This is a genomic window from Limnobacter sp. SAORIC-690, assembly GCF_002954425.1.
In the GTDB taxonomy this organism is placed as follows: domain Bacteria; phylum Pseudomonadota; class Gammaproteobacteria; order Burkholderiales; family Burkholderiaceae_B; genus Limnobacter; species Limnobacter profundi.
The window spans coordinates 2,181,832-2,239,502 of the sequence record NZ_MQVZ01000001.1; the positions used below are offsets into that span (position 1 = coordinate 2,181,832).

A 57,671-nucleotide genomic window follows, 5' to 3' on the forward strand; every position below is an offset into this window, starting at 1 on the left:
TTCATCGCGCACATCGGTTGCTATCGGCAGGGCTTTGCCACCGGCTTCAATCACTTCCTGCGCCACGGAATGAATGGTACCAGGCAGTTTCGGGTTGGGTTGGTCTGACTTTGCGGCAATAGTAATGTTGGCGCCTTCGCGAGCCAGCCGCAGAATGATTTCCCGGCCAATGCCACGGCTGCCGCCGGTGATGAACACAGTTTTATTCGTCCAGCTTCCCATATTGCCCCGCAAGGTTTAATTCAAACGAGCGTTCAGTTTAATACGACTTATTGTTCGTATTCAATTCGCGTTGACAGAAACTGGGGTGTTGGGCTGATCGGCTTGCCGCTGTTGAAGTTCTGCAACGGCAATTTCTTGCGCTTTTCGGCCATGCCTTATTAACCGTGCCCATTGCCCGGGAATGGTTCGCCCCAGTGCATGATGCGCAACACGGGCAGGCACAGCCAGCAGCGCAATGAAGGGACCGAAAGGCGCGCGTAGCCCCAGTTTGTGAAACATGCGTGGCCCCAGCAAATACCAGGATGAACTCAAATGCTTTTGATGTGCATAGTGTTTGCGAAGTGTTTGAAGGCTTGCGTAGTTGCGGCTTAAAGGCTCACCAGCCAAAGCACTGGCCAAACGGTGCGTGGATTCATCAGGTGGTGAATGGGTGAATAGAAACTGGCGAAGTTTCACCAGTGCCTGCTGTTCTGTGTCCACGAGCCATTCTTCCCTCACACCCATTTGCCAGCCGATCAGTTTCCACAGTTGCATCACTGCTCTTGAATTGTGCGGTGTAACCACAATGCCCATTTTACGAAGGCCCAGCAGCATGACTGCACTAAAGCCCAGATAGGTGGCTGCCATGTCCACCTGATTGATGGGCAGGCCCCATTGCCTGGAATCCCACTGGGGGCTGTTTCTTAACTGGTGGCGAACCAAGGCATGCATCCAACGCACCCGCAATGTGGCCAAGGCGCCAGGCCCGCCCGCGCAGTTGGCGTTTGGATTGACCACCTTTAGCCACCACTGAGCGGTGCTCGCCAGCCTGGGGGCCGCACCTTTTTCAAGTTCGCCCGTGAGAATTAGGGTTTTGTTGAAGGCCACCATCAGGTAGCCGCCCATCAGCGCCATGTCGCGCAACACATCGGTGGCAGCCCGCCCAGTGCTATGAATGAATTGCACGCCATCTTCGATCAAATTCCTATCTACCCAAGTTGGGTTTGTGCAGGTCGATTTCAATAGGGTTTGCAGCGCGTCGCTGCCTTGAAATTCAGATGGCTTGGGCGAATGTAGAGCTTGGTGAAATTCTCGCCAATCTGGTTTTTCGGAAGATTGTTCAATGCGAGATTCAATGTAACGATCCATGACTGGGTCGCCGTCAAAAAGGCCGTGGTGCAGTTTTGCGTATTCTTCGGGAGTGGGAGCAAATGGCCTGCCCAGCAGTTGGCGAATGGGCCATGGCGTCTTGATCTGCGTGAGCTGGAATGGTCGAAGCCTTGTGGGGGCAGGATAATCAATCGTCTTCATGGAGCAAAAACACGCAGTGTGAATACCCCAGACTAATGCGAATTTTTAATCGCATTCAAGTCGCATTTTGAAACCAGTGCCTGTCCATGGCGATCATGTCGAATTCGTAGCGATAAAACACGTAGTCCTGTGCAAACAAGTCTCGCTCCAGTGACTGTAGTTCGTCTGCATTCAGGTTCACGATTTCAAGGTTGATGATGGTGGGTCTGAATTTCGAGAAATCGAGTTGTTTGAATACGGTGTAGTCGTAGCCTTCGGTATCGATCTGAAAAACATCAACACTGGGCAGGGCATTGCGCTCAATCAAGGCCATTAAGGGCATGCACTGCACCTCTTCCACAGTGACATATTGTTGATAGTCCTTCAGCTTGGTGTCACTGAAGGTGGACATGCCCTTGAGCCAGTCTGGCAGCTTGTGCTTCACTATCACTTCGGGTGCAATTCGATGCAGACTTTTGGTTTCCACTTGTTCTGTAATTGCAACGTTTTCAAACACGAGGCCGGTACAGCCTTGGTAATTGTTGCGTGTGCGCTCCAGCATGTCGGGCAGGGGTTCAACCAACACGCCGTGCCAGCCGAAATTACGAATGAACGGGTGAATGGGGTCGTAGCTGACGCCGTCCATGGCCCCAACTTGCAAAAACTGCACTGGTTTTTTTGTTGGCTAATTGTCAGGAATGCATCGTTGGGGTTGGAGTAGGGTAGTTGTTCGTGTCTCTGTTGAAGTTCACGTTTGTAATCCGCATACGCACCCGCTGCATGTTTTTGGTTGGTGACTACCCAGGTCAATGCGTGCTCGCCGTGATTCACATCCATTAACTGATCGGGTGCTGTGCTTGCAAAGCGGATGCCCCATTGGTGTTTGTGCGCTTCGTGGTGGCATGCTGACAGGGCAATTTGATCGAGAAACCAAAGTGATTTTCCCTTTCGCAAATTGTCTTCGATGAATGCCACCACCTGGGCGATGTAACGCTTCGCGGCCGGTGTGTTGTTCAAGTACATCATGCCAGCGGCCACATGCTCCCAGAACGGTGCAGCTTTGGGCTGGCAAACAATCACATCGCTGTTGCTGGCCAATTCACACATGGTCTCATTCCAGGGTTTGCGCCACAGGGCATCGGCATCCAGCAAAATGACTGGCGCGTTGAAGTGCGAAAGCAAAGCCTTGCTGGCTGCAAATCGCCGGGTTGCAAATTCAACCACCTTGGTCGGTGATTTCAAATCGATTGCTTCCTGCGCTGCAGTGATTTCAAGTTGCGGATATTTCGCAGCCAGATCGCGTACGTATTTAACAACACTGGCATTGGGGGTGTACAGGTGAAAGTGAACCAGCACATTGGCCTGGTTGTGTTCAAGCACCGAGTACACCAAAGCCAGGGCGTGTTCATAAAAATATTTGTCGTCACAGGCGATCAGCAGCGTGGGTTTGTTGCGGTGGTCACTGCCGGGTGCAATCAGCCATTGGTAAGGAAATTCGGCATTCTCACCGGGGTGATTATTCACAAGGCTTGCGAAGTCCACCGGTTCATCAGGCAGCGCGCCCAGCCTGTACATGCAGGCCATACTCATCAGCTTGATCAGTGAATTGCTTTGATGGGCACCGGAATCGACCAGCTTCAGCAGGTAGGGCAATGCCTCTTCATAGCGTTCCTCCATGGTGTACACCATGGCCACAATTTGTTGAAGGTGCGGTGAAGTGTCGACTACTTTTTCATTTTTACGAACCAAGGCCATGGCTTCATCAATTTCACCAATGCGGTACAAAATTTGAATGGCGTTGATCAGGTATTTCACATTGGGCACTTTTTGCAGTACGCGCATGAGCCCGTCTCGGATTCCTTTTTTGTAGGCTGCGGGCATCGGGGTTTGAATGCCGTTGCGGTGTTTGTCCATGGACAAATGCGACTGCGCAATCAGCATGATGATTTGCCGCAGTGCCTGGTCCTTGACCGCAGGCAGACCTGATTGCACGCCCTGCAGCACCTCAGCGCAATAGACCGGATCGCAGGAGTTGGTATCGATCAACGAGATCAATGTGTCTTTGGGAATTTTCCCGAATTCATCGAAAAAGTAGGTTTTCACCAGACTGTCGCGGTAGTACTGGTGCATGTCCTGGGTGCGTTTGAATTCGGTCACGTGCTGGGCTCCTGGCCTGTAACTTGAGTTTTGTTAACCGCAAGAATAAGCCGAGCTTAGCGCCAGTGAAAACCGGAGGAAAGGGGGAATGCTGCTTCAGTGCATTAGTTCAGAAGTTGGGTCGTGATACGCCGCGCGATGGGGGCAAGCAAATAAATGGCGGGCACCGCAGCGAGGTAACCAATCAGGTATGTTTTTCCCCAAGTGGCCAGAAAGTTACCGCCGAAGCCGAAATTGCTGGCGGTGGTGACGAAAGTAACGATACCCACCATGAGAAAACCCATGATGAGTGCAAAGACTAGTTGGAACAATTTTCCGGGTTGGGCTTGGGGTAAGGCGTTCATGTTGTATTGTGGTGGTGCTCGAATTTGGGCATTTTAGCGACAATTGCTGGTAGTAACCCTCAGGGTAAACACTCTCACTTTTGTTGTCAGATTGGTCTTTTTGAGAAAGGGTGGTCTTCATGGTATTTCGGGTGGCCCCGGAAAATCGAACTGCGGCGGTGTTTAACGTCGGGCGGCATGTGTTGGTGGATGCCTCAGGTGCGGGGCAGGGGCGCTATTGCATGGCAGCTGTGTGCATGGAGAATGGCGAGGTAGTGGATTTATACAGTGCGCCCTGTCAGGCATTCAGTTCGGTGCTGGCTGAGCTGGAGGCCATTGAATGGGCCGCTATGCTTTGGCCCAATGCCATGGTGTGGAACGATTGCATACCCGCGATTGAAGCAATTTTAAGTCAACAACCTGCGTTGGCGGGGCAATTGTATTGGCCCACACCCCGCATGCGAAAGCCCTTTCACGACATGGTGCATAGCCTGTCGGTCAGGGCTCGGAGTGTGGCGATTCCAGTCCAATGGAACTATGCTTTAACAACGCCTGGGTCGGCTCGCTCAATGATCGATTTCACATTCACGCCTTTGGGCAAAGCGCCATAGTTGTGGTGGCCTTGGGCCGCTAGGCGACTTGCGCAAAATGCTTCGCTCACAGCGGTGGGTGCATGGCGCACCAACAGCGATGCTTCAAAGGCCAAAGCCATTTGGTCCACCATGGTTCGGGCGCTGTATTGAAGGCCATGCATATCGGTCGGGTTTAACTGCATAAATTGTTGGTTCAATCCATCCAGGTATTGGTCAAGAATAGAATTGCCTCCCCGTGCTTTGTTCAATTCTGCATTGAAGGCCATGAGCACCGCCGGGGTTTTGCCAATGGCGCGAAGTACATCCAGGCATTGCACGTTGCCGCTGCCTTCCCAGATCGGGTTGATTACACTTTCGCGGAACAGGCGCGGGTAAATCGAATTCTCCATTACGCCACTGCCACCGATGCATTCCATGATTTCATAGCTGTGTTGTGGGGCGCGTTTACAAATCCAGTATTTGCCCACAGCGGTGGCCAGGCGGGCCAGGTGTGCTTCATGCTCGTCGCTGTCTTTTTTGTCCAGTGCTCGGGCCATGCGCATGGAAAAAGCCATGGCACCTTCGTATTCCAGTTGCAAATCGGCCAGTACGTTTTGCATCAACGGTTGATCAATCAGCTTGGCGCCAAACGCCGCGCGTTGTTTGCAATGGTGAATGGCATTGGCCAGGCCCGCACGCATGAGGCCCGCCGATGCACCCATGCAATCAAAACGGGTCAGGCTGACCATCTCGATAATGGTGGGTACACCACGGCCTTCATCACCAATTAGCCAACCTTGGGCACCGCGAAATTCCACTTCGCTGGAGGCATTGGACTTGTTGCCCATTTTGTCTTTCAAGCGAATGACGTTCAAAGCGTTTTTCGTGCCATCAGGTAACCAGCGCGGCACTGCGAAGCAAGAGACACCGGCAGCGGTTTGCGCAAGAATCAAAAACACATCGCACATGGGGGCAGACAAAAACCATTTGTGCCCCACCAGTGAATACATTTGCCCGGCACCTGGCTGGTTCACAGGAGTGGCCATTGTACTGTTGGCCCGCACATCCGAGCCGCCTTGTTTTTCGGTCATGCCCATGCCCACAGTAATGGACTGTTTTTCATCGATGGGCACATTGCGGGGGTCATAGCCGCGATTCAATATTTTCGATTCGAAAATGGCAGCCACTTCAGGCTGTAAGCGAAAGCTTGGGATGGAGGCAAAAGTCATCGTGACGGGGCAACCGTGCCCGGCCTCCACCTGGCTTTGCATGAATGCCTTGGCACCGCGCACCACATGTGCGCCCTCGCGTGGGTGGGTCCATGGCTGGCTGTGCAGTCCTTCTTCAAGGGCTGATTTCATGAGCTCATGGTAGGCACCGTGGTAGCGCACGGAATCGACCCGATTGCCAAAGCGGTCGTGGGTGTCTAGCTCAGGGGTGTATTTGTTGGCCAGGAAACCCAGCTCCAGGTATTCCGGTTTGCCACACTTTTCGCCAAAAGCAGCAATTTCAGACACGCCCCAGGCGCCACCCTCGCGCTTCACACCTTCGAGCAAAGCAGCATCAGTGGTAAACAGGTTGTAGCTGTGCAATTCGTTGGCAACATTCTGTACCTGGTGGGTCTCGCCCACGATTGGGCTGGCTTGCAATTCTTTGGCGGTTTTCATGGCATTTATCCCTGTCGTTTTTGATGTATTTCTCAATAATTACTTAATTTAATCGGAAATGCAAATACTTGTAATTAATGAAATGGGATTACACCCATTCAGTGCTGGTTTTTTGTACAGCGCTATGGTAGAACGAAGGTGTGCTCACCACGGAGAAACACCATGGCAACAACGCATCAAGTTGAAATTGATCTGAACACCCTTGTGATGCTGGTCAATGAAGTTGCCAAGGAGGACCCGCTTGATTATGGGGACCTGGCTGTGGATGAAATGGCGCTGCGACATTCTTGCTGCTTGGGGGCTTTGAACATTCTTCAAAATGCAGCCATGTTTAAGGCTGAAGACCTGATCTATGTGCTGCTCAGCTCCATGGCGAAACTCATTGAGGAAAACGTGTTGTTGCATGCGCAGAACGTAGAGCGTGGCGAGCAAATTCGAAGTGAACTGGTGGTTCAAATACTGGACCGTGCCAAAAAAGGGCACTAAAACCCCAGCCTGATAAAGCACTCAAGTTTCAGCCCAGGCTGCCGTTATCGAAATGACAGATACGGAGAAAAACAATGGATGTGTCCCCCGCCGCCGTGGTGAATGCCACGGTTCAGATGCAGCAAGCGCAATCAATTCAACAGGGCCAAATTGCAGTGTTCAAGAAAACCATGGACATTGCTGAGTCGTCTGTGGCGCAACTGATCCAGTCGATTCCCCAGCCACCCGCACTGGCCACCAGTGGTAATTTGGGTACGAAATTGAACGTGTACGCCTGAACATCAGGCGATACGTGGCTTTGGTCAGGCTTTGGTGGCCAGCATCAAGAAGCTTTGTTTTGCCGCTTGCTCAAGTTGCCTGCGGCTAAGGCTCGGGTCGTTGTCCTGGGCCAATTGTGAAACCAGCCCATGTATTTGAACAACGATCATTGCGGCCCTCAACTTGTATTCTGCCTTGCTGATTTTTGGCTCCAGGCCATAAATTAGTTTGAAAATCTCTTTTCTCTCCCTGGCGTACACGGCCTCGACCAAACGTGCTGCAAAAGGCAAGCGGTTCGACAAGGCGTAGATTTCTGCCAGCACACCAAAGGTTTCAGGCCGGCGAATTTCAATCAGAATCAAATCAATGATTGTTTTAAATCGCTCAAGCTGGCTTTTATCGCTCATCGCATTCATCACTTGCGCAACCGCGGCCTGATAGTTGTCCATCACATAGATCAGCAAGGCCTCAACCAGCGCTTCCTTGTTGGTGTAGTAGTGCTGAACGGTGCTTAGCGAAATGCCCAGCTGGGTAGCTACGCCTCGCATACTTAAGCCCGCATAGCCCTCGCTGGCCAGTATGGTCTGTGCGGTGCGCAAAATCTCTTGCGAGCGAATGTGACCTTTGTCGGTGGTGGCGTGTGTATTCATGTGCGTACTTTAACTCAAAAATTGCCCCCAATATTGACCTGATTGTTGACAAACAGGTCACGTGACCTATAATCACTTTACGATATTCGGTCATGTGACCTATAACTTTGAGAGTGTGAAGAGACAAATGAGATACCCCAAGCCCAGCTGGATGAATTCCGACCTCGAACTTTATCGTTCCAACATCCGCCGTTTCGTTGAAACCGAGATCAAGCCCAATCAGCACAAATGGGCCAAACAACAGCATGTGGATCGCGAACTGTGGTTAAAAGCTGGTGAGATGGGTTTGTTGTCCGCAGATATTCCTGAAGAATACGGTGGTGCTGGTGGTGATTTCACGCACATGGCCGTGTTGTTTGAAGAATTGGCCTACAGCGGCGACCGTTCATTCGGTGTGCATGTGCATGCAATTGCAGCCCAGTACATTTTGAATCATGGCACTGAGGAACAGAAACAATACTTCCTGCCCAAGATGGCAAGCGGCGAAATGATTGGCGCGATTGCGATGAGCGAACCAGGTGCCGGTTCAGATTTGCAGGGCATTCGCACTAGCGCGGTGAAAGAGGGCAATCACTATGTAGTGAATGGTTCCAAAATTTTCATTTCCAATGGTTATCTGGCCGACGTGATTATTCTGGTTACCAAAACTGACCCAAGCGCAGGCGCCAAAGGCACCACGTTGATGTTGCTAGAGACCAAGAAAGCTGAAGGTTTCAAAGTAGGTCGAATTCTTGAAAAACTCGGCCAGAAAGGGCAAGACACCTGCGAATTGTTTTTTGACAATGTACGCATTCCAACCCAAAACGTATTGGGCGCTGAGGGAATGGGATTCATGCAGTTGATGGTTGAGTTGCCCTACGAGCGCTTGATGCTGGGTGTGGGTGCCATGGCTGCGATTGAAATGGCCATTGAAATTACCCTGGAATACACGAAAGAACGTAAAGCTTTTGGCAAATCCATTTTCGAGTTCCAGAATACCCGTTTCAAAATGGCTGAACTGAAATCTCAAGCTGTCGTGGCTCGGGCCTTTATTGACAACTCCATTGAAAAGTTGGTGGCGGGTAAGCTGGACGCGGCAACTGCATCGATTGCCAAATTGCATTTGAGTGAGCTTGAATGCAAGGTGATCGATGAATGCCTTCAGTTCTTCGGTGGCTACGGTTACATGATGGAGTACCCGATTGCGCAGATGTACGCGGATGCCCGTGTTCAGCGCATCTATGGCGGTTCCAGCGAAATCATGAAAGAAATCATCGCGCGTTCGCTGTAAGCTGTTTTGACTTAAAAAAGCCCGTCGATTGACGGGCTTTTTTATTGACGTGATGTTGATCAATACTTGAATGATTATTGTGTTAAACATAATTAACAAAGTTTAGTAACAATCTTCGAATCTGAATATCCCGTTTCTGTGTATGACTTGCATCCGAAAACTTACAGGTATACACACCATGATCGATCAAGTTCCAGTTGCGAAAATTCAAACCCCGAATGCGACCCCAACCATTACCCGCAATGGCCAGGTTGTGGCTGATGCGGAGTTGTTTCAGTGGGGCGATGAAATTTCAAACACTTCGGCCACTCCCATGGAAATCCGCATTCCTGCGCGTGGACCTGGACAAGGCGATACTTTACTGGTGCTGCAGCCTGGCGCGGCAGCGCGTCTGGAGGAGATTGGCTCAGACGTAGCAGGCGCGGCTTCGCGTACCAAAGTGGTGGCGCTGACTGAGGGTGTTGAACTTTACGACATTGATGACGATGTCTCATCTGCCATTCTCGAACAGGGCACAGGCGAGATGTCAGGCCTGGTTGGTGCTGGTTTGTTGGCTGGTGGTTTGGGCGGAGGCGCAGCCGCTGGCCTGGGCGCAGTGGCTGCAGGTGCATTTTTGCTGGGCAACGACGATGACAATGGTGGCGCTGGCCAAAGTGGCAGCGGTGCTGGTGGTTTGGCCGGTGGTGTCGAATCAATAGGTGATGGCCTTGAGGAAACGCCCTTGGCACCTGTGGCGGGGGCCACAGATGCAGTCTCGGACGGCTTGGTATGGTTGGCGGTGCAATTGGTGGAGTTTCGGATCAAGATCCAACCGGTTTGACTGATGTGCTTGCAGGCGTTGTAGGCGACCCCAGCAGTGGCGATGGTTCCGATGCTGGTGGGTTGGTTGGTGCTGTGAATTCAATTTCGACTGGGCTGGACAGTGGCACTGAAAACACGCCCTTGGCACCATTGGTTGATCCCCTGACAGAAACCTTGGGTTCGGACTCTGGCGCTGTGGATGGCGTTGCGCAAGGTTTGGCCGATGTGGGTAACACCCTGGCTGGCGATGACAGCCCATTGGCGCCGGTCACATCAGAAATCCTTGCCCCGATCGTGGGCACGAGCGACGACACAAGTGACACCAATGGTATTCCCGGTACCCTGAATGAAGTAAGCGAAGGGCTGACCGACCTGACTGCTGAAGACGCCGCGCTTGCCCCTCTGGATCCGGTCACGAGTGCCGTGGGAGACGGAGTCAATACCTTGGCCGATGGCGTTGAAACACTGGGTGGCGCTGTGACCGATGCCTCCGCCCAAGACCCCACTGGCTTGATTGGCACGGTGGGAGAGGTATTGGGTGGCGATAGCGCCAGTTCTGGCGATTCGGGCGCAGGTACGGCACTGCCCACAGATGCATTGCCACTGGATATGCTGACCGGTGCCCTGCCAATTTCAACTGACGGCGGAGGACTGGGGCCGCTGGATTCATTAACTGGTGCCTTGCCTGTTTAAGCTTTACCTCGAGGTCCGACTTCAAATCCCCCGACCAAAACAGTTGGGGGAGAGTTTAAGAAAATAGACCATCCCGTAAACAATAGTCACGTTGGTTACGCGTCATTGTTAAACCCCCATTATTTCCGTTCAGAATACTGTGAGTAATTTGTCAGCAAACGGAGTGTTTGGTGAAGGTCATACTTTTTTATGGCAGCGACTACGGCACTTTCCAGGGTGCAAGGGCATTTACCGTGGTTTTTGGGATCACGCCCGGTTTCTGACAGATTCAGGTGTTTTTGATCACCATCAAAATTGCGACCACAACACACATCGCACCGAATGCCTTTTTCAACTGGGCACTTGGCATCTTGTTTGAAATCAACCGGCCACCCAACATGCCACTGAGCGCGGCAGCAGCAAAAGTAATGCCCACTTCATAGTTGAATGCACCGGCGTTTGCGCTGTTCAGCACTCCGAATGTCGACACAATTGCGATCACTGCCAAGGAGGTCACGGTGACTGACTGTACGCTCAGGTTGGTAAAACGCTGCAGGGCAGGCACCAACACAAAGCCGCCACCCACGCCCAGTAGGCCTGACAAAAAGCCGGCCACTGCGCCCGAGAAAACCAGTGCGCGAGCGCATGGCCATGTCCAGATAAACCGCCCGGTCTCCGGGCTGCGGATACAGGGGCATTTGCTTTTTTCGGAATCAGGCGGCGCATCTATCACATTCATTTCAGAATTGGCAGCACCACGAAACGCATTGAATGCAACCCAAAGCAACACTATCGCGAAGGCCAGCCCCAATGCCTGTGTGTCGACTTGTTGGGCCACCCAAAAACCCACAGGCGAGAGAAGCAAGCCCACAAAACCCATCAGGGCCGCTGCTTTGTAGCGAACCTCACCCGCACGTAAACCCAGCGCTGCACCCAGCGTGGCGGCAAGGCCCACGGCTAGCAGGCCAATTGGTGATACTTCTTGCACAGGCAGGCCCGTGGTAAAAACCAGCAAAGGCACAGCCAGCACGCCTCCGCCAGCACCGGTCAGCGCCATAACCAATCCCACCAACAGCCCCAAGGCCAGGGTGCCAATCATAGAAATGCCTTTTTCAAGAATTTTCCCGAATAGTTCCGAAAGTTAATCATTTTGCCTTGTTGGTCTTATTCGCCGCATCGCAGGCGACAAAAACAGATGATGTGTTTATTATATGTGTTATTGCGCATATATAAATTATTGGGGTTGAAAGATGATTTTCAAGCAGCTTTTCGAGCCTGTTTCCAGCACTTACACTTACCTTGTAGGGTGTGAGCAAACCGGGCAGGCCATATTAATTGACCCAGTAGTTTCTGTGATGGACCGAGACCTTGCCATCTTGAATGAGCTCGGTTTAAAACTGGCCTATACCTTGGATACCCACATTCATGCAGATCACATCACCGCTGCGCTCGAATTGAAACGAAAGGTAGGTAGCAAAATTGCAGCGCCTGCCTTTGATCGGCTGCCATGCACTGACCACGCGATAGAGGAGGGGAAACCATTTGTTGTGGGCACTGTGCGAATTGATCCCCTGCATACACCTGGTCATACGGATGGTCACTTTTCCTATCACCTTGGGGAACGGGTATTTACTGGTGATGCTTTGCTGATTGATGGTTGCGGCAGAACTGATTTTCAGAACGGGGACGCCCCCACATTGTACAAAAGTGTCAAAGAGAAACTGTTTCGCTTGCCTGAAGATACTTTGGTGTATCCCGGCCACGATTATCAAAATCGACGTGTTTCTTCGATAGGGCAAGAGAAAAACCGAAATCCTCGCCTGAGTGAGCAAAAAACTCTTCAGGAGTTTATCGAGATCATGCGTAATCTGAATTTGCCTTATCCCAAATTTATTGATTATGCGGTGCCAGGCAATCGTCTATGTGGGGTTTGTCCAAGCCATTTGCCTGAAGAGCTTGAAAAATATTGTCAACAGATTACAGAAAGTAAACAGGGTTGATTCAATGATTGAGTTGTTCCGTGCCTGGTGTTTTTGATGTGAATTACCTTGTATGCTCTTGCTTTGCACTTTTGCTTTTCACATCGAATGTTATTGAACCACGAATCCAGTCAACTTGTTCTAATCGATTATCAAGAAAAACTGATGCCGGCCATTCACCAGGCCGATGAAGTTTATAAAAATGCCCTGATATTGGCTACCTTGGCCAAAAAGCTGCGTGTACCCGTGTTTGGTACCGAGCACATGCCCGACAAAATTGGCCCTTTTGTGCCTGCCCTTGGAACATTGTGCAAAGCCACCATGCGTAAAACCCACTTCAGCGCTTGCCCGGAAGGTTTGCTTGATTTGTTAACCAGCAAGGCGCCCGCGGGCAATGCGCGCAGCTTGCCCAAGCATTTGCAAAAGAATAATCAGGAATCAGAGCGACCCAGTATTGTGATTGCGGGGGTCGAGGCACATGTGTGTTTGCTTCAAACCGCGCTCGACTTATTGAACGAAGAAATGGAAGTGTGGGTAGTCACAGATGCTTGTGGCTCGAGAACCGATCGAAATCGTGATGCAGCCTTTGATCGTTTGGCTGGTAATGGTGCCGAATTGGTGACCACCGAAATGGTGGTATTTGAATGGTTGGAAAGTGCAGAAAACGAGCACTTTAAGTTTGCACTTGACCTTATTAAGTAATCAATTTAATTTCGCATTTGTGATTAATAATAATCTTAATTACAATTGGGCTTGTTAATAATTTTTTTTAAAAAGTAAAAATGAAAAAACTAAACTTATCTGCTTTAAGTGCTTCTGAACTTCAGCAATTGAAATCAGACATTGAAAAAGAATTGAATGACCGCAGTTCAAAATTGCAAGCCATTGAAGAAGTCAAGAAGCTGGCTGCTTCAAAAGGTTTGAAACTTGAGGAGTTGTTTGCCGAACTGGGTGGATCCAAACCCAAAGGCAAGCGTGAATTGGGCCCAGCGCCTGTGCGCTTCCGTCACCCCCAAGATTCTTCACTCACCTGGTCTGGTCGCGGCAAGCGCCCGAACTGGATGAAGGAAGCCATGGCTAAAGGCATGTCCGAAGACCAAATGCGTGTCTAACATTGTTTTTGAGAATATGAAAAAAGCCGCTGGTGGTCACCGGCGGCTTTTTTATTGAGTGCTGCTTGGCTTAATTGATTACTTCCCCAACCCGCGTGCCAAGTCTTTCTTCAAGTCGGCAACATCTTCCAGCCCAATCGCCAAACGAATAAGGCCTTGCTTGATGCCCGCGGCTTCGCGTGCTTCCGCGCTCAGGCGTCCGTGGGTCGTGGTACCGGGGTGCGTAATGGTGGTTCGCGTATCACCCAGGTTCGCAGTAATTGACATCAGCTGGCTGCTGTCAATTACATGCCAAGCCTTGGCGCGTGCTTCGTCTTCGTTCGCTGCTTTCACTTCAAACGACACAATGGCACCGCCAGTTTTCTGCTGCTTCATGGCCAGTGCATGTTGCGGGTGGCTTTCCAGACCGGGGTAGTAAACCTTGCTCACCGCAGGGTGTGCCTCAAGCCAGCTTGCAATATCAAGTGCCGCAGCAGACTGTGCCAGCATGCGAATGTTCAGCGTTTCAAGACCTTTGAACAGCACCCAGGCATTGAATGCAGACAGCGTAGGGCCCGCTGTGCGCAGCACGGGAAGAATTTTGTCTTTCAGCAAGTCTTTTGGTCCGCAAATGGCGCCGCCTAGCACTCGGCCTTGGCCATCCAGGTACTTCGTGGCGGAGTGAATGATGATTTCCGTGCCAAAATCGACCGGCTTTTGCAAAGCGGGTGTGCAAAAGCAATTGTCCACCACGTTGTAAATGCCGTGTTTTTTGGCCAGATCGCTCAGCGCGCGCATGTCCAGGATTTCGGTCAGCGGGTTGGATGGCGTTTCGCTGTAAAACAGCTTGGTGTTGGGCTTGATCGCCTTTTCCCAGGCTTCCATGCTGGTACCGTCTACGAATGTGGTTTCAATCCCGAAACGGGAAAGGATGTTCACAAACAACTGCACGGTTGCGCCAAACAAAGCCTTGGAAGCAACAATATGGTCGCCCGCATTCAACAAGCCCATGCAGGCTGTAGTAATGGCGGCCATGCCGCTAGACGTGGCCAGGCAATACTCGGTGTCTTCCAGCACAGCCAGGCGTTGCTCAAACATTTGCACACTGGGGTTGGTAAAGCGCGCGTACACATTGCCTTCTTCGGTGCCAGCAAAGCGGGCTGCGGCTTGCGCTGCATTGTCGAACACAAAGCTGGAGGTTAAAAACATCGCCTCGGAATGTTCGCCAAACTCAGTGCGGTGGCTGCCTGCTCGAATGGCCTGCGTGGCGGTGGCCCAGTCGGCCGGGTTTGCCTTGGGTTTGTTGTTGCTCATGATTGCAGTCCTTGCGCAATTCGAGTTTGTACAGTGTGCTTGCCCAATAAATTCATGACTTTGTCAATTGAAGGCGTTTGCGTAATGCCAGTCAACATCAAGCGCAGCGGCATTGCAAGCTTCGGCATTTTCAGGCCATGGTTTTTAATCGTGGCTTTCACCAAACCATTCAGTGCTTCCACATTCCATTCCACGGTGTTCAAGCCTTCGTTGAAGTCGGCCAGTGCTGCGCGCACGCCTGCTTCTTCCAGCATGGGTTTCAATTCCTCGATATTTACACTGGGCACCTTGTAGAACAGTGCTGCTTCGTCGCGCAATTGCACCAAGGTGGAAGCGCGCTCCAGCACCACATCCAGCACATCGACCAGTTTGGGGCCTTCAGCTGTATTCACACTGTCTTTCTCAAGGCGGGTTTGCAAATCAGAAAGCAACATCGCCTTGGGGGCTTGCTTCATGTAATGGGCATTCACCCATTTCAGTTTTTCTGGGTCAAATTGGGCGGCCGATTTGGACAGGTTGGTCGAGTCGAACCACTCCACCAATTGTTCACGGCTGAACAGTTCATCATCGCCGTGGCTCCAGCCCAAGCGAGCCAGGTAATTGATCATGGCATCGGGCAAAAATCCTTCCTCGTGATACTGCACCACACTCACCGCACCGTGGCGCTTGGAAAGCTTTTCGCCATCTGGTCCCAGAATCATGGGGATATGGCCATACACAGGTTGCTCACCACCCAGCGCCTTCAAAATATTGATTTGGCGCGGGGTGTTGTTGATGTGATCGTCGCCGCGAATCACATGGGTAATTTTCATTTCCCAGTCGTCGACCACCACGCAGAAGTTGTACGTGGGCGTACCATCCTGACGGGCGATAATCAGGTCGTCCATTTCTTCGTTGTTGATTGAAATGGGGCCTTTCACCAAGTCGTCCCAGCTTACCGCGCCGGTCAAGGGGTTCTTGAAACGCACAACCGGTTTCACATCGGCAGGCGGGGCAGGCAACTCCTTGCCTGCTTCTGGGCGCCATGTACCGTCATAACGAATGCGTTGGCCATTTTCCCGTTGCTTTTCACGCATTTGATTCAATTCTTCTTGCGTACAGTAGCAAAGGTAGGCATCGCCTTTTTCAAGCAGTTTGTCGATCATGGCACGGTAGCGGTCCATGCGCTGCATTTGAAAAAACGGGCCTTCGTCGTAATCCAGATTCAGCCAGGCCATGCCATCCATGATGGCCTGAACGGCTTCGGGAGTAGATCGCTCAACATCGGTGTCTTCCACACGAAGAATGAACTGCCCCTTGTGATGGCGGGCAAAAGCCCAACTGTACAAGGCGGTTCTGGCGCCACCCAAATGCAAATAACCTGTTGGGCTAGGGGCAAAACGGGTGCGAACTGTTTGATTTTGGCGATCTGTTGACATGGATTAGTGACTTTTTTTCAAAGAACTCATATTATAAGTTCAAGTAAATTCTTAGGTTGCGGCAATAGGTTATGGCAATGCACAATTTCGACCGGCGTTCATTCATCAAAGCAGTAAGTACTTTGGCTGTTATTGGCTCGGTAGAACCCTTTTTGAACCGTGGCGTATTGGCCGCTGGTTCGGATCTGGTGCCGCCGCCCGATTTGTTCGATCCGGGACTGGTTGACCTGACCTTTTGGTTGCAACCGCGCACCCTTGAAATGGTACGCCCACAATCGGGCGAGCGCTTGAACATTACCTACTGGAAAGACGGACATCTTAACCCAATCGCCTATGAACAGATTTGTGGATTGCTTCGAGACGTGCAGGCAAATCAGATTTTCCGCATGGACACTCAAATTATCGACACGCTGTGGGCCGCGCAGGCTTTTGTGCGTCGCTACGGCTTTGTGGCGCCAGTTGAAATTACCTCCGGTTATCGCAGCCCCAAAACAAATGCCCGTCTAATCGAGAAAGGTCTGCCTGCAGCCCGCAATTCCCTGCATTTGAAAGGTCAGGCCGTAGATTTTCGACTGCCCGGCTTGCACCCCAAGGTGTTGGGTGAACTGGTTGAGGGATTCCGTGCTGGTGGCGTCGGCTTCTATTTCCGAGTTGGTGCAAAAGGTGGCTGGATTCACGCTGACACTGGTCCGGAGCGTGTTTGGCGTGGTTAAATAAAGCCATCTAAAAACAACAGTGCGAGGGTGGTTTTTTGGTAGTTTTCGGTCGCATTACAGGCAGTTTCGCAGTGGCGGTGGCTTTGTCCCTCTCGCTTAATGCATGTGGCAAGGCGCCCAACAATCCGTATGTTGAAACCTCGCAAGACAAAAAGCTAAACACCCTTTACACCGCCTTCACGGCTCGCCCCAAGCATCTGGACCCCGCGCAGTCTTATACATCGGATGAAGCGGAATTCACTTACCAAATTTACGAACCACTGTTTCAGTACCACTACTTGAAACGGCCGTATCAGCTTGAGCCATTGGCTGCAGTCGAAATGCCCATGCCGGTGTATCTGGACGAGACAGGCAATGTTTTGCCTGACGATGCACCGCTGAATGCAGTTAAAACCAGTGTGTACACGATTAAGTTAAAACCTGGCATTCAATATCAACCGCATCCCGCCTTTGCGAAAGATGCCCAGGGCAATCTTCTGTATCACCGGTTGGGCGATGAAGCCCGCAAGTACAGCAGCCCCTTGCAGTTTGAGCAGCAGGGCACGCGCGAGTTAACTGCGCACGATTATGTGTACGAAATCAAGCGCCTTGCCAGTTCCCGAATCGTGTCTCCAATTCTGGGGCACATGGGCGATTACGTGGTTGGCCTGGGCGAATTGTCGAAAACCTTGCAAGAACACGACAAAGCGCTGAAAGAGAAAATCCAGAAAGAAACCGGCAGTGCCTTTCCACCCGCCACCGCTGATCTGCCCTGGCTTGATTTGCGCCAATTCGATTTGCCCGGTGCCAAGCGCTGGATGACCACACGCTCGAAATTCGGGTGAACGGCAAATACCCCCAGTTTATTTACTGGCTGGCCATGCCGTTTTTTGCACCCATCCCTTGGGAAGCAGATGCTTTTTACAGTCAAAAAGGATTCATAGAAAACAACCTGGTACTGGATTGGTGGCCCGTGGGCACTGGCGCGTACATGCTGACCGAAAACGACCCGAATTCCCGAATGGTGTTGTCGCGCAATCCGAATCACCGTGGTGAGCCGTATCCAAGCGAGGGCGAGCCGGGTGACGAGGCCAAAGGTCTGCTGGCCGATGCCGGCAAGACCATGCCTTTTATTGATCGTGTGGTGTTCACGCGCGAGAAAGAGGGCATACCATATTGGAACAAGTTTTTGCAAGGCTACTACGACACCTCGGGTGTCAGTGCCGATACATTCGATCAGGCAATTCGCGCCAGTGCCGACGGCGATGCCGCCTTGACGCCGGAAATGGCCGAGAAAGGCATTCGGCTGGAAACTTCATTGGCCACCAGCATGTTCTATTTGGGTTTCAATTGGCTAGACCCGGTGGTGGGGCCAGGCAATTCTGCCGAAGAAGCGCGCCGTGCCAAGTTGCTGCGCCAAGCCATTGCAATTGCAATGGACTGGGAGGAATTCTCGCAAATTTTTACCAATGGTCGAGCAGTGCCAGCCCACGGCCCGGTGCCGCCTGGCTTGTTTGGCTACGAGGAGGGTGAGGCTGGCTACAACACGCAGGTGTACAACTTGGTGGATGGCAAGCCGGTACGCAAGCCAGTTGAAGACGCCTTGGCCTTGTTGAAACAAGCAGGTTATGACAATGGAATTGATCCAAAAACAGGGCAACCCTTAACCTTGGCGCTCGATACAACTGGTGGGGGTCCAGGCGACAAAGCCCGCTTCGATTGGTACCGCAAGCAGTTCTCCAAGCTGAATATTCAATTGGATATTCGCGCCACCGACTGGAACCGTTTTCAGGAAAAAATCCGCAAGGGCAATGCTCAAATTTTCTTCCTGGGGTGGAATGCCGATTACCCCGATCCCGAAAACTTTTTGTTCCTGCTCTACGGCCCCAACAGCCGCGCCAAAACTGCAGGGGAGAATGCCTCGAACTATTCCAACGCGCAATATGACGCCATGTTCGAGCGCATGAAAACCATGCCCAACAATGAAGAGCGTGCCGCGATTATTTCGCAGATGACCGACCTGGTTCAAGACGATGTGCCCTGGTTGTTTGCATTCGTGCCGCAACAGTTTGGATTGATTCACGAATGGTACGGCAACGTGAAACCCAATGATCTGGCCCGCAACAACATCAAATACAAAACCATCGATACCGCCAAACGCGATGCGGCCCGAAAGGAATGGAACCAGCCTGAATGGTGGCCTATTCCAGTGTTGTTGCTTGCACTGGTCCTGTTCATTTGGCCCGCCTGGGCCGCCTGGAAGCGCCGTGAACAAGCCATGGGTATTCGCGAAGACTTGGCTGCGACTGTGCAAAACCTCACGGGGGGCAAGCGCTGATGGGTAACTATTTGCTGCGCCGTGTGCTGTATGGCCTGCTGGTATTGTTGGGCGTGAACCTGATCACCTTTGTGCTGTTTTTTCAAGTGAACAGCCCCGATGACATGGCCCGTTTGGCTTTGGGTGGCAAGCGGGTTGCGCAAGAATCGGTTGATCAATGGAAGCGTGAAAAAGGGTACGACTTGCCTTTGCTGATCAACAGCGAAGCGCAAGGCACAGACACACTGACCGAGACCATTTTCTTCCAGAAGTCGGTGCCCATGTTTGTGGGCGAATTTGGCAGTTCCGACGATGGCCGTAATATTGCCAATGAAATTGTGAAACGTGCGGGGCCCAGTCTCGCCCTGGCCGTGCCCGTGTTTGTGCTGGGTCTCTTTCTGAATATTGTGCTGTCGCTGTTGCTGACCTTTTTCCGTGGTACTTACCTTGATTTAACCGGTGTAGTGCTGTGCGTGTTGGCCATGTCGATTTCTGGTTTGTTTTACATTATTGGCGGGCAGTACCTGTTTTCTAAAACATTGGCGCTGGTTCCAATCTCAGGCTACGACTCGGGCGCGGATGCTTGGCGCTTTTTGATTCTGCCGGTCATTATTGGCGTGGTCAGTGGTTTGGGTGGCGGTACTCGCTGGTACCGCACCATTTTCCTTGAAGAAATCAACAAAGACTATGTTCGCACAGCGCGTGCCAAGGGTTTGTCTGAAGTACAGGTGCTCGGCCGCCATGTGTTGCGCAATGGTCTTATTCCAATTCTGACAGGTTCAGTCACAGTCATTCCCCTGTTGTTCATGGGCTCGCTGATTTCTGAATCCTTCTTTGGTATCCCAGGCTTGGGCAGCTACACCATCGAGGCCATTCAGTCGCAAGATTTTGCAATTGTGCGCGCCATGGTATTCATTGGTTCGGTGCTTTATTTGGTGGGTTTGATTTTGACTGACATTGCTTACACCATCGCGGACCCTCGGGTTCGATTGGCATAAGGGGAGCAGGTCGATGATGCCCACTCTACTACTCACTGATGCGCTCATCTGGCTGCTGGTATTTGGCGTGCTTGCGTATGCCCGCAGCGTTGTTAAAAATCCGCTTTCACGTGCCTCGTGGGGCTTGGTGTTCCAATCGAAAATTGCCAGTGCCAGTTTGGTGGTTCTGTTGTTGGCGGTGCTCATCACCCTGCTTGACAGTGTTCATCTGCGCTTGAATGCGGAACAGCAAAGCCGTTACGCCAGCCCCATTATTTCTGTGCTCGATGTGGCCTTGGGCCCCTTGGCCTACCAGCGCGAGAAATCGTATTCAGCACCACTGGCCACTCGTTCCTTGAGCAAGGAAACCATGGAGGTAGACGGCAAACCCGTGCGTGATTACGCCCGTTTGCAGTTTGGCGGTGCGCATTTAATTGATGAAAGCATGAAGGAGCAAGACCTGCTCAAGCGTGCTTATCAAGGCGCCTTGGGTGGTGCGGTTCTTTGGGCATTTTTCCTGGCAGCCTTGTGGATCATTCGCAGGGCCATCGCGCAGGGTGCGCAGCAAAACAGCATTACCGTATTCACTGGCAGTGGTGCTTATCAAGCCGTGGTGTGGACCTTGTTTGTACTCTGTATTGCGGGTGGCGTGGTGTGGAAGTGGGCCGAGGCTTACCATGTGCTGGGTACCGACAAAGTGGGCGTGGATGTGTTTTACATCGCGTTGAAAGGCCTGCGTACTGCCATGCTGATTGGTTTGCTGACCACCTTGCTGACCCTGCCTGTGGGCATTGCCTTGGGCTTGGCTGCGGGTTATTTCCGTGGTTGGGTCGATGATGTCATTCAGTACATCTACACCACACTGAATTCAATTCCCTCGGTGTTGTTGATTGCTGCCACAGTGCTGATGTTGCAAGTGGCACTGGATGCCAACCCGGATGCCTTCGCGTCGTCGATTGAGAAAGCCGACCTGCGCCTGTTTTTCCTGTGTGCCATTTTGGGTTTGACCAGCTGGACCGGCCTTGCCAGATTGATTCGCGGCGAAGTGTTGAAAATGCGCGAGCAAGATTACATTCTGGCTGCGCGCGCCAGTGGCGTTTCCAGCGCAAAAATTCTGTTCTCGCATTTGCTGCCCAATTTGATGCACCTTATTTTGATTGCCATGGTGATGGATTTTTCAGGTCTGGTGTTGGCCGAGGCAGTGCTCAGTTATGTCGGCGTGGGTGTAGACCCCAGCACATTCAGTTACGGCACCATGATTAATGCAGCACGACTTGAGCTAAGCCGGGAACCGATTGTGTGGTGGAGCCTGGTGGCTGCATTTGTATTCATGTTGCTGCTGGTGCTATCAGCCAACCTGTTTGCCGACGCCGTGCGCGATGCGTTTGATCCGCGCGCGCGCCAGTTAAAACAATCTTTGGTAAGGGTGTAAGCGTATGAGTTTGCTCAACATCCACGGACTTACCACCCGCTTGGCCAGTGAGGCTGGTTGGGTGCATGCGCTCGACGATATTTCACTGGCCATTGAAAAGGGCCAAACTTTTGCCTTGGTGGGTGAATCGGGTTGTGGCAAGTCAATGACCGCGCTCAGCATTGCCCGCCTGCTGCCAGACAGTGGCGCAATTGTTGCCGGGCAAGTGAGGTTAAACGAGAGTAGTGCAGATGCAAATTCAAACAGCACCGATGTGTTGCGTATCAGCGAAACTGCTATGCGTACCTTGCGTGGCAAACGAATTGCCATGATTTTTCAGGAACCGGGCACAAGCTTGAACCCAGTGATGACGGTGGGCGACCAGTTGACCGAAATTATTTGTTTGCACACTGGGGCCAACAAGGCACAGGCATTGAAAGAGGCCCAAGAGTGGCTGGGCCGGGTGGGTATTCCCGAGCCCAAAAAGCGTTTGCAGCAGTACCCATTCGAAATGTCGGGTGGGCAGAAACAGCGAGTCATGATTGCCATGGCCCTGAGTGTAAAGCCTGACTTGCTGATTGCGGACGAACCCACCACTGCACTGGATGTGTCCATTCAGGCGCAAGTACTTGATTTATTGAAAACCCTGCAGCGCGAGCAGGGCATGGCCATGCTGCTGATTACGCATGACCTGGCGATTGTGAAGCAAATGGCAGACACGGTGGGGCTAATGTATGCTGGCCAACTGGTTGAGAAAGCCAGCACCGAAGAGTTTTTTGCTGCACCACGCCACCCTTATGCGCATGCACTGGTGAAGTCCTTGCCCAGTCAGGCCCAGCGCGGCAAGGCTTTGTATGCGCTTGAAGGGCGTGTTCCATCGCTGGTGAATCCCAAACCTGGTTGCCGGTTTGCGGCCCGTTGCCTGCACGCGCAAGAAAATTGCAGCCAAAGCACACCACAATTGCTTGCGGCCACACAAACCCATACCGTGCGTTGTTTTTACCATGCCGATTTGTCGTTCATAAAGCCTGGCGCAGGTGGTGTGAACTCGGTGGGCGGCAGTTTTTCAGGCGCAACTTCAAAGGTGGTGTTGCAAACGGTGTCTTTGTCGGTGGCTTATCCCGAAAAAGGTGGTTTGCTGCGTAAGCATTTCAAGCCAGTGCTGAACAAGCTCGACATCACTTTGTTGCAAGGCCGCACTGTGGCTTTGGTGGGCGAATCGGGTTCAGGTAAAACCACGGCAGCCCGCGCCCTGCTGGGACTGTTGGGCAGCAATGCGAAAGTAGACGGCGATGTGCTGATGGATAGCAGACCGCTTCGCCAATGGGCAGAGCGTGGGCCGAACGGCTGGCGTTCAAAAATTCAATTTGTATTCCAGGATCCCTTCGCTTCGCTCAATCCACGCCATCGAATTGCTGAAATTCTAGAAGAGCCATTGCTGAGTTTGCGCCCCGATCTGGATGCGACTGCCCGCAAGGCTCGTGTGCTGAAAGTGATTGACCAAGTCAGCATGCCCGAAGAAGCCCTTGCTCGTTTTCCGCATGAATTTTCGGGTGGTCAGCGCCAGCGTATTGCGATTGCCCGTGCATTGGTTTCAGAGCCCAAAATATTGATTTGCGATGAACCCACTTCAGCGCTGGACGTGTCGGTCCAGGCTCAAATCTTGAACTTGCTGAAACGCCTGCAAACAGAAACCGGCGTGGCCATGTTGTTCATTACTCATAACCTGGCCGTCGTGCAGTATCTGGCCGATGAGGTGGTCGTATTAAGGCATGGGGATGTAGTCGAGCGTGGTTCGGCCGAGCAGTTATTTGCCAACCCCCAACATGCGTACACCCGTCAATTGATTGATGCGGCCCCGGTGTTGTAACTCGTCAGGATTCCCAGTTGCCGGGCTTTGGGGCGTGTGGAATGTTCAACTTCATGCCAGGTTTGATGAGTTTTTTCTTGCTCAGGCCGTTGAGTCTTTGTAAGGATTTCACACTCACATCAAAGCGTTGGGCTATTTCTCCCAAGGTATCCCCTTTTTGTACCGTGTAACTGCGTTGGGGGTTTGAAGGTTTGTACTGTTTCAGGCTGGCCTGAATTTTTGCACTGTATTCAACTGGCACCAGCAGGGTATTGCTGTGGGCAGCATACAAAACTGGTTGATTCAAACCAGGATTCAGTTTACGAATCAGTTCCAGTTCAACGCCCGCCAGGCGGGCAATCTCCCGAAGGTCAACATCGGCGCTGCGTTTGATTTCAGCAAAGTAAGGTTTGTTTGGAAACTTGGGTAAAGTCAGGCCAAAACGTTCCGGGCTTTGAATCAGGTTCTTCAAAGCTTGTAGTTTTGGTATGTAATGTTTCGTTTCAAGGGGCAACTCAAGGTTGTCCAGTGTGGGTTCAAGCCCTGCTTCCTGTGCTTTTTTAACGGCCCTGAGTACCGAACCTTCGCCCCAGTTGTAAGAAAGCAAAGCCAGGTGCCAATCGCCATGCATGTCGTAAAGATAGGTCAGGTAGTCCAGTGCAGCGCGGGTGGAGGCGACCAGGTCCCGTCGTTCATCAACCCATTTGTTTTGTTTCAGGTCAAATTGACGTCCCGTGCTGGGAATAAACTGCCACAAACCCTCAGCGGCTGAAGGTGAGCGTGCATGCGGGTTGAACTGGCTTTCGATAAATGGCAGCAAGGCCAGCTCAGACGGCATGCCACGTTTTGCACATTCCTGTGCGATGAAGTAAATGTAGGGTTCGGAACGCTGCAACATGTTGTTCACCATGCGCTTGTTTTTCAGCAAGGCGCGTTCGCGAACTTGCACTGCCTGCGTTTCCAGGTCAGGCACCGAAAAGCCCTTTCGTATATCAGCCCACACATCACCAGCTTCTTCGGCAAAGTCCAGCGTAATCAGGTCGTAGGGCCCGGACATTTTTAGCTCGAGGCCCGGGTTGGGTGCCACCAGGCCGAACAGCTGTACTTCTTCGTTTTCCGCGTTTAGTGCAATGTCGGCCTGTTGCGCATTGGCCCAGGTGGGGCCGGGTCCAATGGCGATGCCCGCCAAAATGGCCACTTTGGCAAATTGCTTGATTCCATTTTTAAATGAATCGAATTTCAAAGGGCAGGTGTGCCGGGCAGGGCAAAGAGCGAAACGAAAATGCATCCTATGTTGAACTTTTGTGTAGGTCAATCGAGAGTTGACCCATGCCCCAGCCCGAGTGATACCTCTTGAATTATTTCAAATGAGAGTTTTTGTAAAAAACTGTTAACTGGTTATCGCAATCAGAAATTGTCTTTTGCTGTGCGTATTTGTTTGAATTCAATGGGATTTGTAGCATTGATGAACAAATTGCTGAGCCGCTCAACACCCAGCGTTGTCGGAATAGTGCTTAAGCCTTGCTCCCGAATTCTTCGGACTTCAATTTCTCGTGCTTCAATATTTTTGGAGTCGGGTGAATAGGCCCTGGCGAATCGCAGATTCGATTCGGTGTACTCGTGCGCGCAGAATACACGGGTGTTTGCCGGGAATTGATTGAGTTTTTGAAGGGATTCAAACATTTGTTCAGCGCTGCCTTCAAACAGACGCCCACAACCGCCCGAGAACAAGGTGTCACCTGGAAACATCCACACCTCTTCACTGTTCATGGTGTCTTTCAACTCAATCACATACGCCAGGTGGTCTACCGTGTGGCCCGGAACTTCAAATACCCGAGCGATCAGGCAATGCACATCCACCGTGTCACCTTCGCGTACGGGGCGGTTGATCTGTGCAATCCGTCCACTGGCCGGGCCGTACACGGGCAAGTCTTTTGCGGCTTTGCTCAGGAGCGCATCAATTCCCCCTATGTGGTCCATGTGGTGATGGGTGACCAAAATACCGCTAAGATGGTAACCACGAGAATCCAGAAAATCTTGAACTGACTTGCTGCAACCCGGGTCTACCACCATGCAAGCCTTGCTGGGTTCATGAACAATCGCCCACAGGTAGTTGTCCTGAAAGGCCGGGATGCCATAGACCGACCAATTCGACACTTGAGAAGACTTGAATGATTCCATCTGAACCCCTGAACGACTTGAGTACACAACAAGCACAAATGTTAGCACTCGATGCCTGGTTGAACACGCCAGCGGGCCGGTACTTCACAAGTCGTGAACAGGCGTGGATTGATTCTGTGGTGCCCGACCTGTTTGGTTTCCGGGCCGTGCAATTGGGTACTCGGCTAGTGGATGGTCTGAAAGAAAGCCGTATTCCCCACAAGGCCTACGTGCAGCAGGGCTTGGTGGCCAGCAAACCCGATGGGGTGGAAATGATCACGCCCGATTGCTTTGCCGAGTTTGAAGAGTTGCCTTTCGAGAGCCAGTCGCTGGACATGATTGTGTTGCCCCATGTGCTTGAATTCTCTGCGGATCCGCACCAGCTGTTGCGGGAGGTTGAGCGCGTGTTGATGCCCGAGGGCAGGGTAGTCATCACCGGTTTCAACCCGATGTCGCTGTGGGGCCTTCGCCATGCGGCCTTGAAACGCTGGGCACCGGTTTGGCCCGATGGGTGCGAGCCGATTCATTTAAGCCGCCTGAAGGACTGGTTGAAACTGTTGTCCTGTGAACCCGAGTTTGGCCGTTTTGGTTGCTACCGTTTTCCGTCGTTTACTGACAAGGGTTTGAGCCGAATGGGTTTCATGGAACATGCAGGTGACCGCTGGTGGCCGGTGTGTGGCGCTGTCTATTTTGTATGTGCAGTCAAAAGGGTGCGTGGCATGCGTTTGATTGGCCCGGCTTTTAAAGACAAAAAAGTATCAGCACGCCAACTAAAACCTGTTGCCAATAAGGCGCTGAATAAAACACCTACAATAGGCGACCGTGGATAAGGCCAACAGGATTGAATTGTGACTGAACAAAGAATTGCCAGCGTCGTGATGTATGCCGACGGGGCTTGCAAGGGCAACCCGGGGCCAGGCGGGTGGGGTGTGTATTTGCAATCGGGTGAGCATGCCAAAGAATTGTGTGGTGGGGAATTGAACACCACCAACAACCGCATGGAATTGACTGCTGTTATTGAAGGATTGAATGCTTTAAAGAAGCGTTGCAGTATCGACGTGTACACCGATTCGCAGTATGTGCGTAAAGGTGTACTGGAGTGGATGCCAAAGTGGAAGATGAACGGGTGGAAAACCTCGGACAAAAAGCCGGTGAAAAACGCCGACTTGTGGCAAATACTCGATGAGGCCAGTGTTCGTCATTTGGTACGCTGGCACTGGGTGAAGGGCCATTCTGGCAACCCCGGCAACGAGAAGGCTGATGCCTTGGCAAACCTTGGCGTAGAAAAGGCGATGAAACAATGAGATATGTAGTACTGGATACAGAAACAACCGGCCTGGAAGTTAGACAGGGCCACCGCATCATCGAAATTGGGTGTATTGAAGTGAATGGTCGGCAGGTGACTGACCACCATTTTCACCAATACATCAACCCCGAGCGTGAGGTTGATGAGGGTGCATTCCAGGTGCACGGTATTTCTGATGAAATGCTGGCCGACAAGCCGAAATTCAAGCAAATCGCCAAAGATTTTCTTGATTTTGTGCAGGGCAGTACCCTGATCATTCACAACGCATCATTCGACATCGGTTTTCTGGATGGTGAGCTTGAACGCCTGGGCTTGGGCAAGATGGCCGACTATGTGGACGGCGTAATCGATTCACTGGGGATGGCGCGTGAAATGTTTCCGGGCAAACGCAACAACCTGGATGCGTTGTGTGACCGCCTTGGGGTGAATAACGCACACCGCCAGTTGCACGGGGCGTTGCTGGACTCGCAAATTCTGGCTGAAGTCTATTTGGCGATGACCCGTGGACAAGACAGCCTGGTGATTGATCTGAATGCGCATCATGAGGATGATGGTGTTGAACGCATCAAACTGGGCGCCTTGGATCTGCCAGAACCTGAGCCCAGTGAGGAAGAGTTGGCCTTGCATGAGGCTTATCTGGCAGATATCGAGAAAGCGGCGAAAGCCCCTAGCGTATGGAGCAAAATCAGCCAGCCAGCTGACCAACAAGCAGTTTAAGGAGGTTTGCCATGAAAAAGGCAATTGCATGGGGTGTGGGCATTTTGGTGGGCGTGCCAGTGGTATTGGCGGCTACCGCAGCAATCTTGGTGAACACAATTGACCAGCAGGCCTTGCTGAACAAAGCCAGTGCGGTTGTTAAAGAAAAGCAGCAACGCGATTTGGCGTTCACCGGTCCCGTGCAGCTCAAGTGGTTCCCTTCCATTGGCGCCGATTTGAACGGCGTCACTCTTTCTGAATTCCAAAGCAATGATCAATTCTTGAAGGCTGACAAGGTCAGTATTTCACTGGCTTTATTGCCGCTGTTAAGTTCAGAGGTGGTAGTAGACGCGGTACAAGCAAGCGGTGTCACTGTGAATGTCGTTAAAAATGCCGATGGCAAGTTCAACTTCGATGATTTGAGCAATCCTGAAACAAGCGATCAGCTTGAGCAAGAAATGGAAGATGCCCCAGCAGAGGGTGGACAGGCCGTGAATTTTTCAGTGGACTCGATTGCGCTTGAAAATCTGAATGTGACATATGCTGACAAGCAGACCGGGTTAGAGGCCTCGCTGAACAACTTCGCCCTGCAAAGCGGTCGCATTGAGCAGGGGGTGCCCACAGACCTTGCATTGAAGGGCAATGTGAAGGCCAACAAGCCACAGGCGGATTTGAACATCGACCTGAACACCCGTCTTGAGTTTGGTTTGGGTGAAAATCTGTATGCGAATTTTGAAAACCTGAAGTTTGCCGTGTTGGGCCAACTGGATCAGCAGCAAGCCGATGTGAATGTGCAGGCCAGTACCCTGAATGTGAACCCGAATACCTTGGAGGTTAAAGCGCAGTCGCTGGATGCCAAGGCCAAAGGCCAACTTCCCAACGTGGGGGCATTCGACGTTAGCCTAAGCTCGCCTTCACTGGAACTCAGTGACACTGTGGCGCGTGGTGAGGCATTTAACTTCAAGGCTGACCTGAAGCAGCCCACGCGCAGTATCAATGCCACTCTCGATTTAACCGGTTTGCAGGGCAACTTGAAGCAGGCGGTGTCTGCAGCCTTGAACACCACCGTGAACATGGTGGAAGGCGAACGCACTGTGAATTTGAAGCTAGCCAGCCCCATGAGCCTGAACATGAAAAGCCAGTTGATTGAGTTGGCAGCCTTGACGGGTCAACTGGATGTGAAAGACCCGGCATTACCAAAAAAACAGGCCAGCATGCCTTTGGCAGGCCGTTTGGCGGTGAACAACACAGAAAAAACTGCCGAGCTGGATTTGAACTCGAAGTTTGAGGCCACCAGTTTTGATTTGAAAGCAGCCGTGAAGAATTTCGCCAAACCGGCGATTACAGCTGTATTAAATGCGGACAAGCTGGACATTGATGCGTTGTTGCCACCCAAGAAAAACGCCAATACCGAGACCGCAGCAAGCTCGGGTGAAAAATCCAAAGACACACCTGTTGATTTGAGCCCGCTGCGCAATCTGAATCTGGACATCACCGCCAACATAGGTGAATTGAAAGTGTCGAATATTCAGGCCCAGCAATTGAAAACAAAGGCTGTGGCGCGAGGGGGCAAACTGACCATTTCGCCGCTGGATGCAAAGCTTTACGGTGGTTCAACCACGGGTGTAATTACCGCGGATGCGAATACTCAAACGGTGACCGTGAACCAGAACATGACTGGTGTTCAAGTTCAACCTGTAATCAAGGCGCTGCTTGACAAAGACATGGTCGAGGGCAAGGGCAATGTGGGCATCAACATTCGCACCACGGGCAACACGGTAAACCAGATGAAAGCTGCCCTGGATGGAAAGGTTTCGGTGAGTCTTCAGGATGGCGCGATCAAAGGCATTAATCTGGCCGAGAAATTCAGAAATGCAAAATCCTTGCTGACGACTGGCAGCAACGCCACCCAAAAAACCGACACCACTCAGAAAACAGATTTCAGTTCATTGGCCGTCAGTTTTGACATTGCCAATGGGGTGGCTACCTCGAATGACTTGAATGTGATGGCCCCCTTGTTTCGAATTGGTGGCGCAGGGCAGGTGAATTTGATCAGCAATTCCCTTGACTACCTGGCCAAGGCCTCGGTGGTGGCCACAAGCACAGGGCAGGGCGGTAAAACGCTTGATTCTGGTTTGAACGGGGTAACGGTGCCCGTTCGCCTGTATGGCCCATTCACTGGCGTTCAGTGGGAACTTCAGTTCAAAGAACTGGCCAAAGAAGCGGCCAAAGCCAAATTGCAGCCAAAAATTGATGAGAAAAAAGAAGAGTTGAAAGGCAAGGCCGAGGAAAAGGTGAGGGACGCCCTGAAAGGTTTCCTGAATCGCTGAGTTTCAACAAGTGGCAACAATCTCAGGGGCCCCATGGGGGTAGGTGCTTTGTGAGGCAATAGTTTGCTACCATCAAGGCAAATTATTCTTACAACGGTGTCCCTGTGTCCGAACCCGCTGGCTTGCCGGTTATTGAGCTGAGTTATGCCATTGAGCTTTTGTCCAAAAAGCTCGAAATTCAGTCCACTGAAGCTGAGCAGTTAATTCGACTTGCAAAACTGGTTCGTTTACCCCGTGGCGACACTTTGTTTGAGCAAGGTCAGCCCAGTCATCATTTTTATCTCTTGTTGCAAGGTCAGTTGAAAGGGCAGCGTTTTCGCCCAGACGGCTTTCAAGACCTGGCCCTTTCTTTTTTCCCCGGCGAAATGATAGGCGAGCTTGGTTTTTTCGACCAAGCGCCACGTACAGTCAGCATTTCTGCCCGCCGAGACAGTGTTCTGCTTGAAATTGATCAAACCGCCCTGGAGCAGTTTGGTGAGTTCAGTCGCTCGGTGTATCACCACCTGATCCGAATGCTTGTTTCCCGTTTCAAGCGTGAACTTGGCTACAGCGGCCCCTTGAAGCAACACCAGTTCATTTTGTTTCAGTCTTTTGTACGCCCCGAGGGTTTTGGCATGCAGGCCGTTGAAGGATTTCAGTCTGCCATGGCACGGCATTGTGAGTTGCGACGCTGGAAACAGCTTGGTGACGTAAGCCCGCCGAGTTCTGTCAGTGCCAAAGACTGGGTGGTTGAAATGATTGAGACACAACCCCTGGAGGTTTTGGACGATCGCCTGATTGAAGAGCTTGATTGCATGGTGGTGATGCTGTGTGCAAGCACCTTGAATGATTCGCGCAGTTGCGACTTGTTGAAAGGCCAGTTGAAAAGCGCCGACGACGACTTGCCGGTGTGGTTTGTACTGGTGCACGAAGCGGCCTGGGTTGAGCAGTCGGTTGTACAGCGCATACGCGCCAATTTTGGCAGCGGGTTCAAGCTGTTGCATGTTCGGCGTGGCCACCATTCCGACAACGCACGCGCTGCGCGGCACATTCTGGGGCTCACCTTGGGCCTGGTGCTGGGCGGTGGCGGTGCCCGCGGATTCGCCCATGCCGGTTTCTTTCAGGCACTTGAGGAGGCTGGCGTGGTCGTGGACTCGGTTGGGGGAACCTCAATGGGCGCGTTGGTGGGTGCGCTTATTTCCTCGGGGCGCTCGGCCGCCGATGTGAACAAGGCCCTTGCCATCAGTTTCAAGAAAGGTTTGCCATTCAAACTGACCGACTACTGGATACCCAAACATGGCTTTGTGAAAAGCAAGGCAGTTGACGAGGTGTATCAAAAAGCATTTGGTGATTCGTTAATTGAAGACCAGCCGATTCCGTTTTTCGCCATCAGTTGCAATTTGACCACGGGCAACCAGTTCTTGTTTGAACAAGGCCCGTTGTGGAAGGCGGTGCGCGCCAGTACTTCCATCCCGGTATTTTTTGAGCCATTCATGGCGGGCAGGCACGTGATGGTGGATGGCGCACTGGTCAACAATGTGCCTGTCGATTGCATGCGCACTCGCGGCGCACGAAAAATTCTCACCGTGGACGTGGGCCTTGAGGAAGACATCACCGCGCACATGGTAGACGACAGCAGTGTGCAAATGCCCACCATGATGAAGTCGCTGATGCGTGTCATTGAATTGGGCGGTATTGAGAAATCACGACAGGCCAAAGTCATCAGTGACCTGTATGTTCAGCCTTCCATTGAAAAAATCGGATTGATGGAGTTTGAGCGCAGAGAAGAGATCGTTGCCTTGGGTTACGAGGCTGGGCGTAAAGCAATTCCGGATATACTGGCTTTGCTTCACAAAACTACATAACAACGCAGTCGTCATTCTTACGAGGCTTTGATGCAAAAACACTCTACGGTAGAGGTGTTGGGTTGCAGCGGCAGTATCGGTATTCCCGGACAAGGAACAACAAGCTTCCTGATCGACAGTGATATTTTGATCGATGCGGGCACAGGCCTGTGCGAGCTCGATTTTGCCCGTCTCGAGCAAATTGAGCATGTATTCATTACCCATTCCCACCTGGACCACATTTGTGGTTTGCCTTTTTTAATCGACACGGTGGGCGTGGGCCGCAAAAGTCCCTTGCGTGTGTATGCCACCCTCCCCACAATCAGGGCCTTGCAGCAACATATTTTCAATGAGGAAATATGGCCTGATTTCTCGAAAATTCCCACAGCAGAGAACCCGGTTCTGGAGTATGTTGAGATACAGCCTGAAGAAGAACTGGTGTTTGGTGAGCGCAGAATTTCCACCGTAGAGGTGGATCATACGGTCCCGGCCGTGGGTGTTTTTTTGATTACGCCCACCGGGGGGTGGTGCTTCTCCGGAGATACGCACCAAACAGACCGGTTATTCACCCTTATCAACTACGCAAAAAAGGTAGATTATTTCTTTATTGAGGCTGCTTTTCCTGACAAGGAGAAATGGCTTGCAGATTTGGCCAAGCATTTGTGCCCGAGTTTGTTGTTTGGTGAGCTTCAAAAATTAAACGCAGCATGTGAAATCTGGATTAGCCATCTGAAACCCAGAGAGCACGACGAGATTCAAAAAGAGTTACAGCAGTATCCGGGAAGCCAGCCGCTGCGCATTCTATCGGCCGGAATGATTTTTAACATTTAACGGTTACACCACAATTCTATGAAATTCAAACTTTCCGCAGTCGCCTGTGCAGTGGTGCTGTTGGTTAATTCGCATTTGCAGTTTGCACATGCGCAAACCCCGCCTGAGAGCACACCGGGTTCCCAGTCCAGCAACGACGAATACCAGGAGCCCAGTTTCACAGTGTCGGGTTTTGAGGTGTTGGGCCCCGAACTGGTGCCTCGTGATCAGGTTATGGCTGTGCTTGGTGGCTTTTCAGGCCGTGAAATCACCTTTTCCGACTTGCGAACGGCCACAGCCGCTGTTGAGCAATTGCACGCCGAGGCGGGTTATGAAGTGGTTCGCGTGCTGATTCCTGAACAGGAAATCAAGCCTGGCGAACGGCTTAAGTTACAAATTGTTGATGCGCGGCTGGATGTGATTACTGTGGCGGGTAACGACTATTTCACCGCGGAGTCGATTCAGGAAAGCCTTGTGGTATTGCAACCCGGTGCCTTGATCAACACCGTTGACATGGACAAAAACCTGCGCCTGATTAATGACAACCCAGCGAAAATTGTACGCGTACGCCTGGAGCCCAGCGACAAGCCGGGTTTGGTGGACGCGAAAGTGCAAGTGTCCGATCAAAAGCCCTTGGCTGCATATTTGACGCTAGACAACTCGGGTACCAATGCCACGGGTGACTTCCGCATGGGTCTTGCCCTGCAACACAACAATGCTTTTAACAGAGGCCACATGGCCTCGTTTCAATACGTGACCTCGCCGGGGAGGTGGTCGGATGTTGAAGTATTCGGCCTGAACTACAAAGTGCCGTTTTACAGCCTCAGTTCCATGCTTGAACTGGCTTACAGCGATTCGAATGTGAATGCAGGCAACTTGAGCGTGGGGGCCAGTTCTGTATCGGTGGCTGGTGCCGGTACCACTGCCGCAATTCGTTGGGTGAAGTTGCTGGACCGCTTGGCCGGGTTCGACGCACGGCTTACCTTTTCTCACGAAATCAAGGAATTTGTGAGTCAGGTTCAACTGAACGGTTTTGGTCCCAGCCTGGTGCCAGAACTGGAAAGCAGGCCGGTGGGGGTGTCTTATTCACTCTCCGAGGCACTTGATTCGCGGCAGCGTACTTTTCAAATTGGGTACTTCAAAAATTACGTCACGGGTGGCAACAATTCGACCGCCCAGTACCGCATGACAAACCCGGCCGCCGAGGCCAATTTCGATGTGATTCGAGCCAATGCCAGTTGGTCCGAACAAGTGATGCCCGGCTGGCGCCTGACTGCACAGCTGGATGCACAACACACCGATTACTCACTGATTCCCGGCGAGCAATTTGGCGCAGGGGGTGTTTATTCGGTGCGTGGCTTTGAGGAACGGGTTATTTCCGCAGACCGTGGAACCCGACAATCACTTGAACTGATGGGCCCGAACGTCAGCAAAAGTTTCGGCACCTTGTTTGAGCGTTTGCAGTTTGTTGGTTTTGTGGATGCTGCGCAGTTGAAGTTCAACAACCCCGTGTTCGGTTCGCCAGTTGAGCCGCATTTGATGTCTTACGGTGTGGGTGCGCGTTTTGCTTTTTCTCCCAAACACCAGTTTCGGGTTGACCTGGCCAAGGTTGTGTCAGGTGTGCCTATTCAACCGCATGGTGACGTGATGTTGCACGTCACATTTGCCACTTCCCTGTAAGGAAAGACACCATGAAATCCAATCGTCTTTCAACCCGTAGCTCAGTTCGCAGTTCAGGCACCCAGTTTCAGCGAAAAGCGGTGGCTTTGGGTGTGGCCATGGCCATTGCCAGTTCAGCTTACGCCAACCCCACCGGAATGTCGGTGGTCGCAGGGCAGGCCACCGCGCAAACCATTGGTAACTTGATGCAAATTACCAATACGCCAGGTGCCATTTTGAATTGGCAACAGTTCAATATTGATGTTGGGCAAACCACGCAGTTTATTCAACAAAATGCGGCCAGCCAGGTGTTTAACCGAGTTACCGGTGGCGATGTGTCCCAAATTCTTGGCACCCTGCAAAGCAACGGGCAAGTGTTTTTGATCAACCCGGCGGGTGTGTTTTTTGGTCAGGGCGCTGTGGTGGATACTGCGGGCTTTTTGGCCAGTACCCTGGCTGCGTCGGATACGGATTTGCTGAACGGGCACTTGCGTTTCAACGATTCAACTGGCACAGCTGGCAACATCGTCAACCAGGGCTCACTGACCACGCACTCGGGTGGCTCTATTGTTCTGTTGGCACCCAGTATTGAAAACAGCGGCATTATTCATGCAGACGGAGAGGTGCTTTTGGCTGCTGGTCACAGTGTGACGATTGTGGACATGAGGCACCCTACTATTGGCTTGACCGTTGCCGCCAAAGAGGGCGACAAGGCTGTGAACCTGGGTCAAATTATCAGCAAAAATGCATCCCTGTTTTCGCATTTGGTGAAAAACAGTGGTGTGGTTGAGGCCACAGGCGCACGGCTGGGCGAGGGCGGTGTTATTCGGTTTATTGCGCAAGGTGATGTATTGGCAGGCGGGCAGGTTCTTGCCGAAAGTGCACAGGGCCAAGGTGGTGAAATTGACATCACAGGCGAACGCGTGGCGGTGCTGAGTGATGCCCGCATTTCTGCGGATGGCGCCACAGGCGGCGGTACAGTGCATGTGGGCGGTGGCTGGAAAGGGGAGGATGAAACTCTTGCTAACGCCCAGCAAACAGTGGTGCAGGCCAATACCCAAATTTCTGCGAACGCCACAGCCAACGGCAACGGTGGTGAGGTGGTGGTGTGGGCCGACGGGCACACGGCCGTTGATTCTGAAGTGCAAGCCAAGGGTGGCGCACTGGGCGGCAATGGTGGTCGCGTAGAAACCTCGGGCAAACAAAGCCTGGCTGTGAATGTGGCTGCGAACACCTCGGCTGCCAAGGGTGAGGCTGGGCAGTGGTTGATCGACCCGGCTAACCTGACGATTGTGGATCAAATTCCACAAGGTGGTTTCAACCTTGAAAACAGCTCACAGAGCCCGTTCTTTTCTACGGACGATATTTCTTCAACCTTCTCGCCGACTGAGTCATTTCTCTTGAACAGTACCGTGGTGGATGGTTTGGAGAATAACGGTTTCGTACAAATTTACACCACTGGCACGCAACCAGGCGACGGTAATTTGACCATTGCGGCTCCTGTCCTGATTGACCAGAACAACTCTCAGTCGACCGGTATCAATCCAGAACTATTTCTGGAAGCGAAAGGCGAAATCAACATTGACGCCGCTGTGGGCTTGATGCCCGGGCAGCAAGTGTTTGATGGGTTCGATTTGTTCCTGAGTTATGACATTGCCAAACCGGTGTATGTCGATGCTCCGCTGTACCTGGGCAACAGCGGCAATTTGATTTTGTCGCCATACGATACTGGTACGGCTTTGCCCACCAACACAATGGGCCAGTTGCCACTCGACGGCGTGAATTTGCTGTCGGGAATGAATACTGGCTCAAGTGGCCCGTTGTCACTTAATCGAATCACCGTCACCGGTGCGGTGGCCACAGATCCCGTGACCCAGCAAAGCTACATTGTCAGTCCCGAAAAAACAGTGAAACTCAACGTGCTGGGTGCAAACCTTCAGGTGAATCAATTAAGCCTGTTTGGAAGTGAAACAACCCCTGTCACCGATATTCGCGTTGGCGTAGACAATTTTGAGTTGCCAGCACCCATTCAAGGGAATTTGCAGTACAACTTTCTGGACGCGAATAGCTTGACCGTAGAGGCAGGCAGTACTGTGTCAACCTTCACGCTATTTGATCCGGAGTTGTCATTTGATCTGAATCCCAATACCAATTTGAACCGATTGATCTCTAGCGGTACGGTCAATTTCAACGGTGGCTTCAACGACATTGTCGAGATTGATACCAACGCCGGTACTTTGAATTTCTCAAACAGCGCCGGCAGCAGCAGTTCTCCTTTTGGCTTCTACCAAATTGGCGATATTGATGCAGGCACGGGTAGCACCATTAACCTGGTGGGCTCCAGTTTGTACTATCAGAAAGCGATCCTCAACGGCACATTCAACATGATGTCCAACGAGTTTGGCTCATCCTCTTTCCTGAGTGCGATTGATACTGATTTAAACGGAAGTTTCAACATTGGCGCTGGTTTTAACAACGCCAGTTTCCAGGCCCTTGGTATGGGTGCCACTTCCCGAATTACCCTGTCGACTGGCTCTTTTCTTGAACTGGGACGTGCGTTTAACTCCTCCTCTTCAGAGGTGAGTGTTACCCCGATGGTTCCAGCCAAGCAACCTGGTGCGTATATCTCAACAACGCAAGGGCAATTCGTTGCTCAACAGGGTGCGCGCATTGTCATGAACGGGGCGGCCACAGACGACATTATTCACTCCATGCCACCTTTGGAAACTGCCAGTTTTTCAAACTCTCCCTCGGGTGGGGCAATTGTTGACATCACCGGGCTGGATGGGCGTCTGGAGGCACCGGTGACCATTGAAGTCAATGGTTTCCTGAACTCCATACAAACCAGCACAGAGAACTTTGACCTCAACTCTGAAGTCAGCATGTCAACCCCCATCAACACCATGGTGATTCAGTCTGCAAACATTCAAGTCAATGCCGGAGGCGACGGACGCTCTCTCAGAATTGGTGAGGTTCAGTTCTCACAATCGTTGAACACCGATTTTGAACCTGTTGTTGATCTGGACTTCAACGGCTCGCTCACCGTGAACAGTGGCCGTGTGCGCCTTGAGGGCAAGAACGTGTCCACCGTAGACGGTACCCTGAATGTAAATGGTGCAAATTCCACTCTGGTTTTGTCTGGCAATTTCACTTCTGCAGATTTGTACGATGTAAACCGCAGCAATGGTGGTCGCCTTGCAGCCGAGGGCGTTTGGGATAACAGTCTGGTGAACGCCGGCAACGCTGCAACTTCAGCGCCGCTGAGCAAAGGGAATATTCTGGTTGGCGATGATTTGGTGGTAACCGGTGGTTTACTGACCAGTGCGGGCACAGCCAATTCAATCAATATTGCGCCAGACAGTTTTCTGGAGCTGCGCAACACCGAGGTAAGCACAACGATCAACGTATCGCCAACCGGTGTGGTGTTGCTGGCCAGTCAGGATGGAAATGGTGCCCCTGTAACGTCTGCTGTGTTGAATGGTGCCACAATCAATATGGGCGGTGATGCTTTCCTGATTGTGGAAACTGATGCTGCGGGTGTGGCCAATTTGAATGGCACAGCAACAATCAGTTCAGGAACGCAAGGCAACCTGATTATCGCGGGCCGACGAGCTTATGACCCAATGGCTGCAGGCTCCATTCCAGATTCAATGACCTTGAATGTGGGCAGTGGTATTCGTTTGAACGTGACCGGCAATACCCCCAGTTTGCCCCCGGCTTTGCAGTTGTTTTATGGTGCTTCAACGCCCCCATCGCGCCCCGTGTTCCTGGTGGGCCAACTTACACCTGAAGCGGTGGCTTTGGCCGAATATGAAGATTTTGATGGATTCTCTACGCCAATCACTACCGTGTTGAGCGGGTTTGCGAACCCTTCCTTCGTGATTGATGGCACCCCCGATTCATCGGCGGTCAATGGCTTGACCTGTTCGGTGTCTGATTTCTGTGTGAAGTTTGACGTAACCCAAAGCCTGACCTACTCCGGCATGGTCATGACAACTTTGGGCGCACCCAACCCCACCTTGGCCAACAGTGGTGTAGCGTTTGCAGCGGGCGCCGATTTAAGTGGATTGCGGTTTGCATTTCAAACACCCGACGAGATCACATTCATGCAAGGTTTGAACCTGGTGACTGTGGCCGACTTGGTTGGCGGCAGACGCTTGGTGAATGCCCCGGGTTCCACAGTGCGATTTGGCAACAACATGGCCAATGAAACCATTTCGAACAATCTGGAAAACAACGGTGTATTGGAGTTGCAGGGCAATTACACCCTTAGTGGTCTGCTGACCGGCACGGGTATGTTGAACAACAGTGGTGTACTGAACCTTGGTAACGCCAGTGGAAGTGTTGTTCAAAATTCGATCGTTAACAGTGGCACGATCAATAACACCGGTACTTACACTTTCTCTAATATGGTTTCAGGTACTGGTTTGTTCTCAAACGCGGGCACTTTGAACTTGACTGGTTCTGGCTTATTTGGAAATAACTTTGTGAATGGCGGCACTGGCACATTGAACTTCTCTGGCGGATCCGCACAAGACATTTATTTTGGTGGTTCCTTTCAAAATGCCGCGAATGTATTTTTTAATGGCGGATTATTCACGTTCGATACTGGTTACAGTCAATCCGCCGGTAACCTCACCGTTCAGCCAGGTACACAGTTGGTCGGCAACGTGAACATCAATGGCGGTGCCTTGCGTGGTTTTGCAAATATCACTGGTAATTTGAATGCACAGGGTGGTCGAATTGTCCCGGGCGCATCGCCAGGCTTGATGACCGTGAGTGGTGACTTGAACCTGGATGCAAACAGCATTATTGACATCGAGATTTTGAGTGACGGTGGTGTACAGGGTACTGATTTCGATTGCATCGTGGTACAGGGCAACGCCAACCTGGCGGGCCAATTGAATTTGATTGATATTTCAGGCGGTACGCTGGTTGCAGGCAGTCAGTATGCTTTCCTCGAGGCCAACACCATCAATGGAACCTTCGGTGGAATTTCCAGCTCACCTGCCAGTTCTGCGTACACATTCTCTTCACCCGTAATTGCGAACACCACGAATGGTCAGCAGTTGCCCATTCAGCAAATGAGCACCTCGACCGTGGCTGTAAGTTCACCGCCTCCGGTCTCGCCCCAGCCCACCTCGCCAACAAGTCCAACTTCGTTGACTCAAAGCACAGGCACGGATAGCACCTCGGTTGGACAAAACCTGAATCAGGCTTTCACGCCAACGTCCACCTCAACTGGCACTACCGAGCCAAGCTCGGGTACTACATCGACAAGCAGCACGCAGCAAACCCAACAGGAAGAGGAGGCTGTCGAGGTGGCCAATCAAAGCACTGCGGGTACAACCATTTCACAGCAGTCCAATGACATTGAGTTGAAGACCACACAAAGTGATCCTCAGCGGGCTTCGGCGGTGTGCAAATGAGGATCAATAACATGCAGAAACTATTGGCCTTGGGTTTTCTCGCTTTGAGCCTTGTTGGCTCCAATGCGGCGTTGGCTCAAAACATTCAACCGAAAGACCTTGCTGCGCCGGCAGGGGCACAATCGGCCAGCCAGCCCGGCAAGGCGGTTGTGGGTACTATCAAAGTAGTCACTGGCTTGGTTAATTTGCAAACTGCGGAAGGCAAAAACAAATTTGCCGGCGCTGGTACCAAGTTGAATGTGGGCGATGTCATCAACACCCAGGCAAAAAGCACCACAGTACTGGAGTTTGTGGACACCACGCAGGTGGCCTTGCGACCAAACACACGCTTTGTAGTTGAGAACTATGAATATCAACCCGAGCAACCCATAGCCGACAAAGCCGAATTCAAACTCGTTAAAGGGGGGTTGCGCACACTCACTGGGTTGATTGGCAAACGTGGCAGTGCAGACGCTTTTTCAATGAAAAGCGAAACAGCCACCATTGGCATTCGGGGAACTGACTTCACGGCCCGAATTTGCAAAGGCAATGAGTGTACTCGGCTGGCCAAGGGCGAGTCTGACAAAGCCACAGCCACAAATACCTCCACTGCCGATGTGGCGGGGCGTATTTCCCAACTGACTGGCGAATTATTTGCCGTGTCGGTTGAAGGCAAGCGACGCGCTTTGCAAAAAGGATCAGCTGTATTTGCGGGGGAAACCATCGATGTGTCGGAAGGTGGGTTTGCCGTGGTCAGCATGGCTGACTCCACACGCCTCACTCTGCCAGGTGGCAGCTCCATGCAAGTGGCTGCCTATCGATACGCGCCAGCCTCACCACAAACCTCAGTGGCCTCGTTCAAGTTGCTCAAAGGGGCGGTGCGTGCGGTAACCGGCGCCATTGCCAAAGCCGAACCCAACAACGTGAAGTTTTTTACTGAAACTGCAACGGTGGGTATTCGAGGCACAGCAATTGATATCTCATGTACATCAGTGAATGGTGGCTTAGTGGTGTGCTCGGGCGGAGCCAACCTGACGGTTGAGCTTCGTGACGGGCAAATTATTGTCACTTCGGGCAATTTAAATTCAGTGATCAATGCAGGGCAATCGGCGGTGATTCCTGCGGGCAACGTGAATATTCAAGTCATCAATTCATTGGCCAATGTGCTGGGCAATGTGCCCAATGCTGGCCCACTACCTGAAACCACGCCTGCAAACTTTGAAACCCTATCGTCTACGCCGGTTCAGTCATTGACGCAGGGTGGTGGTTCTTCAGATGAGGGTTCGCAATTGTTTGTTGCAGTGAACGACGGCACCATCGTGATTACCAATTCCAATCAGGCTCCGCTTGAAGTCAATCGGGGTGAGGGTGCCTTTGTACAAACATTGAGTAACCTGCCTCCGCAATTGCTGACTGCACCGCCCGATGTCATTGTTCAAGACATCACCTTGTCTGCCCCGCCATTCTCGGCACCGCAGTGTGCGCCTTGATGGTAGTTGATGCATGAGCAAATTGATCAAGTCTTGGCGAAAAATTGCGGGCAAAGCATTTCGCATCGGTGTGGGTTTTTCGTTCACGGCAGTGGCTTTGCTGCATGTGTTGGGCTTCGCCCCCAGCGAAGTGGTGAAACGTCTTGATTACTTGGTTTATGATGTGCGGCTGAGGGCTGAAGCACAACTGCCCGAGCTTGATCCGCGCATTGTGATTGTCGATATTGACGAACAAAGCCTGAGCGAAGTGGGGCGTTGGCCATGGTCTCGAGATGTGGTGGCCAAGCTGGTTGTGGAGCTAACCGATCGGTTGGGTGCTGCTGCGGTTGGTTTCGACATTGTATTTGCCGAGCCTCAGCAAAGTGATGCGCTTCTGGCATTGGACACCATCATCGAAAACAAGCCTGCTCTGGGTAGTCAGCTTCAGGAGTTGCGAACCGGAATTAAAGCGCAGTTCGATCGAGATGCACAGTTGGCCCAGGTTCTGGCCGACCGGCCAGTGGTGTTGGGGTATTACCTGAATCAGGATCCAACAGCGTTGTCTGGCGCGCTTCCGCCAGCGTTGTTCAAAAGAAGCCAGTTGGGTGAGTTGGCCCTGGACAGTACAAGCTGGCAGGGCTATGGCGGCAATATACCCGTGTTGCAGAAAAATGCGGAGGGCGGCTATTTCAATCCGATTGTGGATGAGGACGGCACCGTTCGCTCCATTCCGCTGCTTGCTCAATTCAATGATGCTTATTACCAAAGTTTTGCTTTGGGCACACTGCGGCGGGCCTTGGGTAATCCGCAGGTGATACCTGTGTTTCCTGAAGGTGTTCCCGATGACTATGGTGCAGTGGAGTTGATTGCACTGAGGTCTCCTGAAGTTGAGTTGGACATTCCAGTTGAACGTGGCTTGTTGACCCGTGTTCATTTCCGGGCCAAGGGTGGTCCGAATGCTGGCGGCTATCGCTATGTGTCAGCGGCCGATGTACTTGCGGGCGTATTGAAGCCAGAAGACATTGAAGGTCGAATTGTATTGGTCGGTACTACAGCGCCTGGCTTGCTCGATTTGCGAAGCACACCCGTGAACCCGGCCTACCCGGGGGTAGAAGTGCATGCCAATGTGATCAGTGGCATGCTCGACAGCATTTACAAACTTCGACCGGAGTATTCGCAGGGTTTGTTGTTCATTACGGTGTTGGCAGTGGGTTTCGTGCTGAGTGTGATGATGCCGATTCTTAGTGCCACCTGGTCGCTATTGGTTGCGCTAGCAGTGTTGGTGGCCAGCGTGGCGATCAATTCCGTGCTGTATTTTCAGGCAGGCCTGGTATTGCCGGTGGCGGTGGTGTTGTTGCTGGTGCTGGCCATATTCATGTTCGATGTGGCCTATGGATATTTGGCGGAATCGCGCAGCAAGCGGCAAATGGTGGATTTGTTCGGAGAGTATGTAGCGCCGGAATTGGTCTCTGAAATGGCGGCGGACCCCAAGCGCTATTCCATGGAAGGTGAAAGCCGCGAACTCACCGTGTTGTTTTCGGATGTTCGAGGTTTCACAACGATTTCAGAATCGCTCAAGCCCAATGAATTGCGCGAGTACATCAATGAATACCTCACGGTGATGTCCGAGATTATTCGCTCCCACCGTGGCACGCTGGACAAATACATTGGTGATGCCATCATGGCCTTTTGGGGGGCACCCATTGCAGATGCTGAGCATGCTGAATTGGCCACCAAAGCGGCCATTGCCATGCAGGAAGAAGCTGTGCGTTTGAATGAACGGCTCCTGGCGCGTAATTGGCCCACGCTGGCCATTGGTGTGGGTGTGAACACCGGGCAAATGCGGGTGGGCGACATGGGCTCAAAAATTCGTCGCGCTTACACCGTGATGGGCGATGCTGTGAACTTGGGTTCGCGACTGGAAGGCATTACCAAAACTTATGGCGTGGGCGTAATTGTTGGACCACAAACCAAAGCGGCTGTGCCCGGCATGGTGTTTCAAGAACTGGATGCGGTGAAGGTGAAGGGCAAGAACGAGCCTGTTTCAATTTATGCACCCGTGGGCGAGCACGCCACTTTGCCTGAAGCAAGCTTGAGTCAGTTGGAACAATGGGATGAGTTTTTGGCCGCGTTTCGTGCCCAGAAATGGCAGTTGGCGCGTGAACTATTGGCTGGATTGCAGGGCAGTGTGGTTACGAATCCTACTTTGCATGCCCTCTACGAAAACCGTATTGAGTACTTTGAGTTGAATTCCCCACCTGAAAACTGGGATGGCGTAACCCAGTTCGACACGAAGTAAAACGAACCGATTTAACCCAACTTGGTTGGCTTAGATCAGTTCGTTTTGCTGGTTCAAATACACCTCGGGTGAAATACGGAATGCCGCGCCCGTTGGGCAGGCACGAACGCAAGCCGGGCCGCCATCTTTGCCGTGGCACAAGTCACACTTGTAGGCTTTCTTGATAGAGTTGGCGTCGTACTTCACCGGGCGTTCACCCAGAGGGCCGCCCGCGCCGAACAGCAGCCAAGACAGCAAACCGGTTTTTCTGGGAGGCGGTTTAACGCGCAATTCAATCGCGTTGTAAGGGCAGTTTTTGGCACAGTTACCGCAACCAATGCAGGTATCTGCAATCATGACTTCACCTTTTTCATTGCGGCGAATGGCATCCGGTGGGCAGTCTTTCATGCAATGCGGCTGTTCACAATGTCGGCAAGAATGCGCCAGATGAATATTCTGAAAGGTGGGTCCAGCGTCGCGATCCAGGCGGGGTATTCCATCGTGCGTTTCTGCGCAGGCACGTTCACAATTGTCACAGTGCACGCACAGGTTCTCATCAATAACCAGGGCGTTGGTAGCATCGCCCAAACCTTGTTTCATCAAAAAGTGAATCAAATCGCTTTCACGTTTTGCAGTGCTTTCCCGGAAAATGGCGTCGTGAACGCGTTTGCCAATTTTGGCCTGAAGAGCCTTTTTCCAATTGCTGTTTTTGCTCAACACATCGATGACCGCATCGGCTTGAATCAATAACACCTCAGTCAATACTGTGGCTGTGCATGTGGTCTGTCGATCTGTTCCATCCACCAGGTCTATTTCCCCGACATAGCTGCCTGCGGACACATAGGAAAGTACCGAGTCTTGGTCATCAATCAATTTGGACACTGCAACAGATCCGCGTCGAATCAAATGCAAGCCGTCGGTTTTATCGCCTTCACTGAACAGTTTTTCACCCCGCACGTAGCGGGTCACACTGATGCCTGACGCAATCAGTTGCTCGATTTCCTGCGGCTCCAGCTGCGGTGCAAGGTGCGTGGACAGAGCGCGACGCACGAATGTTTCATCGATTGTTCTGCGCACCGCATCCACCGAAGCAATCAACTTCAGCATGGCCTTGCGGGGCGTTTCGATCAATACGCAGTTTTCACCTGCATAAACCGTCGCTGTGCGGCGTCGCCCGGAGATCAGGCCCATCTCGCCAAAATAATTGCCTTTGTCGAGGTTAAGAATAAATGGCTTGCCTTCCTTGTTCACCAATTCAATGCCAACACCACCCCGCACGATGGCAAAGAAAGTGCTGGTGTAGTCACCTTTGTGGAAAATGACTGAACCTTTCTTGGGTTGGTGAAGCGTTGATTCCAACATGAATTCGCGCAGTTGAAGGCGAGTCATCTGGTTGAACAGTGGAACATTTTCCAGAATCATGTCCAGCACGGCCGAGACAGAAACATCACCGAGGGGTTTGAACTTCTCAGCCAACAGCGGCTCGTCAGCGGGTACCACCGGCAAGCCCATGATGGAATCCACCACCTCATGGCCTTGGTTCATCGCTTGCTTGATTAGAGGGTATCCACCCAGCGCACCGACAATGAACAGGCCGGGCACGTTGGATTCATAAGTTTCGCTAAGCGCAGGCACTGCGTTGGGATCGCTGTTGGGGAATGTCACCCCGAAACTTTCTACCAGACCACGGGGCGGTGTCGCCCCCAAACGGGCAATAATTCGGTGCACAGGCATCGCCTGCTCACCCTCGGGGCCTTTGTAACGGTAGTTGAGTGTGGGCTCTCCCTCTTTGGCCTCGGGTATCTCCTCGACTGCACTTGTGCTGGTGTTGTAGAAGATACGCAAATCTTCATTTCTGTCTGCCGCAAGAATCTGGTTCAGGTTGCCTTCTTTGCAACGTGCAAATTCATCTTTACGGTTGATCAGCACCACCTTGTTGTTTTTCATCAAAGCCAAGGCGTTTTCAATGGCGGCATCACCCGCACCAATCACAATAATTGTTTCATTGTTGAATTCGTCAGGATCAGCCAGGGTGTATTGAACATTGGGGAGATCGTCACCCGCGGTTCCAATCTTCCGGATATTGCCCTGTAAACCAATCCCTAAAATCACTGTGCGGGCGGTGGTTGTGGTTCCGTCCTCGCAGGTCAACTCAAACGGCCCGGCGCCATCATTGAGTTTGCTGATCTTGCTGACGGTTTTCTTGTATTGAATATTGATTTTTTGATTAAGCAGCTGAGAATCCCAGGTGCCAAGAATGCTTTCCCGCTTTCCGGCTTCAAATGACATGCCACTGCGAAGTGGCAGAAAGCCGGGCTCAGCCATCACATGCTTGCCTTTTTGGTACTTGTAAATTGTGTCCGATGCATGGTTTTCTGATTCGAACAGCACGTACTTGCAACCCAGTTGCTGTGCGCGCGCCGCCGCAGACAAACCTGCCGGACCAGAGCCTACGATGGCGATATCCAGTTCAGCTGGCACATCGGCAAACATGGGTTTGAGATTGTCTTGCATGGTTTATGCTCCCACTGCGGCTTTCAGGGCCAGCAGTTCGGATTGAAATGCTTCGCGGTCGTAGGCCTCATCATTGCTGAGTAATTTCAGCAAACGGTTCATTTTTGAATTCACGGTTTGCGCAATGCGCGAATTGCCTTTTCGGGCCAGGCCATTGGCCACGCTGCTGATCGACATGTAGGCTTGTTCCGCACCGGCGAAATCGGCGTATTGGTTATTGGCTGCCATATTCACCAGGTCTTTCAGGATTTTCTCCAACACTTGCTCATTGAATGGAACCGTGGCCACCACTTTTCGCACGGTGTTCAGTTGCGCATGAAGTACGTTTGCGGCGCGTTCAACTTCAACGAAGTTGGCGGCCGGTGAGGTGCTTGCAATGTGCAACTGGTTCACCAGTTTGGCAATGTCACTGCTGTGTTGCGGTGCGGCTGCGCGAACAATGGCCTGAACCATGATGAGGCTGGAGTTGTTGATGCGTGCTTGCCCTGGGCTGCGCGCCAGGTCTTTGGACCAGTCTTTCTTGCTCATGGGTGAGTGGCAGGCGTGGCAGTCGAACATCATAAGTTCGGGCATGATGCCTTGGCGATTTCTCTTGGTGTCCGCGATCAATTCCAGCAAATTGGCGCTGCTTGCAAATTGCCCCATCGCCCAGATTTTACCGGCATCGTAAGCGCCTTTGCGCTTGACCCAATCCTCATCGATTCTGTAATGCGGTGGTTCAAGGGCCATGAAAGTTTCCACTTCAATCGAAATACGCGGATGCCCCGCACCCATGATTTGATGGGTAATCGGGCGGCTCGAATCGCCCACATGGCAACTGGTGCACAGTTTGGCGGCAGCGTAGGGGTCGCTGGTGGGGTATAGGCCATTTTCAATATTCTTTGCATGGCTTGCCTTGGGTTCTACGTGGGTTTTAATCCACTTTTCGGCAGGGCCGTGGCAGGCTTCGCAGTTCACGCCATCGCTTTTGTCAAAGCGCGGCCCCTGTTTACTGGCCGGCACATTGTGGCTGTGGCAATCCAGGCAAACTTTGGCTTCATGGGCTGGTTGGGCAAGCCCCATGTTTTTTGCAATGCGTTGCGATTGTGCATTCTTTAACACGGCATAGGCCTGGGTGTGTGGGTCTTCGCGCAGCCAGGTGGTGTATTCATTTTGCAAAACAGGAGTTGCTGTGCGTTCAGCAATGCTGCCATGGCAGGTGCTGCTGGCACAGTTTACTGTGCCCACCGATTGATGGGGCGATTGGTGCGGCATGGTTTGGGCCATGCCAGCTGTAGGCGCAGCCAGCAACACGCTTGTGCCTAGCGCAAGCAACAGGCAATTGAAGCATCGGTTCAAGGCATTTGCTTTCATGGCTTAATCCTTTCTGAAAGCCACTGAATTGACTTTGGGCTTGGGCAGGTAGTTTTCTTTTTCAACCTTGTCGGTCACAGTCCACAAGCGGCCATCGGGGCGAAGGTAAAACGCCTCCATTTCCTTGCGGGTGAACGGGCGTGATCCAATGCGACCAAACACGGCAATTTGCCCGCCTGTTTCATCCACAGCGCGGTCACGGTCTAAACCTTTTGACACCGACAATGCAGGGCTTGGTGTTTTGCGCCATGCAATCAGTTCAGGCATGGGCGCAGGCGAGAAGCCATAGAATTTCGGCTGCGTGTCAGGCGATGTCAGTTGCAAAACTTTCAAACCATTGACACCGTCAGCCACATAGGCAAACAGGGATGCATTGGTGGAGCCCACCACCACATCATGCGCGTCATTCAGTTGCCCGTCTGCAGTAAATTGTTGGTACACCGCGGGCTTGCGCGGACGTTCAATGTCGACAATCACCAAGCCTTCTTTTTTCGCAGCCACATACGCATAGGTGCGTGCCAAATAAACCGTTGTGCATCTGCCATGGGTACCACGGCACCGGTGTGTTCGGGCTTCTCAGGGTGGGTAATGTCGATCACCTCCAAGCCTTTGGCTGTGGTGGCGAACAGGTAGCGGAATTGCACCGCTGTGGCACGAGCATCCTGCAAGGGCAGCGTAGTGATGTGTCGCGGCTTCAAGGGATTATTGATATCAACAAACACCAGCCCCTTGGGTGTGGTGATGTAAGCGTAGTGCCCGCCCAAGGTAATGTGGCTTGCACCGTTCAACACCCCGTTTTCGTTCCAGGTTACCGCGCGCTCGAAAAAGTTGTTGCGAGGCTCGCCGTCTGCCAGCGTGTTCACATTCACTGCAATCAGGCCTTCTTCGCTGTCGGTGATGAAGGCATAGTTGTAGATGGGGTGGAATGGCTGTTCCATATTGGTAATGCGCATCAGGTCGCCCTGGTTTTTCTCGGGGTTGATGGGCTGGTTGGTGGGTAGGGCCATGCAAGTCGCATTTTTGGAGGCCACATGAGTGTCGTGGCCAAGCGGGCTGAACGGTGCGGTGATCACGCGTTGCCCATAGCCTTTGTTGGCCACACTGGCTGCGTCATAGGCGCGGAAACCGCCTTTTCCTTCTGCCACAAACACATACTCGCCGCGCAATTGAATGCAACTGGCCGCGCCTTTGGTGGTGTGGTCCATCAACGCGGGCACCACGGTATCAGCCAGTTCTCGATTGCGATTCAAGTGGTTTTGATAATAGTCCGGGTAGCGTATTTGTGCAGGTAGCTGCCCAACACAGCCTGGGGTTCATCCCATTCAGTCACGGTCACCGCCGCAATGTGCTCCGTGCCGCCCAGCCATGCATTGAACCCGATGAAGTTCACAAAGTTTGTGCCTTGTAACAACAGCTGCGCCATGATGGCGTTGTTGTCATCCTCGCGTGACAGATGGCAATCGCTACAGGTTTTTGTTTCCTCTTTGCGCTCGGTGTGAGGGTAGTGTGGTGCAAAGGCCTGCGAAGAAAAACCGCTCGCAGCAATGGGTGGTTGCTGAATGTAAATCCGTTCGCGATTGGCGTTCATCGATGAAAGAATCAAGGCCGAACTTGAGCGAATCGGTGCAATCCGATTGCCTTTTACCGGGCCATGCACGCCCAGCTGGAACATGTCGTCGCGCGCCACTTGTGGGTTGTAGGTGGCGTAGTTTCGGGTTTCCCCGCCTTCATAGTGCAAGCGCTCGGTTTTCCAGTTGGCTTGAATGGGCAAGTGGCAACCCGCACAGCTGGTGGTCCAGCTCAAGTGGCAGGTAAAGCAAGTCATCTTGTCGTTGTCGTGCGCCAGCTCTTTTACGCCTGGTCCCCATTTCCCGTCTTGGCCTTCTGCACCTGCACCCATCAGTTTGGCGCGTGCGGCTTTGGCATTGTACTCAGGGTGTGCCGGGTTCATATTGTCTTTCACCAGGCTCATTTCCCATTCTTTGTTGGGGTCCAGTGCCGCTCGTTGGTACAGCTTGCCATCGCGCCACTCAAAGCGCTTGCGGCCGTCCTGGGTTCGCAATTGGGTTAAGTCGCTGCCGCCAGGTGGCGCAGCAGGCCCGCTGGTGCGCAGGGTGGGGTATTTGGTGGCGGTGCCATGGCAATCGGCACAATCTACTTCAACTGCAGCAGCCACTTCGCCATAAATGTGACCATTGCCGTGCATGTCTTGCGCAAAGTGACAATCAACGCAGTGCATGCCCACGTCGAGGTGAATTGAACTCAGGTGAACGGCCTTGTCGAATTTTTTGGGATCATCGTCGGCAACCACATTGCCCTGCGCATCCAGCAAAGCACCTTTGCGGTTGCGCTTGAAAACTGCACGGAAGTTCCAGCCGTGCCCGTGGTAATCGGCAAATTGCGTGTCTTTCAGTTTGCTGTTGAGTGTAGAAACATTCTTCAAAAACTCAGGGTCGCTCCACTTGCCACGTACAGCGGCTTCTTCGGGGTTGCGATCCAGAATTTCACGCATTTCAGAATCGGTGGGGTAACGTTGCTTTTCCGGCCACATGTGCGGCGCGTCGCTTTCGTAGTCCCACATGATGTAGCCGTAATAGCTGTTCACAAACACGTTGGGCTGGTGCATGTGGCACACCATGCACTGCGAGCTTGGAATGGCGCGTGTGAATTCATGCTTCACCGGGTGACCACTTTCGTTTTTTGCAATGGTCGGGTCAATGGTTTGCGTGGTCCCATCATGACCAAACTTGGCGTAGGGCCCTGCATGCTTTGGGTCACGGTCGTTGGTGTAAATGGTGTGGCAGCCCGTACAACCCGATGAACGGTAGTCACCTGGTTGCTCATTGGTGCCCAGGAACCAAAGATGCGGATCGTTCAAGCGGGTCTTGGTCACGTTGATCAAGGGCACGGCAATACGCTGGCCGGTGCCAGGGCCCCGGTTGGATTGCTTGATGTCGGGTCGCCCCGGTTCGTCCAGTCGCTGAATTTGGCCCAACACGTTGGGCAGGCCCACTTCAGGAAAGATGCTGTTGATCACTTTGCCGCCACGTTCGAACACGCGGAATATGTCCCCAGGGGGCGTGGTTTCCCAAGCGGGCAAGGGCGCCAGTTCATTCAGAATACCCTTGTGAACAAACAGCTCATTGTTGGCCTCCACCGGGTTTTTCAGCAAACCGGGTTTTCCGTCTTGCGTGTAGGCCTCGCCCAGAATGTAGCGTTTGTAAGGCAAAATTCCATTGTTGTACGAGGCTCCACCCCACAGCATGGCCGATGTACTCATCAAGCTGCGTTCTTGGGCCTGAATGACTGGCAAGTGGCAGGCACCGCAGGCTTCGCGTGCTACTCGCAAGTCACCGGGGTTGACGAAGCGGATGTAGGCGGGGTGCTCTTTGTTCAGCTTGGCGTACGAACGCTTTGGGTTGGCCGACGAAGGGTAGTTCCAGAACTTCTCGTTTCGTGGCGCAATGTGGGCTTTGTCCAGTGCGGCCCGATATTCAGGTGCAAAGCCCTTTTCACGCGCTGCGCGGGTGTGGTCATAGGCCAGCGTGCCTTGCTTTTGCTCTTTGCCATCCCATTTCACGGTGGCATCACCACCATGGCAATCGGTGCAGCCCAACACCACACCGGGGTTGGCGTGCATGGTGTGTTCATCTGTCTGTGTGTGGCAGCTCATGCAGCCTTCGGTTTTAGCAAAGGCTTCCCGTGCAGTTTGCCGTTCAGGCGCATGGGGTGCCATGGTGTAGCTTTTTTCAGGCAACTTTTCACTGGCGGCATGGGCCACTTGGTCGATCCCCAGAGTGGAAACAGCTGCCACCGCGAAACCCAATGCAAGCAGCCAGCCCTTCCAGCGATCATTGCTGGCGGGCTTTGTGGGAGGAGCAATGGCGTTATTCAAATTCATCAACAAACAACCTGCCTTAAAAACTCAAAATCACGTTGAACAAAAACGAGTAAGGGTCTTTGTCTTCCGGGAACAATTCTTTGTAGCCCTTGCCCGGTAACAGTTTGGCAAACGACCCATTCACCACAATGTTTTGCGAGAAGAAGGGGCGGTACTGAAAACCCACCGACGCATCAATACCCAAATCCGTGGATGGTGGGCGTTGCTGGCGCAAGGTGCCCAACACATTGGTGTTGTCGAATTCAAGCTTGTTGACGTTGGCCACCAAACGAAGCTCGGGCAATACATCAATATCGGCACCAATACCCAGCAGCAACAGGCCTGGGTTGATGAAATTCGATTGCCCCTGTTCTTTGCTTGAACGCAAGGAGGGCAACACACCGTTTCGGCCCGACAAAGCCACACCACCACCGCCAATTAAAGGAATATTCTGACGGATGAAAAAGCTGGTGTCGGCCCCTGCAAACTGGGGGTTCTCGAATATGGCATCGAAGCCCTCGGCTTTTCCATCAAAAGGATCTTCGTCGCCCGACGCATACAGGAAGCTGCCACGCAAACGGAACCAGTCAAAGTCGCGCGACAATTCTGTGGCGTGAAAGAATGCATCAATGTCTTGCTCGCGCTGGGCAAGCGGGTGCCTGTCTGTTTTACCCGTGGCGTAGTAGGTTGAAGTGGTAATGTTCATGCGGCCGTAGTGGCCATCACCGCTGAAACCAAAATAGTCCACATGGTAGCCAAACGGCTTTTGATCGCCCAGCGAGGAGGGCCGAGCGAGAAATCCGTTCGCGTCGAAGTAACGTTCACCGTCTTCATCGTTGCGGTTGTGAATGTAGGACACCTGACTGGTGAAACCCAAAAACGGGAAGTCTTGCCGGTACAGGTTGGCCACGAAAAAATCATCGTCGCGCAGGTCTTGCCGAATATCATTCAGACCACTGTTGGTGTCTTTTTCAACCCGCTTGAAATAGCCGATGTTGTACTGGTAAATGTTGTTGTTGCGGTTGCCAAACAGGCGAATGCCCATGGGCAGGTCTTGGAACAGAAAGCCCCGGAAGTCGCTGATGAATGGCTGAATACCCACGCGCAAGCTGTCGAAATCGTAGCGATCTGACACGTTGCGAAGGTGCACGTCGACAAATGCTTCCTGAATACCCACAAACCCTTCACGGCGAACATCGCCGGAAGAAGAGGCAATTTTCAGCAAGCGGTCTTCATTGACGCGCACATCGGTGTAGTTGAACACCGGTGTTAAACGGAACTCATAGTCGGGTGGTTTGAAAGTAGTGTTGCCTTTGGTCAACGACAAACTCACGATCAAGTTGTGGGCAAAAATCGATTGCTCACCATCACCGAAAATATTGGCCTGCCCACCAGTGGTGGATGTGGCTGGCGGTACAGGCACCGGGAAGTTGCGTTGCTCGTACAGCGTGTCGGCAATAATACCCAAGTTAAAAAACCAGTCGGGGCCCAGTGTGTTCTGCAACACGGGCAGGTCGCCCTTGATCACGTTCTGGTTGTAGGGGTCGAACAGGGGAAACTTGAAACCCAGCGATTGCATAATTCGCCAGCGATCAGGCACTGCCACTGTTTCGCGTGGCAGGTTGGGCAAAGGTGGGGGCACCTGGCTCGGGTCGATCACGGGTATGGCAATGTCACGCGGCACAATGGGTGTGTCTCGGCCAGGAATGGCGCGCTGTACCTGCGATGTTTGTGGAATTGTGTTGGGGACTATGCCCGGTGTGGCAGTGCTTGAAGGGCGTATGCCAGTGCCTGCTTTGTCTTGCAGCACATCGGCTGAAAATGCGCGGGGCGCAAATACGCCCAGCGATTGTTCACCGTACTGGCCGGTGCCTTGTTGCACCCAGCCGTCGGTGCTGCCCAGGAAGCCACCCAAGAGGCTGTCCTGAATACGAACCCTGTACCAGCCGTCTTTCTCTTCATAGGCATCGACCAACTGACCTTTGAAAAACTCGCCAATCGCGCGAGATTCCTTGTTGGGTTTTGTGTACACCACGCTTCGGTTGTCAAACACTTGCAGCAACACCAGCGGGCGTTCGGCGTTTTCAAGTTCCGCAACTTCCGGAATGCCCGCCACTTTCCGGGTAACTTTCTCAACGGTTTGTGTCACCTGGGCAACAAGGTTGGGTTTTGTTTCGCTGCGAATATCCGCCCGAATTTGTGCAATTGCGGGCACGGGCAGCAAGCCAGCCAAAATCAGCCCGATGGCCAGTGGTTTCAAACGCATGATGTTGTTGTTTTTCTTCATGGTGCTGGGCATACGTTTTGTTCACTGCTGTTGTTGAACGGAGTTTGCGGGCACTGCACATACTTCAAAAATTCGCCTGAATTGGACAATTCATTGGCAGTCAGCAAGGTGGAGGGGAATGGGCGCATGGTACTGCCCACCGCGGTTGCACCGTTGATCACGCCCAGATAGCCAATCATGTCGTCCTGGTCCACGCCGTCACCGGACACACCAATTGCACCTACCAATGTGTCGCCTTTGTAAATCGGGAAACCTCCCGGGAAAATCTGCATACCATTGGCGAAACGGCCTTGTCGACCTGCGGGAATATTCACGTCGTCAACACAGGTGAGTGCGGCAGGGGGTGAGAACTGATTTGCTGCGCGCGTGGTCGCTGTCAGCGTACCCAATACCTTGTTGGTCACAATGTTCAATTGAAAGCCAACGTTGAAGGGGCTCCATTGAGAGATTGGTGATGAAAGTGGGCCTGTTGGCGTACCCACCTCGCCGTCTGGAAAATAAGGGCGGTGCACGTTGCCGATTGCGCGCGCCGAAAATGCCTTGCTGCCATTCAGGGAACTGGCCTGCCCGGTAAAAAACGTGTCCATTGCATTGGCAAATGCGGCATGGTTACCCGCATCAATTGCAGTAAAGTCAGTCAATGCCTCTGCTGAACTGAATGAAAGTGCCGAGCGCGCTTTTTGTACCGATACATCGGTACCAAATATCGGTGCGTCTGACGAGCGAACCAAGCCTAGAATATCTCCGTCAAGATCAACCACAGACACCGTGACTTCCGCTGGTGAACCCAAAGGATTTCTGATTTGCGCACGAGCGCGGTTCGCAGTCTTCATCCCCTCGACCAGAATATTCTGCACCTCGGCTTGCGTCAGGTTCGCTCCGGCAGTCGGCGGAAAGCGCACCGAGGTGTTGTCAGCGGGGTTGGTAATCAGGGTAAATGTGTTCAGGCCATTGAAGGCTGGGGCGGTGGTCGGTACGTAACCGGATTGACTGGTGCCATAAGATGTTCCAGCAATGACACCCGCAGCTGTTTTGTAGCCTGTAACTGCCACGAAGTTTCCATTTCCAGCCAGCGCCGCGGCGCCAGCCACTGCGGGTGTGGTGTTGGAAAACTGAAAAGTTTGGCCGTTTGCAGTAATACGATTTGCACGAATTTGAGCGGGCGCACGGAAAGCCTCTGGCAGTGCAGCAAATGCGATTTCTTCCTCAAGATCAACTTCATTGGTGAGGATGTCACGGTCCAGCCCGTACACGCCTTGGGTACCCGCATCGGTCGATGCAATCACGCCGATACCACCCACCACCCGGCCTTCCTGATAGATCGGAAAGCCACCAGGATCTGCTGACAAACCAAGCGGTGAGCGTTTTGGACCAATAGTCGCATTTTGTGAAAGCCACACATTCAGATCAGAGCAGGGAAGTTGGCTGAACTGCACGCCGTACAGTGGGCCGCTGGGCTGGCCTGTTTCTCCTGGTTGAAAAAATTCCTGAACAATTTGGCTGGCTGTGCGGGTGCTGAATGCGTTCCCGGTTGAAGACAGGTAGGCTCCGGTAATTGCTTTGGCAATGGCCGCCAATTCGCTGGGTACAGGTGTGAATCCGTCCAGGCCCCTGCCATTGGCACCACTCAGTCCACTTGTGATAATTACAGATGGGCTGGAGTTGGTCATGCGATAAACGGCCAACACATTGCCCACACGGTCGGTGACTGCGATGGTTGATTGCACACCTCGGGAAATCGACGCCTGTACCGCGCGGGCCACAATGTCGTTGACCTCCGGGATGGACAAGCTTTGCGTGCCCAAAGGCTCAACATTGAAATTGGGTTCAGACGAGCTTCCACCGCCGCCCCCGCCACCACATGACACCAAGATCAATGGCGTTGCAAGGCAAACTGCCACTCCCATGGCAATCCGTTTTAATTGTGCTGCTGTGCCTTTTACGGCATATGTGCCGGTTACTGCATCTGTGCGTTTGCGCATCGACTTCTAACTCGCTCATCTTTGTTTTTCAATGGACTTGCTTGCCTGCAAGTCCCCAGTTCACTGCTGGTCTGTCTACTCAAGTTACTGCGTCGAATGGCGATTACTTCGCTGCCACTTCTTTGTTGTGTATATGGTATTCGTGGCACACGCCACAGTTGGACTGAACTTTGTTTAACACGGGTTTGCTGCCTGCATGGCAAGTTTGGCATCCCTCAATGGCTGGCATCAGCACATCGCTGGCTTCCTCTGATTTGCTTGCTTTGTGGCAACTTTCACAACTTTCAAATTCGTGTGCTTTGTGGTCGAACTTAGCCAAGGGCATCCACGAATGGGCAGGATTGATCTCTGCAATCTTGTACTGCGGCATTCTGGATCCGGAAGTCTTGGTGTTACCCAAGCCATCCACCGCCTTTACCTCGTGGCACACGGAGCAGGCCGTATTTTCAAACAGCTCCACTGTCGCAAATGCTGCTTGTGCACGGGGGTTTCCGCTCAAGGTTCGCAAGTTGGAGCGATTCGGGTCTTTCTCACCCGGACGCGCGCGCAACACCGCACGCTGTGCATTCACTTTGTTGCGTTCTTCGGGGTGCAAAGCCAAATAACTGTAGAACTCTTCGACCGTGCTGAGCACCGCATCGACAGGGCCGTGGGGAACTTGCCGATCGGGCAGGGCAGGCTCAAAACTCAGCTTGTGGCATTCCTGGCAGTGGCTTTCCATATTGAGCGTTTTAAACCCGGTAGCAGTGTCTGCTGGCTCGTGGCAGTTGGCACATTCCATCACCACTTTCTTGCTTGGGCTGTCGATGCCTTTTGGGTCAAGGTGAACGTCGTGCGGAAACTTCAGGTTGGTTTTTTCAACAATCGGTGTGTTGGCCGCCATGCGGATACGCCGCAAATCACTGGGCTCAGGGCCGGTGGCCACTGTAATTCGAAATGCCGGGTGTTTGTCGCCTGCGAAGTCATTGACAGCAAGGGTTTCAGTTTTTGGTGCCACAGTTTTAATGTCGGTATGGCAAGCCGCACAGTCGGCACCTACAAAATGTTTGTTCTGTTCTGCGAGGCTTTCGCGCCCTTTGTGGTCTCGGTGACAGCTTGCGCAACGGCCTTCTTCGAATGACGTGTCGGGCAGTGTTTGCTCGGTTACATGTAAGCCCATATTGCCGTGGCATACCAGGCAGCTTTTATCTTTGACACGCGAGAAGTTGCCGGCGTGGCAAGCCTGGCAATCGCCTTCAAGATTGGCGTGGGCAGAGGCCAATGGTCCCGGGTTCCAGATTGAATCCAGGGCCAGTGCTGTCGTATTGCGCGTGTTTGAAACCGGGGTACTTTGAAGGCTGGGGTGTGCATTCACCGGCAGTTTTTCGGCACGCACTGTTTGTGGTTTTTCATCCGGGCTCGTGGGCTCAACACCAAAAAGCCCGGGTACCTGCATGGCCAGCAAAGGCAACACAAGAAACGCGAAAAGAATGGGTACAAAAAGCAACCAGGAAAGTGGGCGTTTCAGCCCCAGGGGCTTTTGCAAGGCCTGTTGCTCACGTTGAAGCGGGCTTTTTTCTTGTTCGGCCATGTTCGCTTACCAGTAAATAAAAACAGACAACACATGCGCCATCAACGCAGCCAGCAAACCAAACGACAAAGGCACATGGATGGATAGCCACAGCTCAAGCCAATATCGCAAGTGGTAATAACGGCGCAATTGTTTCAAGGCGCGCAGTCGCTGCACCTGGTTTCTGTATATGTCGGAGAGACTGTCAACCCGTGTCATTTCCTGTTGCAGGTCATTGACTGCTTTCTCGGTGGCGCAGTCTTTTACGACACCTTTGCGCTGGCTTTTGCGATTGGGATAAATATTTTGTTTGTGTGAAGCAGCGATGACTCGCCCAATCAAGCCGCTTGCATTTTTAATCTGCTTTTGTGCTTCGCGGTCGAGCGCTTGAATTTGTTCCACAATTTGTTCAGGACTTTGGCGATTCAGTGCGTTTGACATTTCTGCGGGATACCGCAAATAAAAGCTGAGCCCCCACACGCCGGTGCCAATGGTCGCCATCGTTAGCACATAAGCCAATGAATGCACATTCCAGCCAATCTGGAAACCTGTGTGCAATGTGGCAACTATCGACAAGGCCAGTCCCAAATAAATATGCGCAGATACCCAACCCCGCAAGTTGCCTGCTTCGTTGGCATACTGGCGCTTGCGTACACCAAACCACATCAGCCAAAGAATGAGTAGGGCACCAATCGTTCCCAAGGTATAGCCCAACCAGGTTCCGCCATTGGCATTGATTCTGGGTTGGTCGAAAAGGTAGGCAAACGAT

General features: G+C 52.4%; 43 protein-coding genes and 1 pseudogene (2 of these 44 only partly in view). 24 read left to right on the top strand and 20 right to left on the bottom strand.

Annotation, left to right across the window (positions count from 1 at the left end; genetic code table 11):
* The 4 genes from BSZ31_RS10450 to BSZ31_RS10465 all read right to left on the bottom strand — a co-directional run.
* Positions 1 to 222, bottom strand: partial view of an SDR family oxidoreductase gene (locus BSZ31_RS10450; protein WP_105028699.1) — the start only. Its footprint begins 609 nt before the window's first position; 222 of the gene's 831 nt are visible here — the first part of the coding sequence; its start codon is at positions 220 to 222; the stop codon falls past the left edge of the window.
* 60 nt (positions 223 to 282) lie between these two features.
* Positions 283 to 1,512 (bottom strand): oxygenase MpaB family protein, encoded by a 1,230-nt coding sequence (locus tag BSZ31_RS10455; protein WP_105028700.1) that lies wholly within the window; start codon positions 1,510 to 1,512, stop codon positions 283 to 285.
* A 55-nt stretch (positions 1,513 to 1,567) separates the two neighbouring features.
* Complete coding sequence (locus BSZ31_RS17360; RefSeq protein WP_105028701.1) at positions 1,568 to 2,137, bottom strand: FkbM family methyltransferase; 570 nt, start codon at positions 2,135 to 2,137, stop codon at positions 1,568 to 1,570.
* A 1,615-nt stretch (positions 2,138 to 3,752) separates the two neighbouring features.
* Entirely contained in the window at positions 3,753 to 3,992 is a 240-nt protein-coding gene (locus BSZ31_RS10465; RefSeq protein ID WP_105028702.1) for a DUF2798 domain-containing protein, read from the bottom strand.
* Between the two features lie 119 nt (positions 3,993 to 4,111).
* Between BSZ31_RS10465 and BSZ31_RS10470 the strand changes: the two genes are divergently transcribed.
* Positions 4,112 to 4,582, top strand: coding sequence for a hypothetical protein (locus BSZ31_RS10470; RefSeq protein ID WP_105028703.1), 471 nt, complete (start codon positions 4,112 to 4,114; stop codon positions 4,580 to 4,582).
* Here the strand turns inward: BSZ31_RS10470 and BSZ31_RS10475 are convergent.
* A complete protein-coding gene (locus tag BSZ31_RS10475; protein WP_105028704.1) occupies positions 4,507 to 6,210 on the bottom strand; it encodes an acyl-CoA dehydrogenase family protein in 1,704 nt (567 codons plus the stop codon). The genes BSZ31_RS10470 and BSZ31_RS10475 overlap by 76 nt on opposite strands.
* 162 nt (positions 6,211 to 6,372) lie before the next feature.
* Here BSZ31_RS10475 and BSZ31_RS10480 point away from each other — a divergent pair, with 162 nt between their 5' ends.
* On the top strand, positions 6,373 to 6,696 hold the full coding sequence (locus tag BSZ31_RS10480; RefSeq protein WP_105028705.1) for a hypothetical protein: 324 nt from the start codon (positions 6,373 to 6,375) through the stop codon (positions 6,694 to 6,696).
* A gap of 74 nt (positions 6,697 to 6,770) precedes the next feature.
* Positions 6,771 to 6,974, top strand: a complete 204-nt coding sequence (locus BSZ31_RS10485) for a YjfB family protein (RefSeq protein WP_105028706.1) — start codon at positions 6,771 to 6,773, stop codon at positions 6,972 to 6,974.
* 24 nt (positions 6,975 to 6,998) lie between these two features.
* Here BSZ31_RS10485 and BSZ31_RS10490 read toward each other — a convergent pair whose 3' ends face one another.
* Positions 6,999 to 7,604, bottom strand: a complete 606-nt coding sequence (locus BSZ31_RS10490) for a TetR/AcrR family transcriptional regulator (protein WP_105028707.1) — start codon at positions 7,602 to 7,604, stop codon at positions 6,999 to 7,001.
* A 127-nt stretch (positions 7,605 to 7,731) separates the two neighbouring features.
* On the opposite strand from BSZ31_RS10490, the gene BSZ31_RS10495 reads away from it, so the two are divergent.
* The 3 genes from BSZ31_RS10495 (at position 7,732) to BSZ31_RS10505 (ending at position 10,368) form a co-directional block, all read left to right on the top strand.
* A complete protein-coding gene (locus tag BSZ31_RS10495; protein WP_168426936.1) occupies positions 7,732 to 8,874 on the top strand; it encodes an acyl-CoA dehydrogenase family protein in 1,143 nt (380 codons plus the stop codon).
* 178 nt (positions 8,875 to 9,052) lie between these two features.
* Positions 9,053 to 9,694 carry a hypothetical protein gene (locus BSZ31_RS10500; protein WP_105028708.1) on the top strand — a complete coding sequence of 214 codons (642 nt, stop codon included), beginning with the start codon at positions 9,053 to 9,055 and terminating at the stop codon, positions 9,692 to 9,694.
* On the top strand, positions 9,643 to 10,368 hold the full coding sequence (locus BSZ31_RS10505; protein ID WP_146106666.1) for a hypothetical protein: 726 nt from the start codon (positions 9,643 to 9,645) through the stop codon (positions 10,366 to 10,368). The genes BSZ31_RS10500 and BSZ31_RS10505 overlap by 52 nt, the downstream gene beginning before the upstream one ends.
* Positions 10,369 to 10,636: 268 nt before the next feature.
* Here BSZ31_RS10505 and BSZ31_RS10510 read toward each other — a convergent pair whose 3' ends face one another.
* Positions 10,637 to 11,446, bottom strand: coding sequence for a sulfite exporter TauE/SafE family protein (locus tag BSZ31_RS10510; RefSeq protein WP_105028710.1), 810 nt, complete (start codon positions 11,444 to 11,446; stop codon positions 10,637 to 10,639).
* A 151-nt stretch (positions 11,447 to 11,597) separates the two neighbouring features.
* Here BSZ31_RS10510 and BSZ31_RS10515 point away from each other — a divergent pair, with 151 nt between their 5' ends.
* The 3 genes from BSZ31_RS10515 to BSZ31_RS10525 all read left to right on the top strand — a co-directional run bounded on the left by BSZ31_RS10515 (position 11,598) and on the right by BSZ31_RS10525 (position 13,438).
* Positions 11,598 to 12,347: an MBL fold metallo-hydrolase gene (locus tag BSZ31_RS10515; protein ID WP_105028711.1), complete on the top strand. Its 750-nt coding sequence runs from the start codon at positions 11,598 to 11,600 to the stop codon at positions 12,345 to 12,347.
* Positions 12,348 to 12,434: 87 nt separating this feature from the next.
* Positions 12,435 to 13,028: an isochorismatase family protein gene (locus BSZ31_RS10520; RefSeq protein ID WP_105028712.1), complete on the top strand. Its 594-nt coding sequence runs from the start codon at positions 12,435 to 12,437 to the stop codon at positions 13,026 to 13,028.
* Positions 13,029 to 13,108: 80 nt separating this feature from the next.
* Positions 13,109 to 13,438: an H-NS family nucleoid-associated regulatory protein gene (locus tag BSZ31_RS10525; RefSeq protein ID WP_105028713.1), complete on the top strand. Its 330-nt coding sequence runs from the start codon at positions 13,109 to 13,111 to the stop codon at positions 13,436 to 13,438.
* Positions 13,439 to 13,516: 78 nt separating this feature from the next.
* Here BSZ31_RS10525 and BSZ31_RS10530 read toward each other — a convergent pair whose 3' ends face one another.
* Entirely contained in the window at positions 13,517 to 14,731 is a 1,215-nt protein-coding gene (locus BSZ31_RS10530) for an O-succinylhomoserine sulfhydrylase (protein ID WP_105028714.1), read from the bottom strand.
* Positions 14,728 to 16,149, bottom strand: a complete 1,422-nt coding sequence (gene gltX / locus BSZ31_RS10535; RefSeq protein ID WP_105028715.1) for a glutamate--tRNA ligase — start codon at positions 16,147 to 16,149, stop codon at positions 14,728 to 14,730. Before gltX ends, BSZ31_RS10530 begins: the two co-directional genes overlap by 4 nt.
* Positions 16,150 to 16,226: 77 nt before the next feature.
* On the opposite strand from gltX, the gene BSZ31_RS10540 reads away from it, so the two are divergent.
* The 5 genes and pseudogenes from BSZ31_RS10540 (at position 16,227) to BSZ31_RS10560 (ending at position 23,419) form a co-directional block, all read left to right on the top strand.
* The gene (locus BSZ31_RS10540) at positions 16,227 to 16,862 is read left to right on the top strand and encodes a DUF882 domain-containing protein (protein WP_105029836.1); all 636 of its coding nucleotides are present in this window, start codon (positions 16,227 to 16,229) and stop codon (positions 16,860 to 16,862) included.
* A 56-nt stretch (positions 16,863 to 16,918) separates the two neighbouring features.
* Positions 16,919 to 19,182 (top strand): annotated as a pseudogene (locus BSZ31_RS10545) (ABC transporter substrate-binding protein).
* Positions 19,182 to 20,159 carry an ABC transporter permease gene (locus BSZ31_RS10550; protein ID WP_105028716.1) on the top strand — a complete coding sequence of 326 codons (978 nt, stop codon included), beginning with the start codon at positions 19,182 to 19,184 and terminating at the stop codon, positions 20,157 to 20,159. Before BSZ31_RS10545 ends, BSZ31_RS10550 begins: the two are co-directional and overlap by 1 nt.
* A 13-nt stretch (positions 20,160 to 20,172) precedes the next feature.
* Positions 20,173 to 21,570 (top strand): ABC transporter permease, encoded by a 1,398-nt coding sequence (locus tag BSZ31_RS10555; RefSeq protein ID WP_105028717.1) that lies wholly within the window; start codon positions 20,173 to 20,175, stop codon positions 21,568 to 21,570.
* 4 nt (positions 21,571 to 21,574) lie between these two features.
* The gene (locus BSZ31_RS10560; protein ID WP_105028718.1) at positions 21,575 to 23,419 is read left to right on the top strand and encodes a dipeptide ABC transporter ATP-binding protein; all 1,845 of its coding nucleotides are present in this window, start codon (positions 21,575 to 21,577) and stop codon (positions 23,417 to 23,419) included.
* A gap of 4 nt (positions 23,420 to 23,423) precedes the next feature.
* On the opposite strand, the gene BSZ31_RS17690 is transcribed toward BSZ31_RS10560, so the two are convergent.
* Together BSZ31_RS17690 and gloB are read right to left on the bottom strand one after the other, a co-directional pair.
* The gene (locus tag BSZ31_RS17690; protein WP_304466330.1) at positions 23,424 to 24,641 is read right to left on the bottom strand and encodes a transglycosylase SLT domain-containing protein; all 1,218 of its coding nucleotides are present in this window, start codon (positions 24,639 to 24,641) and stop codon (positions 23,424 to 23,426) included.
* Positions 24,642 to 24,805: 164 nt separating this feature from the next.
* Positions 24,806 to 25,579, bottom strand: coding sequence for a hydroxyacylglutathione hydrolase (gene gloB, locus BSZ31_RS10570; RefSeq protein WP_105028720.1), 774 nt, complete (start codon positions 25,577 to 25,579; stop codon positions 24,806 to 24,808).
* Between gloB and BSZ31_RS10575 the strand changes: the two genes are divergently transcribed.
* The 10 genes from BSZ31_RS10575 (at position 25,570) to BSZ31_RS10620 (ending at position 43,358) form a co-directional block, all read left to right on the top strand.
* Positions 25,570 to 26,388 carry a class I SAM-dependent methyltransferase gene (locus BSZ31_RS10575; protein WP_105028721.1) on the top strand — a complete coding sequence of 273 codons (819 nt, stop codon included), beginning with the start codon at positions 25,570 to 25,572 and terminating at the stop codon, positions 26,386 to 26,388. The genes gloB and BSZ31_RS10575 overlap by 10 nt on opposite strands.
* A gap of 33 nt (positions 26,389 to 26,421) precedes the next feature.
* Complete coding sequence (gene rnhA / locus BSZ31_RS10580; RefSeq protein WP_205882538.1) at positions 26,422 to 26,862, top strand: ribonuclease HI; 441 nt, start codon at positions 26,422 to 26,424, stop codon at positions 26,860 to 26,862.
* A complete protein-coding gene (dnaQ, locus tag BSZ31_RS10585) occupies positions 26,859 to 27,581 on the top strand; it encodes a DNA polymerase III subunit epsilon (RefSeq protein WP_105028722.1) in 723 nt (240 codons plus the stop codon). The genes rnhA and dnaQ overlap by 4 nt, the downstream gene beginning before the upstream one ends.
* 11 nt (positions 27,582 to 27,592) lie before the next feature.
* Positions 27,593 to 29,890, top strand: a complete 2,298-nt coding sequence (locus BSZ31_RS10590; protein ID WP_105028723.1) for an AsmA family protein — start codon at positions 27,593 to 27,595, stop codon at positions 29,888 to 29,890.
* Positions 29,891 to 29,994: 104 nt separating this feature from the next.
* Entirely contained in the window at positions 29,995 to 31,734 is a 1,740-nt protein-coding gene (locus tag BSZ31_RS10595; RefSeq protein ID WP_105028724.1) for a patatin-like phospholipase family protein, read from the top strand.
* Positions 31,735 to 31,764: 30 nt separating this feature from the next.
* Positions 31,765 to 32,544: a 3',5'-cyclic-nucleotide phosphodiesterase gene (locus tag BSZ31_RS10600; protein ID WP_105028725.1), complete on the top strand. Its 780-nt coding sequence runs from the start codon at positions 31,765 to 31,767 to the stop codon at positions 32,542 to 32,544.
* 18 nt (positions 32,545 to 32,562) lie between these two features.
* Positions 32,563 to 34,203, top strand: coding sequence for a ShlB/FhaC/HecB family hemolysin secretion/activation protein (locus BSZ31_RS10605; protein ID WP_105028726.1), 1,641 nt, complete (start codon positions 32,563 to 32,565; stop codon positions 34,201 to 34,203).
* An 11-nt stretch (positions 34,204 to 34,214) separates the two neighbouring features.
* Complete coding sequence (locus BSZ31_RS10610; protein WP_105028727.1) at positions 34,215 to 39,611, top strand: filamentous hemagglutinin N-terminal domain-containing protein; 5,397 nt, start codon at positions 34,215 to 34,217, stop codon at positions 39,609 to 39,611.
* Positions 39,612 to 39,622: 11 nt separating this feature from the next.
* Positions 39,623 to 41,080, top strand: coding sequence for a FecR domain-containing protein (locus BSZ31_RS10615; protein WP_168426937.1), 1,458 nt, complete (start codon positions 39,623 to 39,625; stop codon positions 41,078 to 41,080).
* A 13-nt stretch (positions 41,081 to 41,093) separates the two neighbouring features.
* Positions 41,094 to 43,358 (top strand): CHASE2 domain-containing protein, encoded by a 2,265-nt coding sequence (locus BSZ31_RS10620; protein ID WP_105028729.1) that lies wholly within the window; start codon positions 41,094 to 41,096, stop codon positions 43,356 to 43,358.
* Between the two features lie 30 nt (positions 43,359 to 43,388).
* Here BSZ31_RS10620 and BSZ31_RS10625 read toward each other — a convergent pair whose 3' ends face one another.
* The 9 genes from BSZ31_RS10625 to BSZ31_RS10655 all read right to left on the bottom strand — a co-directional run.
* A complete protein-coding gene (locus BSZ31_RS10625; RefSeq protein WP_105028730.1) occupies positions 43,389 to 45,851 on the bottom strand; it encodes a cyclic nucleotide-binding domain-containing protein in 2,463 nt (820 codons plus the stop codon).
* A 3-nt stretch (positions 45,852 to 45,854) separates the two neighbouring features.
* Positions 45,855 to 47,204 carry a multiheme c-type cytochrome gene (locus BSZ31_RS10630; protein ID WP_105028731.1) on the bottom strand — a complete coding sequence of 450 codons (1,350 nt, stop codon included), beginning with the start codon at positions 47,202 to 47,204 and terminating at the stop codon, positions 45,855 to 45,857.
* A gap of 3 nt (positions 47,205 to 47,207) precedes the next feature.
* A complete protein-coding gene (locus BSZ31_RS17380; protein ID WP_240605690.1) occupies positions 47,208 to 47,726 on the bottom strand; it encodes a hypothetical protein in 519 nt (172 codons plus the stop codon).
* Positions 47,678 to 48,454 (bottom strand): LVIVD repeat-containing protein, encoded by a 777-nt coding sequence (locus BSZ31_RS17385; RefSeq protein ID WP_240605691.1) that lies wholly within the window; start codon positions 48,452 to 48,454, stop codon positions 47,678 to 47,680. The genes BSZ31_RS17380 and BSZ31_RS17385 overlap by 49 nt, the downstream gene beginning before the upstream one ends.
* Entirely contained in the window at positions 48,451 to 51,105 is a 2,655-nt protein-coding gene (locus BSZ31_RS10635; protein ID WP_240605692.1) for a hypothetical protein, read from the bottom strand. The genes BSZ31_RS17385 and BSZ31_RS10635 overlap by 4 nt, the downstream gene beginning before the upstream one ends.
* A gap of 16 nt (positions 51,106 to 51,121) precedes the next feature.
* Positions 51,122 to 53,383 carry an SH3 domain-containing protein gene (locus BSZ31_RS10640; protein WP_240605693.1) on the bottom strand — a complete coding sequence of 754 codons (2,262 nt, stop codon included), beginning with the start codon at positions 53,381 to 53,383 and terminating at the stop codon, positions 51,122 to 51,124.
* Positions 53,368 to 55,353, bottom strand: a complete 1,986-nt coding sequence (locus tag BSZ31_RS10645; protein ID WP_206018591.1) for a heme-binding protein — start codon at positions 55,351 to 55,353, stop codon at positions 53,368 to 53,370. Before BSZ31_RS10645 ends, BSZ31_RS10640 begins: the two co-directional genes overlap by 16 nt.
* Before the next feature lie 103 nt (positions 55,354 to 55,456).
* Complete coding sequence (locus BSZ31_RS10650; protein ID WP_105028732.1) at positions 55,457 to 56,923, bottom strand: cytochrome c3 family protein; 1,467 nt, start codon at positions 56,921 to 56,923, stop codon at positions 55,457 to 55,459.
* 6 nt (positions 56,924 to 56,929) lie between these two features.
* A protein-coding gene (locus BSZ31_RS10655; RefSeq protein ID WP_105028733.1) for a hypothetical protein crosses the window boundary here: on the bottom strand, positions 56,930 to 57,671 show its 3' portion. It continues 74 nt past the right edge of the window; the window shows 742 of its 816 coding nt (coding positions 75-816); the start codon falls outside the window, past its right edge; it ends in the stop codon at positions 56,930 to 56,932.

Excerpts from the sequence above, each read along its gene's own strand:
- BSZ31_RS10650 (WP_105028732.1), bottom strand. The coding sequence starts at position 56,923 with ATGGCCGAACAAGAAAAAAGCCCGCTTCAACGTGAGCAACAGGCCTTG.
- BSZ31_RS10465 (WP_105028702.1), bottom strand. The coding sequence starts at position 3,992 with ATGAACGCCTTACCCCAAGCCCAACCCGGAAAATTGTTCCAACTAGTC.
- BSZ31_RS10485 (WP_105028706.1), top strand. The coding sequence starts at position 6,771 with ATGGATGTGTCCCCCGCCGCCGTGGTGAATGCCACGGTTCAGATGCAG.
- BSZ31_RS10520 (WP_105028712.1), top strand. The coding sequence starts at position 12,435 with ATGTTATTGAACCACGAATCCAGTCAACTTGTTCTAATCGATTATCAA.
- BSZ31_RS10575 (WP_105028721.1), top strand. The coding sequence starts at position 25,570 with ATGATTCCATCTGAACCCCTGAACGACTTGAGTACACAACAAGCACAA.
- BSZ31_RS10555 (WP_105028717.1), top strand. The coding sequence starts at position 20,173 with ATGATGCCCACTCTACTACTCACTGATGCGCTCATCTGGCTGCTGGTA.
- BSZ31_RS10530 (WP_105028714.1), bottom strand. The coding sequence starts at position 14,731 with ATGAGCAACAACAAACCCAAGGCAAACCCGGCCGACTGGGCCACCGCC.
- BSZ31_RS10635 (WP_240605692.1), bottom strand. The coding sequence starts at position 51,105 with ATGAATTTGAATAACGCCATTGCTCCTCCCACAAAGCCCGCCAGCAAT.
- gltX (WP_105028715.1), bottom strand. The coding sequence starts at position 16,149 with ATGTCAACAGATCGCCAAAATCAAACAGTTCGCACCCGTTTTGCCCCT.
- BSZ31_RS10560 (WP_105028718.1), top strand. The coding sequence starts at position 21,575 with ATGAGTTTGCTCAACATCCACGGACTTACCACCCGCTTGGCCAGTGAG.
- BSZ31_RS10495 (WP_168426936.1), top strand. The coding sequence starts at position 7,732 with ATGAGATACCCCAAGCCCAGCTGGATGAATTCCGACCTCGAACTTTAT.
- BSZ31_RS10490 (WP_105028707.1), bottom strand. The coding sequence starts at position 7,604 with ATGAATACACACGCCACCACCGACAAAGGTCACATTCGCTCGCAAGAG.
- dnaQ (WP_105028722.1), top strand. The coding sequence starts at position 26,859 with ATGAGATATGTAGTACTGGATACAGAAACAACCGGCCTGGAAGTTAGA.
- BSZ31_RS10540 (WP_105029836.1), top strand. The coding sequence starts at position 16,227 with ATGCACAATTTCGACCGGCGTTCATTCATCAAAGCAGTAAGTACTTTG.
- BSZ31_RS10600 (WP_105028725.1), top strand. The coding sequence starts at position 31,765 with ATGCAAAAACACTCTACGGTAGAGGTGTTGGGTTGCAGCGGCAGTATC.
- BSZ31_RS10550 (WP_105028716.1), top strand. The coding sequence starts at position 19,182 with ATGGGTAACTATTTGCTGCGCCGTGTGCTGTATGGCCTGCTGGTATTG.
- BSZ31_RS10625 (WP_105028730.1), bottom strand. The coding sequence starts at position 45,851 with ATGCAAGACAATCTCAAACCCATGTTTGCCGATGTGCCAGCTGAACTG.
- BSZ31_RS10515 (WP_105028711.1), top strand. The coding sequence starts at position 11,598 with ATGATTTTCAAGCAGCTTTTCGAGCCTGTTTCCAGCACTTACACTTAC.
- BSZ31_RS10610 (WP_105028727.1), top strand. The coding sequence starts at position 34,215 with ATGAAATCCAATCGTCTTTCAACCCGTAGCTCAGTTCGCAGTTCAGGC.
- BSZ31_RS10630 (WP_105028731.1), bottom strand. The coding sequence starts at position 47,204 with ATGAAAGCAAATGCCTTGAACCGATGCTTCAATTGCCTGTTGCTTGCG.
- BSZ31_RS10480 (WP_105028705.1), top strand. The coding sequence starts at position 6,373 with ATGGCAACAACGCATCAAGTTGAAATTGATCTGAACACCCTTGTGATG.
- BSZ31_RS10620 (WP_105028729.1), top strand. The coding sequence starts at position 41,094 with ATGAGCAAATTGATCAAGTCTTGGCGAAAAATTGCGGGCAAAGCATTT.
- BSZ31_RS17360 (WP_105028701.1), bottom strand. The coding sequence starts at position 2,137 with ATGGACGGCGTCAGCTACGACCCCATTCACCCGTTCATTCGTAATTTC.
- gloB (WP_105028720.1), bottom strand. The coding sequence starts at position 25,579 with ATGGAATCATTCAAGTCTTCTCAAGTGTCGAATTGGTCGGTCTATGGC.
- BSZ31_RS10525 (WP_105028713.1), top strand. The coding sequence starts at position 13,109 with ATGAAAAAACTAAACTTATCTGCTTTAAGTGCTTCTGAACTTCAGCAA.
- BSZ31_RS10590 (WP_105028723.1), top strand. The coding sequence starts at position 27,593 with ATGAAAAAGGCAATTGCATGGGGTGTGGGCATTTTGGTGGGCGTGCCA.
- BSZ31_RS10500 (WP_105028708.1), top strand. The coding sequence starts at position 9,053 with ATGATCGATCAAGTTCCAGTTGCGAAAATTCAAACCCCGAATGCGACC.
- BSZ31_RS10470 (WP_105028703.1), top strand. The coding sequence starts at position 4,112 with ATGGTATTTCGGGTGGCCCCGGAAAATCGAACTGCGGCGGTGTTTAAC.
- BSZ31_RS10640 (WP_240605693.1), bottom strand. The coding sequence starts at position 53,383 with ATGCCCAGCACCATGAAGAAAAACAACAACATCATGCGTTTGAAACCA.
- BSZ31_RS10510 (WP_105028710.1), bottom strand. The coding sequence starts at position 11,446 with ATGATTGGCACCCTGGCCTTGGGGCTGTTGGTGGGATTGGTTATGGCG.
- BSZ31_RS10645 (WP_206018591.1), bottom strand. The coding sequence starts at position 55,353 with ATGCGCAAACGCACAGATGCAGTAACCGGCACATATGCCGTAAAAGGC.
- BSZ31_RS10455 (WP_105028700.1), bottom strand. The coding sequence starts at position 1,512 with ATGAAGACGATTGATTATCCTGCCCCCACAAGGCTTCGACCATTCCAG.
- BSZ31_RS10605 (WP_105028726.1), top strand. The coding sequence starts at position 32,563 with ATGAAATTCAAACTTTCCGCAGTCGCCTGTGCAGTGGTGCTGTTGGTT.
- BSZ31_RS10475 (WP_105028704.1), bottom strand. The coding sequence starts at position 6,210 with ATGAAAACCGCCAAAGAATTGCAAGCCAGCCCAATCGTGGGCGAGACC.
- BSZ31_RS10505 (WP_146106666.1), top strand. The coding sequence starts at position 9,643 with ATGGTTGGCGGTGCAATTGGTGGAGTTTCGGATCAAGATCCAACCGGT.
- BSZ31_RS10615 (WP_168426937.1), top strand. The coding sequence starts at position 39,623 with ATGCAGAAACTATTGGCCTTGGGTTTTCTCGCTTTGAGCCTTGTTGGC.